At 71.8% G+C, this 55,584-nt stretch carries 54 protein-coding genes, 1 tRNA gene and 1 pseudogene (1 of these 56 only partly in view); 33 read left to right on the top strand and 23 right to left on the bottom strand.

Going from position 1 to position 55,584, the window contains the following annotated elements:
• Window positions 1-63: 63 nt before the first annotated feature.
• From BN3794_RS00975 to BN3794_RS00965, 3 genes are all read right to left on the bottom strand, one after another.
• A complete protein-coding gene (locus BN3794_RS00975) occupies window positions 64-642 on the bottom strand; it encodes an OmpO family porin (RefSeq protein WP_066091975.1) in 579 nt (192 codons plus the stop codon).
• Window positions 643-1,126: 484 nt separating this feature from the next.
• On the bottom strand, window positions 1,127-1,606 hold the full coding sequence (locus BN3794_RS00970; protein WP_066091973.1) for a tRNA (cytidine(34)-2'-O)-methyltransferase: 480 nt from the start codon (window positions 1,604-1,606) through the stop codon (window positions 1,127-1,129).
• A gap of 37 nt (window positions 1,607-1,643) precedes the next feature.
• Window positions 1,644-2,072, bottom strand: coding sequence for a hypothetical protein (locus tag BN3794_RS00965; protein WP_066091970.1), 429 nt, complete (start codon window positions 2,070-2,072; stop codon window positions 1,644-1,646).
• Between the two features lie 663 nt (window positions 2,073-2,735).
• On the opposite strand from BN3794_RS00965, the gene BN3794_RS00960 reads away from it, so the two are divergent.
• Complete coding sequence (locus tag BN3794_RS00960; RefSeq protein WP_066091967.1) at window positions 2,736-3,182, top strand: universal stress protein; 447 nt, start codon at window positions 2,736-2,738, stop codon at window positions 3,180-3,182.
• Between the two features lie 134 nt (window positions 3,183-3,316).
• On the opposite strand, the gene BN3794_RS00955 is transcribed toward BN3794_RS00960, so the two are convergent.
• A complete protein-coding gene (locus BN3794_RS00955) occupies window positions 3,317-3,601 on the bottom strand; it encodes a DUF2782 domain-containing protein (RefSeq protein WP_066091964.1) in 285 nt (94 codons plus the stop codon).
• A gap of 81 nt (window positions 3,602-3,682) precedes the next feature.
• Here BN3794_RS00955 and polA point away from each other — a divergent pair, with 81 nt between their 5' ends.
• The 6 genes from polA to BN3794_RS00925 all read left to right on the top strand — a co-directional run bounded on the left by polA (window position 3,683) and on the right by BN3794_RS00925 (window position 11,128).
• Complete coding sequence (polA, locus tag BN3794_RS00950) at window positions 3,683-6,478, top strand: DNA polymerase I (RefSeq protein WP_066091961.1); 2,796 nt, start codon at window positions 3,683-3,685, stop codon at window positions 6,476-6,478.
• A gap of 348 nt (window positions 6,479-6,826) precedes the next feature.
• Window positions 6,827-7,846 carry a tRNA dihydrouridine(20/20a) synthase DusA gene (gene dusA, locus BN3794_RS00945; protein ID WP_078059498.1) on the top strand — a complete coding sequence of 340 codons (1,020 nt, stop codon included), beginning with the start codon at window positions 6,827-6,829 and terminating at the stop codon, window positions 7,844-7,846.
• Between the two features lie 331 nt (window positions 7,847-8,177).
• Window positions 8,178-8,432, top strand: a complete 255-nt coding sequence (locus BN3794_RS00940; RefSeq protein WP_147675604.1) for a hypothetical protein — start codon at window positions 8,178-8,180, stop codon at window positions 8,430-8,432.
• A gap of 71 nt (window positions 8,433-8,503) precedes the next feature.
• Window positions 8,504-9,187, top strand: coding sequence for a response regulator transcription factor (locus tag BN3794_RS00935; protein ID WP_066091955.1), 684 nt, complete (start codon window positions 8,504-8,506; stop codon window positions 9,185-9,187).
• A gap of 31 nt (window positions 9,188-9,218) precedes the next feature.
• The gene (locus BN3794_RS00930; RefSeq protein WP_147675603.1) at window positions 9,219-10,643 is read left to right on the top strand and encodes an ATP-binding protein; all 1,425 of its coding nucleotides are present in this window, start codon (window positions 9,219-9,221) and stop codon (window positions 10,641-10,643) included.
• A 95-nt stretch (window positions 10,644-10,738) separates the two neighbouring features.
• Window positions 10,739-11,128, top strand: coding sequence for a hypothetical protein (locus BN3794_RS00925; protein WP_066091949.1), 390 nt, complete (start codon window positions 10,739-10,741; stop codon window positions 11,126-11,128).
• Window positions 11,129-11,134: 6 nt separating this feature from the next.
• Here the strand turns inward: BN3794_RS00925 and BN3794_RS00920 are convergent, their stop codons facing one another.
• Both BN3794_RS00920 and BN3794_RS00915 read right to left on the bottom strand, forming a co-directional pair.
• Window positions 11,135-11,890: a M90 family metallopeptidase gene (locus BN3794_RS00920; RefSeq protein ID WP_236493108.1), complete on the bottom strand. Its 756-nt coding sequence runs from the start codon at window positions 11,888-11,890 to the stop codon at window positions 11,135-11,137.
• A gap of 7 nt (window positions 11,891-11,897) precedes the next feature.
• Window positions 11,898-12,179: a hypothetical protein gene (locus tag BN3794_RS00915; protein ID WP_066091947.1), complete on the bottom strand. Its 282-nt coding sequence runs from the start codon at window positions 12,177-12,179 to the stop codon at window positions 11,898-11,900.
• 78 nt (window positions 12,180-12,257) lie between these two features.
• Here BN3794_RS00915 and birA point away from each other — a divergent pair, with 78 nt between their 5' ends.
• From birA to BN3794_RS00880, 7 genes are all read left to right on the top strand, one after another.
• Window positions 12,258-13,256 carry a bifunctional biotin--[acetyl-CoA-carboxylase] ligase/biotin operon repressor BirA gene (gene birA, locus BN3794_RS00910; protein WP_078059497.1) on the top strand — a complete coding sequence of 333 codons (999 nt, stop codon included), beginning with the start codon at window positions 12,258-12,260 and terminating at the stop codon, window positions 13,254-13,256.
• Window positions 13,253-13,981 carry a type III pantothenate kinase gene (locus BN3794_RS00905; RefSeq protein ID WP_066091941.1) on the top strand — a complete coding sequence of 243 codons (729 nt, stop codon included), beginning with the start codon at window positions 13,253-13,255 and terminating at the stop codon, window positions 13,979-13,981. Before birA ends, BN3794_RS00905 begins: the two co-directional genes overlap by 4 nt.
• Window positions 13,982-13,990: 9 nt before the next feature.
• Window positions 13,991-14,749 carry an SPOR domain-containing protein gene (locus tag BN3794_RS00900; protein ID WP_066091939.1) on the top strand — a complete coding sequence of 253 codons (759 nt, stop codon included), beginning with the start codon at window positions 13,991-13,993 and terminating at the stop codon, window positions 14,747-14,749.
• A 33-nt stretch (window positions 14,750-14,782) separates the two neighbouring features.
• A tRNA-Thr gene (locus BN3794_RS00895) sits at window positions 14,783-14,858 on the top strand.
• 699 nt (window positions 14,859-15,557) lie between these two features.
• On the top strand, window positions 15,558-15,770 hold the full coding sequence (locus tag BN3794_RS16165; RefSeq protein WP_066092138.1) for a hypothetical protein: 213 nt from the start codon (window positions 15,558-15,560) through the stop codon (window positions 15,768-15,770).
• Window positions 15,771-15,894: 124 nt separating this feature from the next.
• A complete protein-coding gene (rocF, locus tag BN3794_RS00885) occupies window positions 15,895-16,830 on the top strand; it encodes an arginase (RefSeq protein WP_066091937.1) in 936 nt (311 codons plus the stop codon).
• A 181-nt stretch (window positions 16,831-17,011) separates the two neighbouring features.
• Complete coding sequence (locus BN3794_RS00880; RefSeq protein WP_066091930.1) at window positions 17,012-17,152, top strand: entericidin A/B family lipoprotein; 141 nt, start codon at window positions 17,012-17,014, stop codon at window positions 17,150-17,152.
• Between the two features lie 232 nt (window positions 17,153-17,384).
• Here the strand turns inward: BN3794_RS00880 and BN3794_RS16160 are convergent.
• Window positions 17,385-17,519, bottom strand: a pseudogene (locus BN3794_RS16160) (transporter); the annotation flags it as partial.
• A 135-nt stretch (window positions 17,520-17,654) separates the two neighbouring features.
• Between BN3794_RS16160 and BN3794_RS00875 the strand changes: the two are divergent.
• The 6 genes from BN3794_RS00875 (at window position 17,655) to rarD (ending at window position 23,944) form a co-directional block, all read left to right on the top strand.
• Window positions 17,655-17,870 carry a CsbD family protein gene (locus BN3794_RS00875; protein WP_066091926.1) on the top strand — a complete coding sequence of 72 codons (216 nt, stop codon included), beginning with the start codon at window positions 17,655-17,657 and terminating at the stop codon, window positions 17,868-17,870.
• Between the two features lie 96 nt (window positions 17,871-17,966).
• Window positions 17,967-19,256 (top strand): tryptophan--tRNA ligase, encoded by a 1,290-nt coding sequence (locus BN3794_RS00870; RefSeq protein WP_066091924.1) that lies wholly within the window; start codon window positions 17,967-17,969, stop codon window positions 19,254-19,256.
• 88 nt (window positions 19,257-19,344) lie between these two features.
• Window positions 19,345-20,277 (top strand): MBL fold metallo-hydrolase, encoded by a 933-nt coding sequence (locus BN3794_RS00865; RefSeq protein ID WP_066091921.1) that lies wholly within the window; start codon window positions 19,345-19,347, stop codon window positions 20,275-20,277.
• Between the two features lie 88 nt (window positions 20,278-20,365).
• Window positions 20,366-22,015, top strand: a complete 1,650-nt coding sequence (locus tag BN3794_RS00860; protein ID WP_066092135.1) for a M28 family metallopeptidase — start codon at window positions 20,366-20,368, stop codon at window positions 22,013-22,015.
• A 130-nt stretch (window positions 22,016-22,145) separates the two neighbouring features.
• Window positions 22,146-23,045, top strand: coding sequence for a drug/metabolite exporter YedA (gene yedA / locus BN3794_RS00855; protein ID WP_066091918.1), 900 nt, complete (start codon window positions 22,146-22,148; stop codon window positions 23,043-23,045).
• Entirely contained in the window at window positions 23,042-23,944 is a 903-nt protein-coding gene (rarD, locus tag BN3794_RS00850; RefSeq protein WP_066091914.1) for an EamA family transporter RarD, read from the top strand. Before yedA ends, rarD begins: the two co-directional genes overlap by 4 nt.
• A gap of 10 nt (window positions 23,945-23,954) precedes the next feature.
• Here the strand turns inward: rarD and BN3794_RS00845 are convergent, their stop codons facing one another.
• Window positions 23,955-25,355, bottom strand: a complete 1,401-nt coding sequence (locus BN3794_RS00845; RefSeq protein WP_066091911.1) for an aminotransferase-like domain-containing protein — start codon at window positions 25,353-25,355, stop codon at window positions 23,955-23,957.
• A gap of 240 nt (window positions 25,356-25,595) precedes the next feature.
• Between BN3794_RS00845 and BN3794_RS00840 the strand changes: the two genes are divergently transcribed.
• From BN3794_RS00840 to BN3794_RS00815, 6 genes are all read left to right on the top strand, one after another.
• Window positions 25,596-26,879, top strand: a complete 1,284-nt coding sequence (locus tag BN3794_RS00840; RefSeq protein WP_066091905.1) for a hydroxymethylglutaryl-CoA reductase, degradative — start codon at window positions 25,596-25,598, stop codon at window positions 26,877-26,879.
• Window positions 26,879-27,823 (top strand): hydroxymethylglutaryl-CoA lyase, encoded by a 945-nt coding sequence (locus tag BN3794_RS00835; RefSeq protein WP_066091903.1) that lies wholly within the window; start codon window positions 26,879-26,881, stop codon window positions 27,821-27,823. Before BN3794_RS00840 ends, BN3794_RS00835 begins: the two co-directional genes overlap by 1 nt.
• Before the next feature lie 33 nt (window positions 27,824-27,856).
• Window positions 27,857-28,348 carry a hypothetical protein gene (locus BN3794_RS00830; protein ID WP_066091900.1) on the top strand — a complete coding sequence of 164 codons (492 nt, stop codon included), beginning with the start codon at window positions 27,857-27,859 and terminating at the stop codon, window positions 28,346-28,348.
• The gene (locus tag BN3794_RS00825) at window positions 28,345-29,730 is read left to right on the top strand and encodes a tripartite tricarboxylate transporter permease (protein ID WP_066091895.1); all 1,386 of its coding nucleotides are present in this window, start codon (window positions 28,345-28,347) and stop codon (window positions 29,728-29,730) included. Before BN3794_RS00830 ends, BN3794_RS00825 begins: the two co-directional genes overlap by 4 nt.
• Window positions 29,731-29,837: 107 nt before the next feature.
• Complete coding sequence (locus BN3794_RS00820) at window positions 29,838-30,854, top strand: SMP-30/gluconolactonase/LRE family protein (RefSeq protein ID WP_078059496.1); 1,017 nt, start codon at window positions 29,838-29,840, stop codon at window positions 30,852-30,854.
• A 38-nt stretch (window positions 30,855-30,892) separates the two neighbouring features.
• Window positions 30,893-31,807, top strand: coding sequence for a transporter (locus tag BN3794_RS00815; protein ID WP_078059495.1), 915 nt, complete (start codon window positions 30,893-30,895; stop codon window positions 31,805-31,807).
• A gap of 53 nt (window positions 31,808-31,860) precedes the next feature.
• Here BN3794_RS00815 and BN3794_RS00810 read toward each other — a convergent pair whose 3' ends face one another.
• The 5 genes from BN3794_RS00810 to BN3794_RS00790 form a co-directional block, all read right to left on the bottom strand.
• A complete protein-coding gene (locus BN3794_RS00810; protein ID WP_066091890.1) occupies window positions 31,861-33,171 on the bottom strand; it encodes an ABC transporter permease in 1,311 nt (436 codons plus the stop codon).
• A gap of 72 nt (window positions 33,172-33,243) precedes the next feature.
• Complete coding sequence (locus tag BN3794_RS00805) at window positions 33,244-34,401, bottom strand: ABC transporter permease (RefSeq protein WP_066091887.1); 1,158 nt, start codon at window positions 34,399-34,401, stop codon at window positions 33,244-33,246.
• A 15-nt stretch (window positions 34,402-34,416) separates the two neighbouring features.
• Window positions 34,417-35,106 (bottom strand): ABC transporter ATP-binding protein, encoded by a 690-nt coding sequence (locus tag BN3794_RS00800; protein WP_066091884.1) that lies wholly within the window; start codon window positions 35,104-35,106, stop codon window positions 34,417-34,419.
• A 141-nt stretch (window positions 35,107-35,247) separates the two neighbouring features.
• Window positions 35,248-35,664 (bottom strand): hypothetical protein, encoded by a 417-nt coding sequence (locus BN3794_RS00795; protein ID WP_066091881.1) that lies wholly within the window; start codon window positions 35,662-35,664, stop codon window positions 35,248-35,250.
• Window positions 35,661-36,902, bottom strand: coding sequence for an efflux RND transporter periplasmic adaptor subunit (locus BN3794_RS00790; RefSeq protein ID WP_066091879.1), 1,242 nt, complete (start codon window positions 36,900-36,902; stop codon window positions 35,661-35,663). The genes BN3794_RS00795 and BN3794_RS00790 overlap by 4 nt, the downstream gene beginning before the upstream one ends.
• 232 nt (window positions 36,903-37,134) lie before the next feature.
• On the opposite strand from BN3794_RS00790, the gene BN3794_RS00785 reads away from it, so the two are divergent.
• The 4 genes from BN3794_RS00785 to BN3794_RS00770 all read left to right on the top strand — a co-directional run bounded on the left by BN3794_RS00785 (window position 37,135) and on the right by BN3794_RS00770 (window position 41,458).
• Window positions 37,135-38,058: an ABC transporter ATP-binding protein gene (locus tag BN3794_RS00785; protein ID WP_066091876.1), complete on the top strand. Its 924-nt coding sequence runs from the start codon at window positions 37,135-37,137 to the stop codon at window positions 38,056-38,058.
• Window positions 38,055-38,825: an ABC transporter permease gene (locus BN3794_RS00780; protein WP_066091873.1), complete on the top strand. Its 771-nt coding sequence runs from the start codon at window positions 38,055-38,057 to the stop codon at window positions 38,823-38,825. The genes BN3794_RS00785 and BN3794_RS00780 overlap by 4 nt, the downstream gene beginning before the upstream one ends.
• 25 nt (window positions 38,826-38,850) lie before the next feature.
• Window positions 38,851-40,023, top strand: coding sequence for a sensor histidine kinase (locus BN3794_RS00775; protein WP_066091870.1), 1,173 nt, complete (start codon window positions 38,851-38,853; stop codon window positions 40,021-40,023).
• 829 nt (window positions 40,024-40,852) lie between these two features.
• The gene (locus BN3794_RS00770; protein ID WP_066091867.1) at window positions 40,853-41,458 is read left to right on the top strand and encodes a response regulator transcription factor; all 606 of its coding nucleotides are present in this window, start codon (window positions 40,853-40,855) and stop codon (window positions 41,456-41,458) included.
• A 10-nt stretch (window positions 41,459-41,468) separates the two neighbouring features.
• On the opposite strand, the gene BN3794_RS00765 is transcribed toward BN3794_RS00770, so the two are convergent.
• The 9 genes from BN3794_RS00765 to BN3794_RS00725 form a co-directional block, all read right to left on the bottom strand.
• Entirely contained in the window at window positions 41,469-42,617 is a 1,149-nt protein-coding gene (locus BN3794_RS00765; RefSeq protein WP_066092131.1) for an alpha-hydroxy acid oxidase, read from the bottom strand.
• Between the two features lie 757 nt (window positions 42,618-43,374).
• Window positions 43,375-43,932: an RBBP9/YdeN family alpha/beta hydrolase gene (locus tag BN3794_RS00760; RefSeq protein ID WP_066091864.1), complete on the bottom strand. Its 558-nt coding sequence runs from the start codon at window positions 43,930-43,932 to the stop codon at window positions 43,375-43,377.
• Entirely contained in the window at window positions 43,929-45,308 is a 1,380-nt protein-coding gene (locus BN3794_RS00755) for a leucyl aminopeptidase family protein (RefSeq protein ID WP_066091861.1), read from the bottom strand. The genes BN3794_RS00760 and BN3794_RS00755 overlap by 4 nt, the downstream gene beginning before the upstream one ends.
• Before the next feature lie 45 nt (window positions 45,309-45,353).
• Entirely contained in the window at window positions 45,354-46,076 is a 723-nt protein-coding gene (locus tag BN3794_RS00750) for an HAD family hydrolase (RefSeq protein WP_187128023.1), read from the bottom strand.
• A gap of 33 nt (window positions 46,077-46,109) precedes the next feature.
• A complete protein-coding gene (locus BN3794_RS00745) occupies window positions 46,110-47,240 on the bottom strand; it encodes an AI-2E family transporter (protein WP_425476680.1) in 1,131 nt (376 codons plus the stop codon).
• A gap of 52 nt (window positions 47,241-47,292) precedes the next feature.
• Complete coding sequence (locus BN3794_RS00740) at window positions 47,293-47,715, bottom strand: hypothetical protein (protein WP_078059494.1); 423 nt, start codon at window positions 47,713-47,715, stop codon at window positions 47,293-47,295.
• Window positions 47,712-48,218 (bottom strand): hypothetical protein, encoded by a 507-nt coding sequence (locus BN3794_RS00735; protein ID WP_066091849.1) that lies wholly within the window; start codon window positions 48,216-48,218, stop codon window positions 47,712-47,714. Before BN3794_RS00735 ends, BN3794_RS00740 begins: the two co-directional genes overlap by 4 nt.
• A gap of 6 nt (window positions 48,219-48,224) precedes the next feature.
• Window positions 48,225-48,587: a hypothetical protein gene (locus tag BN3794_RS00730; RefSeq protein WP_066091846.1), complete on the bottom strand. Its 363-nt coding sequence runs from the start codon at window positions 48,585-48,587 to the stop codon at window positions 48,225-48,227.
• 82 nt (window positions 48,588-48,669) lie between these two features.
• Entirely contained in the window at window positions 48,670-50,100 is a 1,431-nt protein-coding gene (locus BN3794_RS00725) for a Do family serine endopeptidase (RefSeq protein ID WP_066091843.1), read from the bottom strand.
• A gap of 245 nt (window positions 50,101-50,345) precedes the next feature.
• Between BN3794_RS00725 and BN3794_RS00720 the strand changes: the two genes are divergently transcribed.
• Window positions 50,346-51,194 (top strand): hypothetical protein, encoded by an 849-nt coding sequence (locus BN3794_RS00720; RefSeq protein WP_066091840.1) that lies wholly within the window; start codon window positions 50,346-50,348, stop codon window positions 51,192-51,194.
• A 169-nt stretch (window positions 51,195-51,363) separates the two neighbouring features.
• Window positions 51,364-53,760 carry a DUF3772 domain-containing protein gene (locus BN3794_RS00715; RefSeq protein ID WP_066091837.1) on the top strand — a complete coding sequence of 799 codons (2,397 nt, stop codon included), beginning with the start codon at window positions 51,364-51,366 and terminating at the stop codon, window positions 53,758-53,760.
• Window positions 53,761-54,339: 579 nt separating this feature from the next.
• On the opposite strand, the gene BN3794_RS00710 is transcribed toward BN3794_RS00715, so the two are convergent.
• A complete protein-coding gene (locus BN3794_RS00710; protein WP_066091835.1) occupies window positions 54,340-54,741 on the bottom strand; it encodes a winged helix-turn-helix transcriptional regulator in 402 nt (133 codons plus the stop codon).
• A gap of 104 nt (window positions 54,742-54,845) precedes the next feature.
• Between BN3794_RS00710 and BN3794_RS00705 the strand changes: the two genes are divergently transcribed.
• Window positions 54,846-55,584 carry the 5' portion of an SDR family oxidoreductase gene (locus BN3794_RS00705; RefSeq protein ID WP_066091832.1) on the top strand. The gene runs 110 nt beyond the window's last position, so 739 of the gene's 849 nt are visible here — the first part of the coding sequence; it begins with the start codon at window positions 54,846-54,848; the stop codon falls past the right edge of the window.

Genomic DNA, 55,584 nt, shown 5'->3' with positions numbered 1-55,584 from the left:
CAGATGGCCGGGCTTTCGCGTCGCCGGCGGGAGAGAACGCCGGCGAATCCTTGCGGATGCGGTTTACCAGCTGAAGCGCGGGCCGACGAACCACTCCTTGTCGCCACCGCGGACCATCTTCATCTCGCCGCTCAGGCCCCAGTTCTGGTTGAGCTTGGCCTGCGCGCCGATGCGGCCGTACCACTCGCCGTCCGGGTTGATGCCGTGCTTCTTGGTGTAGTCCTCGTAGCCGGCCAGGGCATAGACCTCGAAGTGGTCGCCGAAGGCGTTGCGGATGCCCGCCTCGCCGCTGTAGCCGTTGAAGTCCAGGTTGCCCTTGGACGGGTCGAAACGCTGGTAGGCCACGCGGGCGATGAAATCGGTGCTGTTGGCGATGGCCTGGTTGTAGCCCACGCCCGCACGCCACTGGTTGACGTGGAAGTCGCTGGTGCCGTCCGGCTTCTGGCGGTTGAAGTCGCCGAAGACATGGAAGTTCGGCGCCACCGCGTAGGAGCCCTTCAGCGCCCAGCCGTCGGCGTCGCCGCCATCGGCCTCGGTCTTGATGTAGCCGGCCTCCGCGTAGTTGTAGGACAGCCCGTCCGCGGCCGAGGCGGCGAAGGGCAGGGCGGCCATCAGGCCGAGGGCAAGCAGGGAAGTCTTCATGACAGCATTACCTTGTGGATGTTTCGTCCGGGACGCGGGGTGCGTCCGCGGTTGTGAAGTATCCGTTAGGCGCCTCAATTTCCCCTGAATACAGAACTGACCGGTATATGAATTAGGGGATGGGTTCAGGTGGCACGTCCGGGTCCGTTCATGTCCCGGGCATGGGACGGGTGGACAACCGGTTGACCGTGCAGGTCACGGGCCGGTTTCGCCGTGATGCCCTTCGGCCAAGGGCGAAGGGCCGGCGGTGCATGCGTCCGGAAGCGTGTCTGACCGGCCGCCGGCCGCCGGCCGCAGCCGGCCCTGCCGCCTGGGCACGCCATGGCTCCAGTGGCGGCACGCGAATAGGGACAGGGACGCACCTCGCGTGGCGGCGGCGCACGGTAAGGAGTGCAAAGCCGCGCGTGCTGGATGCACGAGGAGGAACAAGACAAACGCGACCGCACGGCGAGGACCCCGAGCGATCCACATGCTTCCGTCGGCGCTACTGCCCGCCCTGGAAACCGAGCTGGCGCCAGGCCTCGTAGATCACCACGGCCACGCTGTTGGACAGGTTGAGGCTGCGGTTGTCCGGGCGCATCGGCAGGCGCAGGCGCTGGCCGGCCGGCACGGTTTCCAGCACGTCCTCCGGCAGGCCGCGCGTCTCCGGGCCGAACAGGAAGGCGTCGCCATCGGCGAAAGCGGGGCTGTCGTAGCGCAGGGAGCCGCGCGTGCTCAGGGCGAACAGGCGCCGCGGCGCGATCCGCGCCAGTGCCGTCGCCAGGTCGGGATGGACCTGCACCTGTGCGTATTCGTGGTAGTCCAGCCCGGCGCGGCGGAGCTGGCGGTCGTCCATGTCGAAACCGAGCGGCTCGATCAGGTGCAGCCGTGCGCCCGTGTTGGCGCACAGCCGGATCACGTTGCCGGTGTTGGGCGGGATTTCCGGCTGGAACAGCAGGACATCGAGACGGGGGGAGGGAGCCATGGCCCGATTTTACGCTGCCCCACCGGTCGGGCCGGCCTCAACGGACTTCGGCCAGTTCGACCAGGGCCGAGGAGAGGGCTTTCAGGTCCACCGCCGGACGCAGCGCGGGCAACGTCTCGCGCACCGCCGTCGCCAGCACGCCGGCGGTTTCGGCCAGCACCGTGCGGCCGCTGTCGCGCACCGACTCGCGCTCGGCCACCTGTTCTTCCGACGGGCGCACCTGGACTGTGGCCAGGGTGACGATGCGCGGCTCGCTGGCCGGTGCACGTTCGGCTTGCTGTTCGGCCGAGGGACGGACTTCCACCGTGGCCAGGGTCGGGATCGGGCTGGCCAGCTCGTACGCGCGCTGGGCGATTTGTTCGGTCGAGGGGCGGACCTGGACCGTGTCCAGGGTGGGGATGGATTGCGCCTGGGCCACGCCCGCGGCGGCCAGGGCGATGGCGGCGATCAGCGGCTTGATGTTCATGGCAGGTCCTTTGGTGCCATTGGCAAGTGGTGTGGTAGTAAACTAAAACACCAAATCATCTAGGTCAATCGAAATCTGTGCTTCGCCGATTTCATTCATGGATCAGTCAGGATCAAATCGGCTTCGATGTCTGGCACAGTGGATTAAGCACATAGCGTGCCAACTATATCCAATTGAAATAAAAGGATATTTTGATGAGTCGGGCTGTCCGGCCGGCTGTCCGCGCGGTGGCGGACGGACACTTGGAGGAGGCGGACGGCCTGCCGGCTGCCCGAAGCTGCCACCGAACATTGCCCCGCCGTGTGTCTGGCCCGCGCCGTTGCACCGAGGTGCCGCAAAGCCGCTCGCTGCCGTACGGTCCGCAGCCTTCGGCGAGCGATCGGCAGCCGCGCTGCGATCACGGGCATTCGCTGGGACGGGTGGCATGTCCGATGGCGGCTGCGGGCCATGCCGAACACGGGTCGCGGTCGACGATCGGGTGCAGGACGGTTCGGCGCGGCATCGCCGATGGCCGGGCCAGGAGGCAGGCGGCATGCTCTCGACATGCCCGTGTCTGTGCCGCGGGTTAGGATGCCGCGGCTTGATCCCGATCAATGCCGGCAGGCCCGGGCGATGGTGTCATGCCGTCAACGGCCGTTGCCGGTCCCTTGCGAGGAACACTCCATGTACAAGCGCATCCTGATTGCGGTAGACGGTTCCGAACTGGCCAACAAGGGCCTGCAGCAGGGCCTGGCCCTGGCCAAGGCCCTCGGCTCCAAGGTCGACATCCTGACGGTGTCCGAGCCGTGGGCCATGGGCATGTACGACGCGATGGGCTGGAGCGTGGGCTACCAGGCCACGCCCGAATACAAGAAGGAACGCGAGGAGGCCGCCCAGGCCGTGCTCAAGCCGGCGCTGGACCAGGCCAAGGCGGCCGGCGTGGAGGCCGACACCGTGCATGTGCTGGACCGCTACGCGGCCGACGGCATCATCGAGACGGTCACCGAGCGCGGCAACGACCTGATCGTGATGGCGTCGCACGGGCGCCGCGGCATGAGCCGCGTGCTGCTGGGCAGCCAGACGTCCGAGGTGCTGACCCGCAGCACCGTGCCGGTGCTGGTGATCCGCTGAGCGTGTGTGGGGCTCCGGCCGGGGGGCCGGGGTGAAGAAGGGAAGAGGGCCGCATGCGTGCGGCCCTCTTCTTTTCCGGTCTCTTCGGTTCCTCCCCGCCCACGCCCGGCAGCCGGGCGCGGGTGGCCGGGGACTCACCAGCTGTAGAGCTTCCAGTACACCGGCGAGACGCCGTCGCGGTTGCTGTCCATGTGGCCGTCGCCGTTGCGGTCATAGATGTAGTACGGCGCACCGCGCGACGGCGTGACCTTGACCATGCGCAGCTGGCCGCCCACGCGGTATTCCTGCACCACATCGCCGTTGTCCATGGTCTTGGTGGCCACGTCCGCGCCGGACACGTCCACCGGCGGTGCGCCTGCGTCGCCGACGCTGGCGCACCCGGCCAGCAACAGCAACGGAGCCAGGATCAGGGCTTTCATCGGGCGTTCCCTCGGTTTCGGATGAGTCCGGATTATGCGCGGTCGGGCTCGTCTCCGGGAGGCCACGGGTAGAATCCGTGCATGAACCGACTAGTGCTCATCGACGGGTCCAGCTACCTGTACCGCGCCTTCCATGCCCTGCCGCCGCTGAGCAACGCGGCGGGCGAGCCCACCGGCGCGCTGTTCGGCGTGGTCAACATGCTGCGCACGACGCTGAAGGAGCGGCCGGAGCAGGTGGCGTTCGTGCTCGATGCGCCCGGCCGCACCTTCCGCGACGACCTGTACCCGGCCTACAAGGCCAACCGGCCGCCGATGCCCGAGGAGCTGCGCGCCCAGGTCGAGCCGATGTGCGCCATCGTCCAGGCGCTGGGCATGCCGCTGCTGCGCGTGCCCGGCGTGGAGGCCGACGACGTGATCGGCACCCTGGCCCTGGCCGGCGTCGCCGCGGGCATGGAGGTGACCATTTCCACCAGCGACAAGGACTTCGCCCAGCTGGTGCGCCCCGGCGTGCGCCTGGTCAACACCATGAGCGGCAGCCATACCGATTCGGACGAGGCGGTGATGGCCAAGTTCGGCGTGCGCGCCGACCAGATCGTGGACTACCTGGCGCTGATGGGCGATGCCGTGGACAACGTGCCCGGCGTGGACAAGTGCGGCCCCAAGACCGCCGCCAAGTGGCTGGCCGAATACGGCTCGCTGGACGCAGTGATCGCCAACGCCGAGTCGATCAAGGGCAAGATCGGCGAGAACCTGCGTGCGGCGCTGCCGCGCCTGCCGCTCAACCGCGAGCTGGTGACCATCCGTACCGATGTGGTGCTGGAACAGGGGCCGCAGGCGCTGACCCTGCGCGAGCGCGACGTGGCGACGTTGCGTGGCCTGTACGAGCGCTATGGCTTCGTGCAGGCGCTCAAGGAGCTGGAGGGCAGCGCGGCCGCGGCACCGGTGGCGCCGGGCCTTGCCAGCGAGATCCCGCCCAGCCTGCGCGGCACCGCGGCCGGCTATGCCAAGGCAGGGGAACCCGCGCCGTTGCCGGTCGATGCGGCGCTGGCCGCCCCCGGCCACTACGAGACCATCCTCGCTCCCGGGCAGCTGCAGGCCTGGGTGCAGCGACTGCGCCAGGCCGGCGCCTTCGCCTTCGATACCGAGACCGACTCGCTCGATGCGATGCGCGCGCACCTGGTCGGCCTGAGCTTCGCGGTCGAACCCGGGGAGGCCGCCTACCTGCCGCTGGCCCACGACTATCCCGGCGCCCCGGCGCAGCTGGACATGGCCCAGGTGCTGGCCGCGCTGCGTCCGCTGCTGGAGGACCCGGACCTGGCCAAGGTCGGCCAGCACGGCAAGTACGACCTGCATGTGCTGCGCCGCCACGGCATCGGGGTGCGCGGCTACCGCGACGACACGATGCTGGAGAGCTTCGTGCTCAATTCCACCGCTACCCGCCACGACATGGATTCGCTGGCGCGGCGCTACCTGGGCTACGAGACCGTCAAGTACGAGGATGTGGCCGGCAAGGGCGCCAAGGCGATCCCGTTCGCGCACGTGGCGATCGACGACGCCACCGGCTACGCCGCCGAGGATGCGGACGTCACCTTGCGCCTGCACCGGGTGCTGTCGGAGAAGCTGGCCGCCGAGCCGGCACTGGCCCGGGTCTACCGCGAGATCGAGATGCCGCTGGTGCCGGTGCTCGAGCGCATCGAGGCCAACGGCGTGCACATCGACACCGACGAGCTGCGCCGGCAGAGCGCGGACTTGTCGCGGCGCATGCTCGCCGCCCAGCAGCGCGCCACCGAACTGGCCGGGCGCAGCTTCAACCTGGATTCGCCCAAGCAGCTGCAGGCGGTGCTGTTCGACGAACTCAAGCTGCCGGCGCTGCTGAAGACGCCCAAGGGGCAGCCTTCCACCAACGAGGAGGCGCTGGAGGCGATCGCCGACCAGCACGAGCTGCCGCGCACGATCCTGGAATACCGCGGCCTGGCCAAGCTGCGCGGCACCTACACCGACAAGCTGCCGGAGATGGTCAATCCGGACACCGGCCGGCTGCACACCAGCTACCACCAGTCTGGCGCGGCGACCGGGCGGCTGTCCTCTTCCGATCCCAACCTGCAGAACATCCCGGTGCGTACCGACGATGGCCGCCGCATCCGCCGCGCCTTCGTCGCCCCGCCCGGGCGCGTGCTGCTGGCCTGCGACTACTCGCAGATCGAGCTGCGGATCATGGCCCACCTGTCCGAGGACGCCGGCCTGCTGCGCGCCTTCGCCGCCGGCGCCGACATCCACCGCGCCACCGCCGCCGAGGTGTTCGGCAAGCCGCTGGACGAGGTCACCGCCAACGAACGCCGTGCCGCCAAGGCGATCAACTTCGGCCTGATGTACGGCATGAGCGCGTTCGGCCTGGCACGCAACCTGGGCATCGGCCGGGCCGAGGCCCAGGACTACGTGGCGCTGTACTTCAGCCGCTATCCGGCCGTGCACGCGTTCATGGAACGCATGCGCGCGCAGGCGCGCGAGCAGGGCTACGTGGAAACGCTGTTCGGCCGCCGCCTGTACCTCAACGACATCAACGCCCGTAGCCAGGGCCTGCGCGCCGGCGCCGAACGCGCGGCGATCAACGCGCCGATGCAGGGCACCGCCGCGGACATCATCAAGCGCGCGATGGTCTCGGTGGACGCCTGGCTGGGCGGGCAGCGCAAGGCCTCCGGCGAAAGCCCGGCATTGATGATCCTGCAGGTGCACGACGAACTGGTGTTCGAGGCCGACGCCGGCTTCGTCGATACCCTGCGGACCGAGGTGGTGCGGCGCATGGCGGCCGCGGCGGAACTGAAGGTGCCGCTGGTGGTGGACACCGGCGTGGGCGCCAACTGGGACGAGGCGCATTGAGACCCGTTGTCCCTGAATGGGCGCGTGGGTGAATTCCCACTTAATACAACAACTTATTAACGTAAATCTTCACGAACCAGCAAGGGTGACGGTGTTGATATAGCCCTCGACAGGTGCAACGCCTGTCTCCGGATCTCTCTCATCCCCTGGAGAAGATCTGACCCGGGCGGTGGCTCCTCCCCAAGCTGCCGTCCCCTAGCCCCGCCGGCCTCCCCCTTGGTCTGCGGGGCTTTTTTGTGGCCTGGCCGGAACTACACACCGCGGCTTCGGCCGGCGGCCCGGTCCCGGCCCCCTTTGCGCGCCGGCCTTTCCCCCGCCATGCCCCCATCGGGCCCGCTTGCAGCCGCCATGCTCTCCCACTTCCCGCCCTCGTCGCCCTCCGCCTCCGACCGCCGCTACGCGGCCTCGCTGCGCCTGTCGGTCGCGCCCATGATGGACTGGACCGACCGCCACTGCCGGGTCTTCCATCGCGCGCTGGCGCCGTCGGCGCGGCTGTATACCGAGATGGTGCACGCCAACGCGGTGATCCATGGCGATCGCGAGCGCCTGCTGGGGTTCGCTCCGGTCGAGCATCCGCTCGCCCTGCAGCTCGGCGGCAGCGAGCCGGCGGTGCTGGCGCAGGCGGCGCGCATCGCCCAGGAGTGGGGCTACGACGAGGTCAACCTCAACTGCGGCTGTCCGTCCGACCGGGTGCAGGCCGGACGCTTCGGCGCCTGCCTGATGCGCGAGCCGGGGCTGGTGGCCGACTGCGTGGCGGCGATGCGCGCGGTGGTATCGATCCCGGTCACGGTGAAATGCCGGCTGGGCGTGGACGATGACGACAGCTACGTGCGCTTTGCCGGCTTCGTGGACGGCGTGGTCGAGGCGGGCAGCGCGATGGTCGTGGTGCATGCGCGCAACGCGTGGCTGAAGGGGCTCTCGCCGAAGGAGAACCGCGAAGTCCCGCCGCTGCGGTACGACTGGGCCTACCGCCTGAAGCGGGAGCGTCCGGCGCTGCCGGTGGTGCTCAACGGCGGCATCGCCACGGCCGATGCGGCGCTGGAGCACCTGGGCCAGGTCGACGGGGTGATGCTGGGCCGGGCCGCCTACCACGATCCCTACCTGCTGCACCGCCTGGACTGCGCCCTCGGCGGCACGGCGCCGCGGCCGCGGGAGGACCTGTTGCGCGGCTTGCGCCCGTGGGTGGAGGGCTGCCTGGCCCAGGGCGTGGCGCTCAAGCACATCACCCGCCACGTCCTGGGGCTGTTCCACGGCCAGCCGGGCGGGCGCGCGTTCCGGCAGGTCCTGAGCGAGGCCGCCCATGCCCCCGGCGCGGACTGGCGGGTGGTCGAGCGGGCGCTGGCCGCCACCGAGAGGCGGGCGGCCTGAGCAGCGACCGTCGGAGACGGGCCACGCATGCGGGAGTGGGCCCCTGAGTGGTCGGTGGCTTCGTTCAAGTCCATGAACGGAGCGAATCGGATTCAGAAAAGTTCAGACCGGATTCACCCCCAAAAATCAAGAATTTGCCCTCGATTCCGGTGGCACGGACCTGGTCGTTGATCCGCGTCGTCTTCACGAGTTTTGAACGATTCGGAATGCTCCGTTAGGATTCGATGCCGTGACCCGTTCGCCTGCCCTGTCCGTCTTCCCCCTCCTTCTCGGGCTGGCCGCACTGGCGGCGCCTGCCGCGTTCGCGCAGGACGCGCCCGGCCAGCCGCGCATGGTGCGGGTGGCGCAGGGAGGGCCGCAGGAACGTTCGATGTCCGACACCATCCGCCGCGTGCAGCGCACCACCGGCGGGCAGATCCTGGGGGCCGAGCGCGTGCCCTTCGACGGGCGCGACATCAACCGGGTCAAGTACCTGGACGATCGCGGCCGGGTCCGCTACATGGACGATCCGGCGCCTGCCGCCAGCGCGCGCCCGCCGCGCCAGGATCCGCCGGCCCCGCAGCCACCACACGGCGATAACTCCTGAATCGGGCATAGTGGGGGCATGCCTCCGCGACCCTTCCCAGGCCGCCGGCCCAACACTGAAAGGGAGAATTCATGCGTATCCTTCTGGTCGAAGACGAAGCTCCGCTGCGCGAGACGCTGGCCGCGCGCCTGAAGCGCGAAGGCTTTGCGGTCGACGCCGCGCAGGATGGCGAGGAAGGCCTGTACATGGGCCGCGAGGTGCCCTTCGACGTGGGCATCATCGACCTGGGCCTGCCCAAGATGTCGGGCATGGAACTGATCAAGGCCCTGCGCGAGGAAGGCAAGAAGTTCCCGATCCTGATCCTGACCGCGCGTTCGAGCTGGCAGGACAAGGTCGAGGGCCTCAAGCAGGGGGCCGACGACTACCTGGTCAAGCCCTTCCACGTGGAGGAGCTGCTGGCGCGCGTCAACGCACTGGTGCGCCGCGCCGCCGGCTGGAGCAAGCCGACCCTGGAGTGCGGCCCGGTCGCGCTCGACCTGGCCGCGCAGACAGTCAGCGTCAACGGCCAGAACGTGGACCTGACCAGCTACGAGTACAAGGTGCTCGAGTACCTGATGATGCATGCCGGCGAACTGGTCTCCAAGGCCGACCTGACCGAGCACATCTACCAGCAGGACTTCGACCGCGACTCCAACGTGCTGGAGGTGTTCATCGGCCGCCTGCGCAAGAAGCTGGATCCGGACGGCGAGCTCAAGCCGATCGAGACCGTGCGCGGACGCGGCTACCGTTTCGCCATTCCGCGCACCGAGGGCTGACGGCAGGCACGGGCGCGTGGCATTCGGGCGCATCCGCACGTTCGGCCACTGGCGGCCACGCTCGCTCAAGGCACGACAGCTGCTGGCGGCCAGCCTCAGCCTGGTCGCGTTCCTGGCGCTGGCCGGCTACGCGCTCGATGCCGCCTTCGCCGACACCGCGCAGAACAACCTGCGCGAGCGCCTGAAGAACTACGCCACCGCCTACGCCGGCAACATCGAGTTCCTGCGCGACGGCTCGCTGTACATCCGCGAGCTGCCGCCGGACCCGCGCTTCGACGTGCCCGGCGGCGGCCTGTATGCCGAGGTGGTGCGCGCCGGCGACTACTGGCGCTCGATGTCGGCCGAGGGGCCGCTGCTGCCGCCCCCGGGGGCGCTGCTGGACGCGCGCCAGGAGGTGTTCCAGGGGCCGCTGCCGATGACCCAGATCGACGGTTCGCCCGGGCAGGTCTACCGCTACGGCATGGGCCTGGTCTGGGGCGGGGACAACAACGGCGAAGGCGAGTTTCCCTACACCATCTACGTGATGGAAGACGCGCGCGCGCTGGGCGCGCAGCTGCGCGTGTTCCGCAGCCGGGTGTGGTTCTACCTGGGCAGCGCCGGCGTGGTGCTGCTGCTGCTGCAGACCTTCATCCTGCAATGGAGCCTGCGCCCGCTGCAGCGGGTGATCAACGAGCTGACCAAGGTGCAGCGCGGCGAGGCCTCGCGCATGAGCGAGCGCCACCCGCGCGAGCTGGAACCGCTGACTGACAGCATCAACGCCTTCATCGAGAGCGAGCGCGAGAACCTGGAGCGCCAGCGCAACACCCTGGCCGACCTGGCGCACAGCCTGAAGACGCCGCTGGCGGTGCTGCGCACCCAGCTCGACAGCGGTGCCAGCGGCGAGGAACTGCGCCAGGACATGGACCTGCAGCTGCGGCGCATGAACGACCTGGTGTCCTACCAGCTGGCGCGCGCGGCCTCCAGCGGCCACAAGCTGTTCTCCGCGCCGGTGCCGATCGAATCCACCGCCGAGGAGATCGTGCGCGGACTGGAGAAGGTCTACGCCGCCAAGGGCGTGCTGTGCGAGTTCGAGCTCGACGAGGGCGCCAGCTTCCACGGCGAGCCCGGCGACCTGCAGGAACTGCTGGGCAACCTGCTGGAGAACGCCTTCAAGTGGGCCCACCACCGCGTGCTGCTGACCGCGCGGGTGCGCGTGTCCGGCGGGCGGCGCGATGGCCGCGAGGCCCGCACCGGCCTGACCCTGGTGGTCGAGGACGATGGCCCCGGCATCGCCGCGGAGGACGTGAGCCGCGTGCTGCAGCGGGGCGTGCGCGGCGACGAGCGGGTGCAGGGACACGGCATCGGCCTGTCCATCGTCCAGGACCTGGTCAAGGGCTATCGCGGCCTGCTGCAGGTGACCCGCTCGGAAGAATTGGGCGGGGCCCGGTTCGAGGTCGTGCTGCCGCCCGGTCCCTAGCCGGGCCTGAACGGCACCGGCGGCGGCGGGCGCCGTTCAAATCCCTGCCATCGGCGGTGTGGATACTGGCGGCCAGGCGCCCAGGAACCGCGACCATGTCCGACCTTCCCGAACCGCAAGCCCGTCCCGACCGTCCGTGGCGGCGCCTGGGCGATGGCCTGTACCGGCTGTTCCTGTGCGCGCTGCTGGTGGGCATCACCGCGCTGGCCGGCGAGGCCGCGCAGTACCACTGGAACCTGGAGGACGTGCGCTGGTTGCGCGGGGTGACCGCGCACCTCGACGCGGACCAGGACGTGGTGGCCCAGGCGCGCCGCATCGCCGACCCGGCGTCGCAAGGGCCGCTGCCGCAGCCGCTCAGTCCCGAGGTGGACGGGCTGGCCACGCCGCTGCCGCTGGTCCCGGGGCGCGACAGCGACGAGGTGTTCGTACGCCAGCGCCCGGGCCTGGGGACCCCGCCGGGGCCGGTGCCCACCGGCCTGCGCTGAGCCGGTTCAACGCAATTGCGGCGCGGCGCCGTAGAAGCGTTGCAGGTGCGCGGCCACGTCCGGCATCTGTGCCTGCAGCAGGTGCGGCGCGGAGAAGTGGTATTCCGACGCCACCGCGAAGAACTCCTCCGGCGACTCGGCCGCATAGGTATCCATCGTGCCGCGGTAGCGATGCCGGTCCAGCGCCTGGTTCATCGCATCGAAGGCCTGCTGGAAATCGTGGGCCCACTGCCGTTGCCAGGCGTGCGGCAGCGGCGGGGTGCCGTCCAGCGCGCCGTCGAGCGCGTCGAGCTTGTGCGCCATCTCGTGCACCGCCACGCAGAACCCGGCATCGGGCTCGGCCAGGTCCGCTTCGACGTCGGCCCAGGACAGGATCAGCGGACCGGCATCCCAGGCCTCGCCGATCAGCTCGTCGTCCCATTCGTGCAGCACGCCGGCCGCGTCCATGTGGCTGCGGTGCACGCGGAACGCATCCGGATAGACGATCAGCTGCGACCAGCCGCGCAGGCCACCGGCACCGAACTCCAGCAGGGGCAGGCAGCACAGCGCCGCCAGCAGCACCCGGTCGCCGTCGGTCAGCTGCAGGCCGTCGACGGGCGAGATGGTCTTCTCGTGCAGAAAGCGTGCGGCCAGCGCGTGCAGGCGCGCCTGGCGCACCTCGTCCAGCCCTGCGATCCAGGCGCAGCGGTCGCGCTGGGCCTGCCACAGCGATGCGTCGATGGGCGCCGGCCGCAGCCAGCCGAACAGGGAAGCCAGGCCCAAACGGACCTCAGCGGAACATGCCGGGCAGGAAGCTGTGCCAGCGCGGCAGCCGGCTGCGCGGCAGCAACGACTCGCCGTCGCTGCCGCCGCCGGTGGTGACGCCCGGGGCGATGGCGCGCGGTGCGGTGCGGGACGCGCCCGGGATCGTGGCCGAGGCCGCGTCCGGGTCGTGCGCGGTGTCGGCGCCGTAGGTGCAGCCGTGGCTCAGCGCAGGCACGTCCGATGCCCGCGCACCGAAGACCGGCAGCAGCAGGAAGAGCAGGCGGCAAACATGACGGTGCATGGGCAAGGCTCCCACGACAGGATCCGGTCGATTCTAGCCCCATTTCCCCGGGCGTGTTGGGCGTGCGCGGGGCGCTCCGCCATAATGGCGCGTTCGTTTTCCCCCGGAACCGCCTTGGACGATCGAGAGCTGCTGCTCCAGCTGGAAGCCGGCTGCCATTCCGGCGACGCGCTGGCGCGCGCGTTCGGCGTGACGCGTGCGGCGGTATGGAAGCGCATCCGCGGGCTGCGCGCGGCCGGCGTGGAGATCGGCGGCAAGGCGGGCGAGGGCTATGCGCTGGCCGCGCCGCTGGACCTGCTCGACGCCCCGGCCATCGAGCAGGCGCTGGCGCCCGCCGCGGCCGCCGCGCTGGCCGGGCTGGAGGTGGTCTGGATGATCGATTCGACCAACAGTGCGCTGCTGCAGCGCCCGGTACCGGCGCGCGGCGCCCGCGTGCTGATGGCCGAGGGCCAGCGCGGCGGGCGTGGCCGCCGCGGCCGCGGCTGGGCCTCGCCGCTGGCCGCGCATCTGTACCTGTCGGTGTCGCGCGGGTTCGGCGGCGGCCTGGCCGGCCTGGCCGGGCTCAGCCTGGCCGCCGGCGTGGCCGTGGCCGAGGCGCTGCGTGCGCACGGCGCGGCCGGGGTCGGGCTGAAATGGCCCAACGACCTGGTCGTGGACGGGCGCAAGCTCGGCGGCCTGCTGGTCGAGGGCGGCGGCGAGTTCGCCGGCACCGCGCGCGCGGTGGTCGGGCTGGGCCTCAACGTGCGCATGCCGGCCGGCGTCGCCGCGACCATCGACCAGCCGTGGGCACAGCTGTCCGCGCTCGTGCCGGCGCCGGTGCGGCGCAACGCGGCGGCGGCGGCGGTGCTCTCGCGGCTGCTGCCGGCGCTGGAACAGTTCGATGCCGAGGGCCTGGCCCCGTTCCTGCCGCGCTATGCGGCGCTGGATGCCCTGGCCGGCCGCGCGGTGCGCGTGCTCGACGGCAGCCAGGTCCGCGAAGGGGTGGCCGAGGGCCTGGCCGACGACGGCGGCCTGCGCCTGCGCGCGCGCGACGGTAGCGTGCAGGTGTTCCATGCCGGCGAAGTCAGCGTGAGGGCGGCATGAGCCAGTGGTTGTTCGACCTGGGCAATTCCCGGTTCAAGTACGCGCCGCTGCAGGACGGCCGCGCCGGCGCCGCGCAGGTGTGGGCGCACGGGGCCGAGGCGATGGACGTGCAGGCCCTGCCTCGCGGGGATACCGCCTGGGTGGCCAGCGTGGCGGCACCGGCGCTCACCGCGAACGTGCTGCAGGCCCTGGAACAGCGCTTTGCCCGGGTGCGTATCGTCCGCACCGCGCCGGCCTGCGCCGGCGTGCGCATCGCCTATGCGCAGCCGGCGCGCTTCGGCGTGGACCGCTTTCTGGCGCTGCTGGCGGCACGCCGGGAGGACGGCGACGCGCTGGTGGTCGGGGTCGGCACCGCCCTCACCCTGGACCTGCTCGACGCCGGCGGCACGCACCTGGGCGGGCGCATCGCCGCCTCGCCCACCACCATGCGCGAGGCCCTGCACCAGCGGGCGGTGCAGCTGCCGGCCAGCGGCGGCGACTATGTGGAGTTCGCCACCGACACCGACGATGCCCTGGCCTCCGGCTGCCTGGGCGCGGCCGCCGCCCTGGTCGAACGCAGCCAGCGGCTGGGAGCCGAGCGCCTGGGCCGGGAGCCGCGGGTGCTGCTGCACGGCGGCGGCGCGCCGGAACTGGGGACCGTCCTGCCGCAGGCGCGGCTATGGCCGTCGATGGTGCTCGACGGCCTTGCGATCTGGGCCACGCACGACGACGGGGCCAGCCCCTAGAATCGCCGCATGCCGATGCGTGCCCTGATCGTCCTGCTCGTCGTCCTCAACCTGGGCGTGGCCCTGTGGTGGGTCACCCGCTCCGATGCCGTGCCTGTGCCGGTACCGCCCCCTTCGCCGGGCGTGCCGACCCTGCAACTGGTGGCCATGCCGGCGGCGCCCGCGGCCACCGTGCCGCCATCCGCCGCGGCACCGGCCAGCCCGGCGGCTGCCCCTGCCGATGCACCGAAGCCGGCTGCCAGCGTAGTCGCCGCCCCGGCACGGCCGCCGGTCGAATCCCTGCCCGTCGCGGCGCCTCCGCCACCGCCGCCGGCCGTGGCCGCAAGGCCGGTCTGCGCCAGCCTGGGGCCGTTCCCCGAGCGGGCGGCGGCCGAGGCCGCCGTCGCCCGGCTGGAGGGGCGGCTGGCCCAGAGCCGGATGCGCGAGCAGGCGGACGAGCCGAAGGGGTTCCGGGTCCTGCTGCCGGTGGACGGCGACCGCGATGCGGCCAAGGCCGTGGCCGCGCGCATCGTCGCCGCCGGGTTCAGCGACTACTACGTCCTCGCCCAGGATGGGCGCAGCACGATCGCGCTGGGGCAGTTCAGCAGCCGCGAGCGTGCCGAACAGCACCGGCAGCGCCTGGTGGCCGCGGGCTTTCCGGCCAGGATCGAGCCCTCGGCACCGGCTGCCAGCCAGTGGTGGGTGGATGCCCGCCTGGGTGAGGGACAGACGCGCGCGGCCCTGCGCGGCGTAGCCGCGCGTTCGCTGGACTGCGCGGGGCTGCGCTAGAATCCGACGTCTCCCGCACGTGCGCCGCCCCGTGCCGCTTTAGCTCAGTTGGTAGAGCAGCTGCCTTGTAAACAGCAGGTCGTCCGTTCGATTCGGACAAGCGGCACCATTCCTCGATTCATTGGCGTGTCTTCATCGCCGCTGCTCGTCACGGCCATCGTGGAAGGTTAGCGTGCGCCATGGTGGGCATCGTCGCTGGTGCAGCACCGCGGATACCGACGGGGCGGGTATCGCAAGGCGGAAGGCCTGGGCTGGGACGATCCGCCTGGCAAGTCGCCCGGACGGCAGGTGGGTGGCATCGAGAAGCGAGGAAACACGCAATGATCATCGCTGCGGGCATCGTGGTTCTGTTCTTGGCAATGGTTGTCTTCGGTCTTTCCTTCCTGGCCGCGATCGTGCGGTCGTTGGGTTCCAGGAAGTGAGCAGCGCCTGATCGGACAAGGAAGGCATTCCACCTGTCCCGTGCCACGTGGCATGCAGCGGGATCACGCTTTGGAATCGCGCTGCCGCCTTGCTCCTTATTCCTCGGCAGACGCTCGTGGCGGAAGAACCGCTTCACAGGATGCGGAGGCGCGACATGGGGTGGTCCGGCCGGCCCGGTCCATCACCCGCGGCTTGCTCTCTTCATTTTTCCGTCTTTTGCCAGCAAGGGTGGCCCCTGTCATCCACGAATATTTTTTTGAAACAACGGCTTGCCTGCTGAGACCAGGTGCGCCTGCGCTTTTCGGAAGCTTGGCCGCGGTAACGAAATTGCAATGTCCCCTCGGGTATGTTGCTGCGACAGGGGATCAGCGCAGGAGGAGTCGTCATGCGACACGACGTGCATTGCCTGTCTGACGCCAGCTTGAGCGAGCTGCGCGAGAGCCACCGCCGCTACGGCAGCGGGCCGGAGTTCTGGAGCGTGTACCAGCGCATCCTGGAGGATGTCGCCGGGCGCAGCCACGATCCCTGCGCCGCGGCCAATTCGCTCGCCAGGGCCGCCGAATCGATGGGTGCGGTCAGCCGCGCGCAACTGGTCTGACCCCGCCTCCACCCGGTGACGGCGCACCTGCCATCGATGGCGGGACGGGTGGGTTTTTGCACTGCCGCGGGCCTGCGGCGGCGCGCTCGCCTAGCATGGCGGCCCCGCAAGAGAGGAGAGTACGGTGGCCCATCGCCCCGCAGGAAAGGTATCCCTGATCGGCGTGCCGACGGATGTCGGCGCCGGCCATCGTGGCGCACGGATGGGGCCTGAGGCCCTGCGCCTGGCAGGACTGGCCGAGGCGCTGGTCGCGCACGGGGTGGACGTGCGCGACCTGGGCAACCTGGAGGGACCGCGCAATCCCTGGCAAGCGCCAGTGGCGGGCTATCGCCACCTCGACGAGGTGGTGGCCTGGAACCGGGCGCTGATGGAAGCGAGCCTGGCCGAGCTGCGCCAGGGCCGCATGCCGGTGATGCTCGGCGGCGACCACTGCCTGGCGATCGGGTCGGTGACCGCGGTGGCACGCCACTGCCGCGAGGTGGGGCGGCCGCTGCGGGTGCTGTGGCTGGATGCGCACTCGGACTTCAACACCAGCGCGGTCACGCCCTCGGGCAACGTGCATGGCATGCCGGTGGCCTGCCTGTGCGGACTGGGGCCGCATGCGCTCACCGCACTGGGCGGCCAGGCGCCGGCGATCACGCCGGCGCAAGTGCGGCAGATCGGCATCCGCTCGGTCGATCCGGAGGAGAAGCGCCTGATCCACCAGCATCGCGTGGACGTGTACGACATGCGCTACATCGACGAATTCGGCATCCGCCACGCGCTTGCGCAGGCCCTGGACGGGCTGGAGCCGGACGCGCACCTGCACGTGAGCTTCGATGTCGATTTCCTGGATCCGGCGATCGCGCCGGGCGTGGGGACGACCGTCCCCGGGGGCGTCACCTACCGCGAGGCGCAGCTGGTGATGGAGATGATCGCCGACACCGGGCGCATGGCATCGCTGGACATCGTCGAGCTCAATCCGGTGCTGGACGTGCGCAATGCCACCGCCGAGCTGGCCGTGGACCTGGTGGAGAGCCTGTTCGGCAAGTCGACGCTGATGCGCGGGCGCGAAAGCTGAACGAGGCGGGGTCCCGTTCACGCCGGTTGCACGCCGCGCCCGTCAGATTGGCCCTAAGCCTGCAACGACATACGCAACCGAATGTCGGCGGAGGCGGGCGATACCAGGACATGCCACCGCATGTCGGGAAGAAAGGGGCGGTATCCACCGCTGTGCATTACCAAACACCGAGGAGAAGACGATGAAGAAGATCGTGGCCCTGATGCTGCTGGCACTGTTCTCGGCGGGCGTGCTGTCCGCGTGCAACACCGTGGCCGGTGCGGGCAAGGACGTGCAGAAGGCGGGCGAGAAGATCGAAGGCACCGCCGACCAGCACAAGTAAGTCCAGCTGAAGTCGACGAGCAAGCGGGCGGGCCGGCCATGGCCCGCCCGTTTTTTTTGGGGAAGCACTTCGTGGTCGGCGCGGCCGGCATCCCCTGGGACTCGACCCGCATCCGTCGTCGCCGGCGTGGACCTCGTCACCGCGGGCAGGCGGCGGCACGCTTCGTGCCGGCCCGAAGTGGACCGGGCCGGACGAACCAGGCGGGCGAGGCGCGCCTGCACGCAGCCCGGGGCTACAGCGGGAAGATCGCCTTGACCGTGAACACCGCGCCCTGCGGCCGATTGCGCACGTCGAATTCCGGCGCGTACTTGGCCGTCACCAGCCAGCCCTTGCCGCTGTCGTACTTCACGTCCGGGCCGATGGACGGTTGCCTGGCCGGCTTGTTCGCTGCCCTGCGCCGCGGATGTTATCCGGGCTGCACACCGGCTTGACCCGCAGCGAATGGCGGCCATGGGAGGGTGGCCATGCCGGCATCGTCGCCGGCGCATCGAAGGAGAGGCCCATGAATACCGACATCATCGCCGGCAAGTGGACCCAGCTCAAAGGCACGCTCAAGGCCCGGTGGGGCCAACTGACCGACGACGATTTCAAGGTGCTGCAGGGCGATGCGCAGTACCTGTCCGGCAAACTGCAGGAGCGCTACGGCTGGGACCGCGACCAGGCCGACAAGGCGGTGAGCGAGTTCGAGCACGAGCTGCGCAAGCAGGACAAGCACTGAGGCCGGGCCGGGCGTGCCGCCGTCATGGCGGGCGCCCGGGCGGGGTGGCGGGGCGGGTAAACTGGCGCGACCGATTCCGCTTCGCGCTTCCCCGCAATGACCACCCGCGTCCTCACCGGCATCACCCCCTCCGGCACCCCGCACCTGGGCAACTACGTCGGCGCCGTGCGCCCGGCCATCCAGGCCAGCCACGCCGCGGGCACCGAGAGCTTCTACTTCCTGGCCGACCTGCACAGCCTGATCAAGGCGCAGGACCCGGACCGGACCCAGCGCTCCACCCTGGAGATCGCCGCGACCTGGCTGGCCGCCGGGCTGGACCCGGGCAAGGTGTGGTTCTACCGCCAGAGCGACGTGCCCGAGACCACCGAGCTGACCTGGCTGCTGACCTGCGTGGCCGGCAAGGGCATCCTCAACCGCGCCCATGCCTACAAGGCGGCGGTGGACAAGAACCGCGCCGAGGGCGAGGACGACGATGCCGGCATCACCGCCGGGCTGTTCATGTACCCGGTGCTGATGGCCGCCGACATCCTGATCTTCAATGCCGACAAGGTGCCGGTGGGGCGCGACCAGATCCAGCACATCGAGATGGCGCGCGATTTCGCCCAGCGTTTCAACCACGTCTACGGCCAGGAGTTCTTCGTGCTGCCCGAGGCGCTGGTGGACGAGCACGTGGCCACGCTGCCCGGCCTGGACGGGCGCAAGATGAGCAAGAGCTACGGCAACACGATCCCGCTGTTCGCCCCGCGCGAGGAGCTGAAGAAGCTGATCTTCTCCATCGTCACCGACTCGCGCGCGCCGGGCGAGGCCAAGGACACCGCGGGCTCGGCGCTGTTCCAGCTCTACCAGGCTTTCGCCAGCGAACAGGAAACCGCGCGCTTCGCCCAGGCCTTCGCCGACGGCATCGGCTGGGGCGAGGCCAAGCAGCAGCTGTTCGAGCGCATCGACGCGGAGATCGCGCCGATGCGCGCGCGCTACCTCGATCTGATCGCCCGGCCCGGGGACATCGAGGACATCCTGCGCGACGGCGGCCGCCGCCTGCGCGAGAAGTACGCCATCCCGCTGCTGGCGCGGCTGCGCGACGCGGTCGGGCTGCGCAACCTGGCCACGGTGCCGGTGGCGGCGCCGAGGAAGAAGGCCGGCAAGGCCGCGCTGCCGGCGTTCAAGCAGTACCGCGAGGCCGATGGCCGCTTCTACTTCAAGCTGGCCGACGCCGAGGGCACGGTGCTGGCGCAGAGTCCCGGGTTCGCCTCGCCGCGCGAGGCCGGCCAGCGCATCGCCGCGCTGCGCCAGGCCGGCGACGATACCGCCGCGCTCCAGGACCTGGAGCTGCTGGCACCGCAGGCCGAGGTGCTCGACGCGCTGCGTCAGCTGGACCAGGTCGACTGAGGCCCGCGCCGGCGGATGCGACCAAAGCCGGATCCTGCCGGCGCACGGTCCTGCCTAGAATCGGGGGCTTCCGACATGGAGGATCCCGATGGCCGTCGAGCATGGCATCCATACCATCGATACCGGCTTCCAGCGGCCGCGCTTCGATGCGGCCTACCTGGTCGTCGAGCACGGGCGCGGGGCCTTCATCGACAGCGGCACCGGGCGCTCGCTGCCGGCCATGCTCGCCGCGCTGGATACGGCCGGCCTGCGGCCCGAGGCGGTGGACTGGCTGATCCTCACCCACGTGCACCTGGACCATGCCGGCGGCGCCGGCGCGCTGATGCAGGCGCTGCCGCACGCGCGCCTGGTCGTGCACCCGCGCGGGGCGCGCCACATGATCGACCCGGCGGTCCTGGTCGCCGGGGCCACCGCGGTCTATGGCGAGGAAGCCATGGCCCGCGACTACGGCGAAGTCGTGCCGGTGCCGGCCGAGCGCGTGGTGGCGGCCGGCGACGGCCACGTGGTGGACCTGGCCGGCCGCGCGCTGGAATGCATCGACACGCCCGGCCATGCCAGGCACCACCTGTGCGTGTGGGACGCGCGCAGCCACAGCTGGTTCTCCGGCGACACCTTCGGCATCTCCTACCGCGAGCTGGACAGCGCCGGCGGGCCGTTCGTGTTCCCCACCTCCTCGCCGGTGCAGTTCGAGCCGGAGGCGATGCACGCCTCGATCGAGCGATTGATGGCCCGCGCGCCGCAGGCCATGTATCTGACCCACTACGGCCGGGTGCAGGAGCTGGCGCGCCTGGCCGCCGACCTGCACGAGCAGATCGACGCGATGACCGCGCTGGCGCGCGAGTGCGACGAGCGCGCGGACCGCCACGACTGCCTGCTGGAACTGCTCACCGACCTGTACGTGGAGCGCGCCCGCGCCCATGGCTGCGCCCTGGACGAGGCCGCCATCGAGCAGGTGCTGCACGGGGACATCGAGCTCAACGCGCAGGGCCTGGCCTGCTGGCTCGATCGTGACCGGCGCTGAGCGGCGCCGCCGCCGGACCGTCGCGGGCGCGGGTGCCCGCGGCATAGAATGGCGCCCCTTTGCCTGCCTGACCGCCGCGATGAACCCGATGCGCATGTTGTTGCTGTCCGCCTGCCTGTTCGCCGGCGGCAGCGCGCAGGCGGCCAACGATGCGGCCCTGGCGATCGATCCGCAGACGCTGTCCGAGCACGTGCGCATCCTCGCTTCCGACGATTTCCAGGGGCGCGCACCGGCCACCCCGGGCGAGGACCGCACGGTCGCCTACCTGGTCGAGCAGTTCGCCCGTGCCGGCGTGCAGCCCGGCGGCGAGGACGGCGGCTGGACCCAGTCGGTGCCGCTGGTGCGCGCCGAGGTGGACGGGCCGGTGCGCGCGCACCTGCGCATCGCCGGCCGCGACCAGGCACTGGCCAACGGCGAGGACGTGGTGCTGCAGAGCCTGCGCCCGGTCGCGCGGGTGCACCTGGAAGACGCGCCGCTGGTGTTCGTGGGCTACGGCATCCACGCGCCCGAGCGCCACTGGGACGACTACAAGGACGTGGACCTGCGCGGCAAGGTCGCCGTGGTGCTGATCAACGATGCCGATTTCGAGGCCGCCCAGGCCGGGGCGTTCGACGGCAAGGCGGTGACCTACTACGGCCGCTGGACCTACAAGTACGAGGAAGCCGCGCGGCGCGGCGCGGCCGGCGTGCTGATCGTGCACGAGACCGCGCCGGCGGCATACGGCTGGAACACGGTGCGCAGCTCGGGGCTGTCGCCGGTGTTCGACATCGAGCGGCCGCAGGCCGAGGCGCTGGCCGCGCATGTGCCGGTGCGCGGCTGGATGCAGCGCGCCCTGGCGGTGTCGCTGTTCCAGCGCGCCGGGCTGGACTTCGAGGCGGCCAAGCGCGCCGCGCAGCGGCCGGACTTCCGCCCGCTGGCGCTGGGCGATGCCACCTTGTCGGTGGACTTCGGGCTACGCCGCCAGCGGGTGGTGACCCGCAACGTGGTGGCGCGGCTGGAAGGCGCCAGCCGCCCGCAGGAGACGGTGATCGTGTCCGCCCACTGGGACGCCTTCGGCATCGGCGAACCCGGCGCCGACGGCGACCGCATCCGCCACGGCGCGGTGGACAACGCCACCGGCGTGGCCAGCGTGCTGGAGCTGGCGCGGGTGTTCGCCGCCGGCCCGCGCCCGGCGCGCACGCTGTACTTCATCGCCTTCACCGCCGAGGAGAAGGGCCTGCTCGGCGCCAGCTACTACGCCGCCCACCCGCTGGCGCCGCTGGACCGGACCGTGGCCGTGCTCAACATGGAGATGTTCAGCCCGGACGGGCCGACCCGCGACATCGCCTCCTGGGGCCTGGGCCACGTCAGCCTGGAGGGCGACCTGGCCCGGGTGGCGGCGGCGGCCGGGCGCAGTTACACGCCCGACCCGCACCTGGAATCGGGCTTCTTCTACCGCGCCGACCACTTCGCCTTCGCCCGCTTCGGCGTGCCGGCGATCACCATCGGCCCCGGCCTGGACCGGCTCGAGGGCGGCGTGGAGGCCGGCAGCGCGCTGCGCGAGCGCTACTTCGCCGACTGCTACCACCAGCCCTGCGACCGCTGGACGCCGCAGTGGGACGCGCGCGGCCACGCCGCCGACACCGAACTGGTGCATGCGCTGGCGCGCGAACTGGCCGAGGGCCGGCAATGGCCGCAATGGCAGGAAGGCTCGGAGTTCCGCGCCGCGCGCGAGGCCAGCGAGGGCGCGCGCCGCTGAAGCCGTGTCGGCCGCCGACCCGATCCGCCGGAGGGCCCGCTGCCGGCAGCGGGCGCGCGGCACCGGCGACGCCGCCTGCCGTGCCAGGCGAACGCCGCTAGAATCGCCTGCCTTACGCACGGATGCAGGCATGTCCTCCACCGAACGCTCCCCGGCCGTCCCCGGCACCTTGCAGGTGGCCATCGCCCTGGCCCTGGTCTACGTGGTGTGGGGCTCGACCTACCTGGCCATCCGCCTGGCGCTGCAGGGCGGATGGCCGCCGCTGCTGATGGCCGGCATCCGCTTCCTGCTGGCCGGCGCGCTGATGTACGCGTTCCTGCGCCTGCGCGGCATGGCCGCGCCGACGCGGCGGCAGTGGGGCTACAGCGCGGTGATGGGGGTGATGCTGCTGGGGCTGGGCAACGGCCTGGTGTGCATCGCCGAGCAGACGGTGCCTTCGGGGCTGGCGGCGGTGGCGATCGCCTCGGTACCGTTGTGGATCGGCCTGTTCTCGGCATTGCGCGGCGAACGGCCGACGCGGATCGAGGGCGCCGGGCTGGTGCTCGGCTTCGCCGGCGTGGTCTGGCTCAATGCCGGCAGCGCGGCGCTGACCGCCAGCGTATCCGCCATGGTCGCGCTGATCGTGGGCGCGGTGGCCTGGAGCTGGGGCTCGGTATGGAGCCGCGGCAAGGCGCTGGCGCCGCCGTTCATGAACGCGGCGATGCAGATGCTGTGCGGCGGCACGGCGCTGCTGGCCGCGGCCTGGCTGCGCGGCGAACGCCTGGCCGCCTGGCCCGCCGCGTCCGGCCTGGCCGCGCTGGCCTACCTGGTGGTGTTCGGCTCGATCGTGGCCTTCAGCGCCTACGTGTGGCTGCTGCCGCGGGTGCGGCCGGCGCTGGCCGGCAGCTATGCCTACGTCAACCCGGTGATCGCCGTGGGACTGGGCGTGGCCCTGGCCGGCGAACGCGTGGACGCGCGCGAACTGGGCGCGATGGCGGTGATCCTGGCGGGAGTGGTGGCGATCAACCTCGCGCGGCTGGCACGCCGGTGAGCGGCGGCGGACTGGACCGGGCCGGGGTGGCGATCACCGCCGGCACCTTCGTCATCTGGGGCCTGGTGCCGCTGTACTGGCACCTGCTGGCGGACGTGCCGGCGCTGCAGATCATGGCCCACCGCGTGGTCTGGAGCACGGTGCTGGTGGTCGGCTGGCTGCTGCTGGCGCGGCGCCTGGACTGGTGGCGGGCGCTGGCCGCACGGCCCCGCGCGCTGCCGGTGCTGGCCGTGACCAGCCTGCTGATCGCCTTCAACTGGGGCCTGTACATCTGGGCGGTCAATGCCGGCCACGTGATCGAGACCAGCCTGGGCTACTTCATCAATCCCCTGGTCAACGTGGTGCTGGGCGTGGCCGTGCTCGGCGAGCGCCTGCGCCCGCTGCAGTGGCTGGCGGTGGCCTGCGCCACCCTGGGCGTGGTCTGGCTGGCGTGGAGTGCGGGCGGGATGCCGTGGATCGCCCTGGGCCTGGCCGCCTCGTTCGGCCTGTACGGCCTGCTGCGCAAGCTGATCGACGTGGACGCGGTGGCCGGCCTGGGCGCGGAGAGCGTGTACCTGTTCCTGCCGGCGCTGGGCTACCTGCTGTGGTGCGGGCACAGCCATGGCGGCGGCTTCCTGCAGGGCTGGAGCACGGCCACCGACCTGCTGCTGGTGCTCGGCGGTGTGGTCACCGCGGTGCCGCTGGTCGGCTTCGCCTGGGGCGTGCGGCGCATCCCGCTCTCGCTGGTCGGCCTGTTCCAGTACATCGCGCCGAGCCTGCAGCTGGTGCTGGGCCTGCTGTTCTTCCGCGAGCCCTTCGATGGCGGCCGCGCGCTGGGTTTCGCCACGATCTGGGCCGGCCTGCTGCTGTTCGCCGGCGAGGGCCTGTGGCGTGCCCGGGCCAGCCGCGCCATGGGCTGAGGCCGGCGGATCAGTCGCGCCCCAGCGCCGCGCGCATGCTTTCCAGGAAGACCGGGTCCTGCAGGTAGGCGACATTGAGCCGGGTCCAGGGCGAGACGATGTGCGAGGCGGTGTGGAACACGGCTCCGGGCGCCAGGACCACGCCGCGCGGCAGCAACCGTTCGGTGAGCTGGCGGGTGTCGTCTATGTCCGGGAAGCGCGCCCACAGGTACAGGCTGTGGCCGGGGTTGCCGTAGACCTGTGCGCCCAGTGAATGCAGGGTCTGCCGGCCGGCCTCGGTGGCGACGCGCAGCTTCTCCTGCAGGCGGGTGGTGTGCAGGAGGAAGTTGCCCTCCTGCAACACCACTTCCATGATCCGCTCGCCGTATTCGCTGCCGGCGATGTGCAGGAGCATCTTCAGGTCGGCCAGCTCCTCGATGCGTGTCTTGTCGCCGGCGATGAACCCGACCCGCAGTGCCGCCGACACCGATTTGGAGAAACTGCCCACGTAGAGCGTGTTGCGCAGCTGGTCCAGCGCCGACAGGCGCAGCGTGGCGGCCGGTTTGAAGTCGGCCAGGGCATCGTTCTCCACGACCAGCGTGCCGTGGGCCTCGGCCAGCTGCAGGATGCGGTGTGCGCGGAACGGGGAGATGTCGGTTCCGGTCGGGTTGTGCCCCGCCGACTGCAGGAAGAACAGCTGCGGCCGTTCCCGTGCCAGGGCCTGTTGCAGCGCTTCCAGGTCTGGTCCGTCCTCGGTGCGGGGGATCGGCACCAGACGCGCGCCCTGCAGGCGCAGTTTGCCGAACAGCGGGTAGTAGCCGGGTTCCTCGACCAGGACGGGATCGCCCGGGGCGACGTAGCGGCGAATGATCAGGTCGAGCGCGTGGTTGGCGCCCAGGGTGGTGACGATCTGGCGCGGTACGGTCTCGATGCCGTAGCCGGCCAGGCGACGAATCAGCAACTGGCGCAACGCCGGATAGCCGTAGCGGTTGCCGTAGCGGAACAGCCCGCCGATGCCGTTGCGCACGATCTGGCGCTGGAACTTGTCCAGGCGCATGTCCATCAACCAGTCCACCGGCGGGAAGCCTTCCCCCAGGTGCGAGCTCCCCGGCTTGCGCACCGCCTGCTGGCGCATCAACCAGATGGTGTCGATGGCGCGGCCGTAGCCGACCTGTTCCTCGTCGTCCTCGCGCTTGCGCGGCGCCTGGCGGTGGGCCCCGCACACGAAGAACCCGCGCCCGTGGTGCGATTCGGCCAGGCCGCGTTCCACCAGCAGGTCGTAGGCGGCGATGACCGTGTTCTTGGCGCAGTCCTGGGCGCGGGCGTACTGGCGCAGCGAAGGCAGGCGGCTGCCCGGCCCCAGGGTGCCGGCCAGGATCTGCTGGCCCAGGTCGGCGGCGATGCGCTCGGCTTGCGTGGTGGTGTGCTTCATCACGGTCGGTAGTCCGGGGGTGTGTACCAACTGTACCCATGGAACGGGAACACACAACCGGCATGAATGCACGAGATGCTGCGCTGCAGTAGGCATTTCGTGCCCGGAATCATCCCTTCGTCTAAGCCAACTGTTCCCATCAACTGTACCTTTATGCCGCCCTGCGGATGCCACTAGATTCGCTGCCGGCGGTGCCTGTCCGCGCAGGCGTCCGCCGTTCCCCCGTCTTGGAGATGCTGCATGTCGATCGATTCGCGGCTTCCGCAGTTCCGGAAGCTCACCCCGTCGCAACGCCTGGACCATCTGGGCACCCTGCTCGGCCTGGGCCCGGACGAGCTTGCGCTGCTGGCGCATCCGGGGGCACTGCCGCCGGAGGTGGCCGACGGCATGATCGAGAACGTGGTCGGCAAGTTCGAGCTGCCGTTCGCGGTGGCGGCCAACTTCCAGGTCAACGGCCGCGACGTGCTGGTGCCGATGGTGGTCGAGGAGCCTTCGATCGTCGCCGCGGCCAGCTACATGGCCAAGCTGGCGCGCCCGGCCGGCGGCTTCCTGACGTCGAGCACCGGCCCGTTGATGCGGGCCCAGATCCAGGTCACCGACCTGCCCGATCCGCACAACGCCCGCCAGTCCGTGCTGCGCGAGCGCGCCGCGCTGATCGAGGCGGCCAATGCCCGCGACAAGACCCTGATCGCGCTGGGCGGCGGTTGCCGCGACATCGAGGTACACGTGTTCGAGTCCAGCCCGCGAGGCGCGATGATCGTCGTGCACCTGGTGGTGGACGTGCGCGACGCGATGGGTGCCAACACCGTCAACACGATGGCCGAAACGGTGGCACCGCTGGTCGAGCGGATCACCGGCGGCACCGTGCGCGCGCGCATCCTGTCCAACCTGGCCGACCTGCGCCTGGCCCGTGCGCAGATGGTGCTGGCGCCGGAGACGCTGGCCTTCGGCGGGTATGCCGGCGAGGAGGTGATCGAGCGCATCCTCGACCTATACAACTTCGCTGTCGTCGATCCCTATCGGGCCGCCACCCACAACAAGGGCATCATGAACGGCATCGACCCGGTGATCGTCGCCACCGGCAACGACTGGCGTGCGATCGAGGCCGGCGCCCACGTCTGGGCCGGCCGCCACGGTCACTACGGTTCGTTGAGCACCTGGGAGAAGGACCATCGTGGCCGGCTGGTCGGCACGATCGAGATGCCGCTGGCCGTGGGCCTGGTCGGTGGCGCCACCAAGACCCATCCGCTGGCGCGCCTGGCGCTGCGGATCCTGGGGGTGGAGACGGCGCAGGAGCTGGCCGAGATCGCCGTGGCGGTGGGCCTGGCGCAGAACCTGGGTGCGATCCGTGCGTTGGCGACCGAAGGCATCCAGCGCGGCCACATGGCCCTGCATGCACGCAACGTGGCGCTGATGGCCGGGGCCGGCGGCGAGGAAGTGGATGCGGTGGTCGCGCGCATGGTGGCCGAGCACGACGTACGCGCCGACCGTGCCGCCGAGCTGCTGGCGGAGCTGCGCGGGTGATGGCCGCCGCGGCCGCCGATGCCGTGCGCATCGTCGAGGTCGGTGCGCGCGACGGGCTGCAGAACCAGCCGCAGGTATTGGAGGTCGCGCATCGCGTGGCGCTGGTGCGCGCGCTTGAACGGGCGGGATTGCGCGAGATCGAGGTGGGCGCCTTCGTCTCGCCGCGCTGGGTGCCGCAGATGGCGGATACCGAAGCCGTATTCGCCGGCCTCGGCGCCCCGGCGCCGGGCATCGTGCATGCGGCGCTGGTGCCCAACCTGAGGGGCCTGGACGCGGCGATCGCGGCCGGCTGCCGCGACATCACCGTGCTCACCGCAGCCTCCGAATCGTTCTGTCGCGCCAACCTGAACTGTGGAGTGGAGGAAAGCCTGCAGCGCGTGGCGGACATCGCCGCGCGCGCGTTGCCGGTGGGCCTGCGCGTGCGCGCGGCGGTCTCCACGGTGGTGGATTGTCCGTTCGAAGGCGCGGTCGCACCGCCGCGCGTGGCGGCGGTGGTGGCACGGCTGCACGATATCGGCTGTCACCAGGTAAGCCTGGGCGATACCACCGGTGCCGGCACGCCCGGTTCGGTCGGCCGGATGCTGCAGGCTTGCCTCGCCCACGTGCCGCCGACCCTGCTGGCCGGCCATTTCCACGACACCTTCGGGATGGGCGTGGCCAACGTGGTCGAGGCGCTGGGCCACGGCCTGCGCAGCTTCGACAGTTCCGTGTCCGGCCTGGGCGGCTGTCCCTATTCGCCGGGTGCCACGGGCAATGTCGCCACCGAGGACCTGGTCTACCTGTTCGAAGGACTGGGCCTTGCGTGCGGCGTCGATATGGCGCGCTTGCTGGATGCCGGCGATGCGGTCGACGGCTGGCTGGGCCGGGCCGGCGAATCACGTACCGGGCGGGCATTGCGGGCCCGCCGCCGCCGAGCGTCCGGGGCGGACCGCACGCCGGGCTGAGGTCGCTGCACCTGTATCGGAGTGGAGGGCTCCATGACAACCGAGAAAGACGAGGTCCGTGCCGAAGAGGTGCGACGCGAGAATGCGGCCGGCGGCCGCCAGGCATTGGCCGAGGTATGGGGCGACACGGTGGACCTGCGCCACCTTGCCGGCGCCCTGCTCATCGGCGTCGGTGCCAGCCTGGGGGCCTACGCCGGGGCGCTGCACGCGCTGCACGCACTGCACGCGCTGGGCGGGCCCGGCGGTGGCGACCAGGTCGCCGGCACCTGGGCAATGCTCGCCGGCCTGGTCGGTTGCGTGCTGGCGGGCGTGGTCTGTGCGTGGCTGTTCCCGCCCAAGCGGATCGTGTCCGCCACGGGCGTGGACAGCGAGGCGCGTGCCGAGGCGATTGCCGAACTGTGCGCCGAACCGCGCGGACTGGGCACGCTCGACCAATTGCCGGCGGTGGTGGTCCAGGAACTGGAGCAGCTCGGCCTGCGCGAGGCGTTCGAACGGGCCCAGCCGGGCGCGGAGGGCGGGCGATGAGCGATCCAATGCTGCATGTGCTGCTGGTCGCGTTGGCCCTGGCGCTCGCCGGCGCGGTGTCCTTCACCCTGGTCGGCCTGGTCTCCGGCACCGACGAGACCACCACGATCGCCCCGCTGACGCTGATGGTGGTGCTGCTCGGCGCGCCACCGGAGGGAGTGCTGGCCTTCTTCATGGCCGCGGCGGTGGCCAAGCACATCACCCATGCCGTGCCGACCGCGCTGCTGGGCATCCCGGGCGACACCATGGCCACGGCGCTGATGCGCGAGGCCAACCTGCTGCGCAGGCTCGGCGTGCCGCACGTGGCCTTGCGCAAGATGATCTCCGGCTCGGTGATCGCCGCGCTGGTCGCGGTGCCGTTGGCGGTGGCGTTCGCGCTGGTACTGAGCCCGTTCGGCGAGGCGATCAAGCACGCTGCACCGTGGGTGTTCGCACTGGCGGCGGTGACCATCGCCTATTTCTCCGTGGGTCGCTGGGCGTCCGTGGCGGCGCTGGTCCCGTTCGTCACCCTGATTGCCGGCCTGCAGGCGATGACCGCCGCGCACGGCGTCAAGCTGAGCATCAGCTACTTCCTCGGCATCGCGGTCGGGCCGCTGGTGGCCGACCTGGTGCGCCTGCTGTCCCCGTCCGAGCGCGCGGCGATGCGTCGCGATGGTCCGCGGCGCGTGGCCCTGGCCCCGGACATCAAGGACTGGTCTGGCTACTTTCCCAATCCGCTGAAGGTGCTCGATGCACGCCAGAGCGCTTACACCGTGGCCGCCGCGACCATCTCCAGTGCGACCTTCGTGTTCAGCCCCGTGGCGATGACCGTGGTGCTCGGCGAGATCGTCGGCATGCGCATCCGCCACGCCTACCATCGCCTGACCTCGATGATCACGGTACGCAACGGCGTCACCGAGGCCACCTACATCGCCGAGACGCTGATCCCGCTCGTCGCCTTCGGCCTGCCGCTCAGTCCGGTGGCGGTCGGTCCTGCCGCGCCGCTGTTCAACGCGCCCCCGCGGTTCACCATCGACGCGAGCAGCGGCGCGATCCACAACCTGCATACCCTGCTCGGCCCGTGGCAGTTCCTAGGTTACGGCCTGGCCGCGGTGGTGATCGCGATCCTGGTGGCCTATCCGTTCGCGATGAACTTCGCCCACCGCGCCGCATCGTTCGTGACGCGGCGGGTAGGCCAGGAAGCCATCATCGCCGTATTCGCCGGCCTGGTCGTGACCATCAGCCTGTGGGAGGGCGGAGCGGTCGGCCTGCTGGTGACACTCACCGTCGGGTTGGTCGGCGGCCTGCTCAATCGTGCCATCGGCTTCGGCATCGGTGCGCAGTTCATGGGGTTCTACACCGCGGTGCTGACCGTGCCGGCCTTGCTGGCAGCCTGGCGGTAAGCCGTCCCGGCCGGGCACGCGGCCGGTGCATTCCAGGGCCGTTTCCGGCCCGTCGCAGAGGAGGGAAGGCAATGCAAGCGAGACAAGCGATGAGAAGAACCGGCGTGATGCGCAAAGGCGGCAGGCTCGCCATGGCGCTGATGCTGGTGCTGCCGGCAGCCACGGCATGGGCGGGCGATGCACTGACGTACGACAATTACTCTCGCAGCCAGCAGCCGATACCGTTGGCCGAGCAGGGCCTGCAGACGGTGGTGGCCGAGCCCTGGTACAAGGTGTCCGACCAGCGCCTGCAGCTGGAGGGTCCGGCGTTCGACCGCGCAGGCAATCTGTGGATGGTGGACGTGTTCAACGGGCGCGTGCTCAAGCTCACGCCGGAGCACGCGCTTTCGACCGTGTTCGAGAAGAAGGGACTCAATCCTGCCGGACTGGCGATCCACCGGGACGGCCGCATCTTCGTGGCCGGTCTCGGCGACTTCGTCGACAAGGGCGAGATCATCGCGTTCGACCCGGATGGCCGCAACGAGCAGGTCATCGTCCCGGCCTCGCGCGGGATGTTGCCGGACGATCTCGAGTTCGACGCGCAAGGAGGCTTCTATTTCACCGATTTCCGCGGCACGTCCACGCAGCCGACCGGAGGCGTGTACTACGTCGCGCCGGACCTGAAGACGATCACGCCGGTACTGCCGAACATGGCGGTGGCCAACGGCATCACCCTGAGCCCGGACGGCAAGACCCTGTGGACCACCGAGTTCTCGCTGAACCGCCTCCACAAGGTTGCACTCTCCGCCCCGGCCAAGATCGCCCCGTTCGGTACTTCGGTGCCCTATCACTTCGTCGGCGGCACTCCCGATTCGGCGCGCACCGATGCCGACGGGAATGTCTACGTCGCCCTGTACACCCAAGGACGCGTGCTGGTGTTCAACCGCAACGGCCAGCCGATCGGCCAGATCCTGCTGCCGCTGCGTGACCAGGGCCACAACCTGCTGTCCACCAGCATGACGTTCCGTCCCGGCACCAACGACCTGTACATCGTGACCAACGACGGCGAGGGCGGAAGCGAGGGTTCGCAGATCTTCCATGCCAAGGGCTTCGCCAAGGGCAAGCTCGAGTTCACCTTCCGCTGATCCCAACCATCCATGCATCGCCCGGGAGGGGACCCTGCATGAATCGCAATCCATCGAGAAGGCGCGGCCTGGGCCGCATGTCCACGCTGGCCGGTCTGCTGGCACTGGGCCTGGCCGCGCGGCCGGCACTGGCCATCGACACCCAGCCGTTCGACTACGGCACGCTGGCGCCCGGCACCAATGTGTTCATCGGCTACTACCTGGACGACGACTACGACCGCTACGTGGATGCCCGCGGCGACGAAACACGTGCCGGCACCGCGCTGCATACCTCGCTGGGCGTGCTTCGCTTCGCCCACTGGACTCGCTTGGCCGGCATGACCACGGTGGTGAACGTGCTCCTGCCGTTCGGCGAGTACACCCGAGGTTCGCTGCAGGGTGCCCCGCTCGGCGGCACGCATGACATGCAGCTGGGCAACCTACGCTTCAACACGACGGTGTTCCTCGTGGACGACGCCACCGCCAACCGGCATCTCGGTCTGGGCGTCTACGTGGACGCGCCGACGGGCAGTTACCGCCGCGACCGCGACCTCAACCTGGGCGACGACCGCTGGAGCGGTACGCTGCAATTCGGGTACCTGCAGGGCATCGGCGCCCACCTCAACGTGGAGCTGGTCGCCGATGCCACCTGGCATCAGGACAACGGCAACGCCACGCGCGATGGCCGGACCCTGTCGCAGGACCCCAGCTACAGCGCGCAAGGCTGGGTGACCTATGCCTGGAAGCCTGGCCAGTTCCTCAGCGTGGGCTACTCGGCCGCATTCGGCGGCAAGTCCTACCTGGACGACGTGGCCACCGGCAACCGCACCGACAGCCGGACCTGGCGCGTGGCCGGCGGCGTGCCGCTGGGTGGCACCACGTTCCTTGCGGCCGAGCTGGACTACCCGACGCGGGTGCGCGGCGGGTTCCAGCGCGACCTGGGCGTGCTGCTGCGGCTGGTCAAGGTGCTTTGAGTCGTCGGGGGCCGGCCTGTCCGGCCCCCGATACGACGGGACCGCCCGCTGGCTCACACCTCGCGCAACGCCGTGGTGATCGGCAGGCGCGCCGCGCGCAATGCCGGGAACAGGCCGCCGACAAGGCCGATCCCCAGCGCCCATTTCAGCCCGCTCCACAGCAGCGCCGGCGAGACGCGGAACTGGAACACCACCTGGCTGAAGTTGCTGCCGATGGTGGACACGCTGTAGTTGTTGAACACCGCCCAGGCGAGCAGGCCGCCGAGCAGGCCGCCGAGCAGGGCCAGCAGCATCGTCTCCAGCATCACCGCGGCCACCACCGGCAGGCCGCGGAAGCCGATCGCGCGCAGCGTGGCGATCTCCCGCGCGCGCGCGGCGACCGAGGCGTACATGGTGTTGAGCGCGCCGAACACCGCGCCCACCGCCATGATCGTGCCGATCACCGTGCCGAGGATGGCGATCAGCGTGCTCATCCCGCCGCCCTGCTTGGCGTAGTAGGCGCGGGTGGTCTCCACGTCCAGCTTCAGGCGCGGGTCGGCGGCCATCGCCGCCTTGAAGCGCTCGAACCCGGCCTTGCCCTCGGTGCGCACGATGATCGACTGGTAGGCGCCGCGGTCGTAGGTGGAGGCCAGGGTCTGCGCGTCGGTCCACAGCTCCGAGTCGTGCGCATCGCCCGAGGCGAAGGCACCGACCACGGTCCACTGCTGGTTGCCCAGGGTCAGGCTGCGGCCCACGTCGAGCCCGCCGAACTGGCCGCGCGCGCCCTGGCCGACCACGATCTCGCGCAGGCCGGGCTTGAACGCGCGGCCCTCGACGATGCGCAGCGTGTCGTGCACCGCCCAGGCCTCGTCGCCCACGCCGCGGAACTGCACGTTGGTGTCGGTGCCGTCGGCCTTCGACGGCAGGTTGACCACCTGCGACAGCTCGGCCGATACCTGCGGCCGGCCCTTCGCGTCGCGGGCGATGCCGGGCAGGCTGGCGACCAGCGGCACCTGGTCGCGCAGGATCACCGAGTTGGTCTCGGCCTGCGAGCCGCCGCGCAGCACGATTGCGGTGGTGTCGTCGCCGGTGCTGGCGAGCGTCGCCTTGAAGCCTTCGCCCATCGCCAGCATCGCCACCAGCACGCCGACCACGCCGGCGATGCCGACCACGATCACCGAGGCCGCGCCCCAGCGCTGCGGCAGGCTGGCGATACCGATGCGCGTGGCCTCCAGCGCCAGCCGCCCGCTGCGGGTGGCGACCAGCCACGCCGCCACCGCCAGCACCAGGGCCACCACGCCGATCCACGGCAGCGCGATCCACGCGCCCAGCCCGGCGGCGAGCAGCACGACGACCAGCAGGTTCCACAGCCATTGCGTGTTCATGGGGCGGCCTCTCCAGGGTTCATGTCGCGGGCACCGGCACCGGCGCGGGAACGCCGTTCCCGGCGCGCACGGTCAGCGCCCGGCCAGCGCATCGACGATCTTCAGCCGCTGCGCGCGCAGCGCCGGCAGCACGCCCACCACCAGCCCGATCAGCATGATCAGGCCGATGCCGATCAGCCAGGTCTGCAGCGGCACGTGCGCCGGCAGCATGCCCATCGACCTGCTGGCCACCGCCGGCAGCAGCAGCGCCGCCAGGCCCATGCCGGCCGCGCCGCCGACGCCGACCAGCAGCACCGCTTCGGCCAGCACCAGCCACAGCACCGTGCCGTCGCCGAAGCCCAGGGTCTTGAGCGTGGCCAGCTCGGGGATGCGCTCGCGCACCGCCTGGGCCATGGTGTTGCCGGTGAGCAGCAGCAGGGTGAAGAACACCGCGCCCATGATCGAGGTGACGATCAGGCCGATGTCGGCGAACTGCTTGGCGAAGGCCTGCTGGAACGCCGACTCGGTCTGGCTCTTGGTCTCGTGGTCGGAGTTGGCCGACAGCGCGTCGATCGCCTGGGCCACGCGCGAGGCGTGCGCCGGGTCGTCCAGGGTCGCGGTGAACCAGCTGACCTTGCTCTTGATGTAGTCGTTGGACTCGTCGAAGTAGGTCCAGTTCATCATCAGCTGGCGCTCCTCGTTGCCGGCGGTGGCGCGATCCTTGGCGCGGAAGATGCCGACCAGCTGCAGCGGCCAGTCGTTGCTGCCGCTGCGCGGGAAGATGGTGGCCTGCAGCGGGATGGTGTCGCCGATCTTCCAGCCGAATTCCCTGGCCAGGGTCTCGCCGACCACCGCGCCGGTGCGGGTGGCCTTGAACGCCTCCAGCTGGTCGGCCGGCAGCTGGTAGTCGCGGTACACGTCGAAGAAGTTCGGCGCCACCGAGAAGTTGGGGAAGAAGTTCTTCGGGTCCCGGTAGATGCCGCCGAACCACATCGCGTAGGTGACGTCGCGCACGCCGGGCACGGTGGCGATGCGATCGCGCAGGTTGACCGGCAGGGTCTGGGTGATCGACAGGCGCGAGGCGACGATGAGCCGGTTGGCGCCGTCCACGCTGCCGCCGGAATTGAAGGCCACCCGCACCGCATCGAGCATGCCGAACAGCATGAAGGCGGTGACCACCGACAGCAGCGTCAGCAAGGTGCGCGTGCGGCTGCGGAACAGTTGCGCCCAGATCAGCGGGAAATACTTCATGGCCGCATCCTCCGCTCAGTGCGCGGCCGGCGCATCGGCCAGCTCGCCCTTGTCCAGGTGCACGGTGTGGCTGGCGTACTCGGCCGCCTTGGGATCGTGGGTGACCATCACTATCGTCTTGCCGTGCTCGCGGTTGAGCAGCTGCAGCAGGCCCAGCACCTCCTCGGCCGAGTGCCGGTCCAGGTCGCCGGTGGGCTCGTCGCAGATCAGGAAGGTGGGATCGGAGACGATCGCGCGGGCGATCGCCACGCGCTGCTGCTGGCCGCCGGACAGTTCGCTGGGGCGGTGGTCGGCGCGTTCGGCCAGGCCCACCAGGGTCAGCGCGATCCTGGCGCGGCGCTTGCGCTCGGCGGCAGGCAGGTCGGTGAGCAGCAGCGGCAGCTCCACGTTCTTCTGCGCGGTGAGCATCGGCATCAGGTTGTAGAACTGGAACACGAAGCCGACATGGCGGCTGCGCCACTGCGCCAGCTGGCCGGCGCCCATGCGGTCGATGCGCTCGCCCTCGATCTCGATCTCGCCGGAGGTCGGCGTGTCCAGCCCGCCGATCAGGTTGAGCAGGGTGGTCTTGCCCGAGCCGGACGGGCCCATCAGCGCGACGAAGTCGCCGGCCTCGATGTCCAGGTCGATGCCGTGCAGCACCTGCACCGTCTCCGGGCCACGCTGGTAGGTCTTGACGATGTCGCGCAGGCTGACGAGTACGGTCATGTTCGGTGTCCTCGGGAAAGCAGGGATGGCGGCGCGTGGCGATCCGCTCGCGCCGGCGGGCCGGTGCGGGGTGCCGGATGCGGGGGGATCCGGCGGTACGGCGGTGCAGCGATGCGACGGCGTTGCGTGAGGCGGATTACGTCAGGGACCTTCGGTCGGCGGCAGCAGGCGCGAATCCTCCAGCGCCGCCACGCGGTGGCCGGTGCCGGCCATGCAGGCCGGGTCGGACGCAAAGGCGAGGAAGGCCTGCGCATCGCGTTGGCGCACCCGCATCGCCGCATCCCGGCGCTCGCTTTCCGGCCCGATCGGGAAGGTCCGTGCGGGGCCGATGAACAGCACTTCGCCGCCCGGTTTTTCGAGGAACGGCGCGGTATGCGCCACGCAGCGGCGGCAGGCCTCCCCGCCGCTGATCGGCGCGGGCGGGCCCAGCTGCGGATGCGCGGCATCATCGGCCACCGCGCGGAAGCGCGGCAGGTTGAGCATCACCACGGGCCCGGCGGACGGCGCGCAGGAGAATGCGCGGCCGGCTTCCTGCGTCACCCCGAGGTGCGCGGTCATGGCGCGGCCCCGGTGCCGGCCTCGGCCACGGCATCGCCGTCCTTCAGCGTGGCCGGCGGATCGAGCACCACGCTCTCGCCCGCGGCCAGGCCGGACAGCACCTGCCGGTCCTTGCCCATGTCGATGCCGGTCACGACGGCGTGCAGCTTCGCCCTGTCGTCGTCGCCGACGGTGAAGGCCACGGTCCTGCCGTCGCGCTGCGCCAGCGCCGCGGCCGGCACGCGCACGCCCTGCGGCGTGTCGTCCTTCGCCGCGCGCGGCGTTTCCAGGAAGCTCACCCGTACGCCCATGTCCGGCACGATGCGCGGGTCCTTGGCCTTGAGCGCCACGCGCACCTTGACCGTGGCCTTGCCGCGGTCGGCGGCCGGGATGATGGCGATCACCTCGGCCGGGATGCGCCAGTCCGGGTAGGCGTTGAGCACCACCTCGGCGGGCATGTGCGGCTGCACGCGGCCGATGTAGGCCTCGCCCACGTCGACCTCCACCTCCAGCGACTCCATGTCGACGATGGTGCCGATGCCGGTGCGGGTGAAGCCGCCGGTGGCCAGCGGCGAGACGATCTCGCCCGGCTGCGCCGCCTTGGCGGTGACCACGCCGGCGAACGGCGCACGCACGATGGTGTTGTCCACGCCGTTGTCGGCGATGGACAGGTTGCGCTCGGCCACGGTGACGCCACGTTGCGCGGCCTGCAGCTGCGCGCGCAGCGCATCGCGGTTGGCCACGGCCTGGTCGAACTGCGAGCGCGAGACCAGCTGCCGGCCGACCAGCGCCTGCAGGCGCGTCGCCTCGGCCTCGGCCTGGGTGAGCTGGGCCCGCATGTTGGCCACCTGGGTGCGCGCCGATTCCACCTGTGCCGAGGACAGTGCGCGCTGGGCGTCGGCATCGACCGGATCGAGGATGCCCATGATCTGGCCTTCCTCCACGCGCATGCCTTCCTCGATGCGGATCTCGCGCACCTTGCCGGTGATCTTGGCCGAGACCGTGGCGGTGCGGCGGGCGACGACATAGCCGCTGGCATCGAGCACCGAAGCGCTCTCGCCGCCGCTGCCGATCGCCACCACCGGCGCGGTATGCACTTCCAGCGGGCGGTGCCGCAGCGCCAGCCAGGTCGCCGCCGCGGCGAGCACCACGATGGCCGCCGCGCCGAGCACCCACCAGCGCCGCCGGCGCGGCGGGGCCGGGGGCGGTGCCTTGCGGTCGATGCGCAGTTCCTTGAGCAGTTCGGCGGAGGCGTTCATCGGGGTCCCGTGGGCGGATGGCCGGGCCAGTGTGGCCGGTGCCGGCGGCGGCGTCCAAGCTGCCGGAAGTCACTTTCCGGCGGCGGCCGGCCGGAGCGGGCGGCGGAAGCAGTCTGCGTGGCTGCGGCCGGTGCCACCAGTGACAGCTGTCACCTCATGTCCCTGATGGCCGCCACTGCCGCGTCGCCGGCGCCTGCGCGAGCCTGTGCGCACCCCGTCCAGGAGTCCGGCCATGCGCGTCATCCCCGCTTCCCCCCGCGACGATGCGGCGCCACGGGCGCTGCTGCAGGACGTGCACAAGCGCCACGGCGCGGTCACCGCCCTGGACGGCGTGGACCTCGCGCTGCCGGCCGGCCAGGTGCTGGCCCTGCTCGGCCCCAACGGCGCCGGCAAGAGCACCGCGGTCGCGCTGCTGCTGGGCCTGCAGGCGCCGGACGCGGGCCAGGTGCGCCTGCTCGGGCTGCCGCCGTCGGCCATCGCCGCACGGCGCCAGGCCGGGGTGATGCTGCAGTCGGCGGCGTTGCCGGAGACGCTGACGGTCGGCGAACTGCTGGCGCAGGCGCGCGGCTACTACCCCGCACCGCGCAGCCTGGCCGATTGCGTGGCGATGGCCGGGCTGGATGGCCTGCTGCCGCGCCGCTACGGCCGTCTCTCCGGCGGCCAGCAGCGGCGCGTGCAGTTCGCCCTGGCGGTGTGCGGGCGGCCGCGCGTGCTGTTCCTCGACGAGCCCACCACCGGCCTGGACATCGAGGCGCGCCAGGCCCTGTGGCAGGCGATCGCCGCGCTGGCCACGGAAGGCTGCGCGGTGCTGCTGACCACCCACTACCTGGAGGAGGCCGAGGCGCTGGCCGATGCCGTGGTGGTGCTGCAGGCCGGGCGCATCGTCGCCCGCGGCAGCGTCGCGCAGATCCGCGCGCGGGTGCTGCAGCGGCGGATCGTGGCGCATACCGCCATCGCCGCCGCGGAGATCGCGCGCTGGCCCGGCGTGGTGGCGGCCAGCACGCGCGAGGGCGTGACCACGGTGCAGGCCGAACCGGCCGAACCGGTGGTCGCGCGCCTGCTGCGCGAGGATCCGCGGCTGACCGGGCTGGAAGTCCAGCGCGCCGGCCTGGCCGATGCCTTCCTCGCCATCACCCGCCCGCAGGAGGCCGCATGAACGCCATCGCCTCGCACGTCCCGCCGCGCGCACCGTCCACGCCGCGCCTGCTGCTGGCCGAGGCGCGCTACGAATTCCTGCGCGTGCTGCGCACCCCGGCCTTCGCCATCCCGGCGCTGAGCTTCCCGCTGCTGTTCTACCTGCTGTTCGGCGTGCTGCTCAACCGCGGCAACCCGCAGGCCGCGCGCTACCTGCTGGCCACCTACGGCGTGTTCGGGACGATGGCGCCGGCGCTGTTCGCCTTCGGGGTCGGCTTCGCGGTCGATCGCGAGCGCGGCCTGCTCGCGCTCAAGCGCGCCCAGCCGGTCCCGGGCGTGGTTCTGCTGGGCGCGCGCCTGCTGATGGCGATGCTGTTCGCGCTGGAGGTGGCATTGCTGTTGCTGGCGGCCGGGGCGCTGCTGGGCGGGGTGGTGCTGCATGCGGGGCAGTACGCATGGCTGCTGGCGATCGACGTGGCCGGGGCGCTGCCGTTCTGCGCGCTGGGCCTGTTCATCGGCGGCCGGGTGGGCGGCGCGGCCGCGCCCGGCGTGGTCAACCTGGTGTACCTGCCGATGGCGCTGCTGTCCGGGCTGTGGCTGCCGCTGTCGATGCTGCCGCCGCTGTTCTCCACCCTCGCGCCGGCCTGGCCGTCGTGGCACCTGGCGCAACTGGCGTTGCAGGTGATGGGCCTGGCCTCCGCCGGCGGCGCGGCGATGCACCTGGGCGTGCTGGTGCTGTGGACGGCGGTATTCTTCGCCCTGGCGCTGCGGCGCCTGCGGCGGGCATGAGTGCGCCGGTGCACGAGGAGATGCGATGAACCTGCCGCTGCCCGCGTGGCTGCACCCGGCGCCCGATTCGGAAGTGGCGCTGCGATTGCGCTGCGGCAAGTCGCCCTGGGGCCTGTCGGTGCACCTGCTGTGGTCGGTATGGGTGTTCGTGGTGCCCCTGTTCGACACGGCAGGCTACACCTGGCGCTGGCTGAGCCTGACCCTGGCGTCCTATCCGGTGTTCCTGGCGCTGTATGCGATGAGCGCGCTGGCCCCGCAGCGGCGCGTAGTCGCGTATGCGCTGGGAATGATCGTGCTGAGCATGGTCCTGCTGCCGGTCTATCCCTCGGGGCTGACCTACTTCGTCTTCGGTTGCCTGTGCCTGCCCACCCCGGGTCGCGGCGGCTACCCGGGCTACATGGCCGTATTGGTCGTGCTCAACGCCGTGTACCTGTCGTTCGCCTATGCGCTGGGTTACACGGTCTCGGCGTTGCTGTGGTTGCCGGTCACCACCCTGGCGCTGGGCACGGTGCTGTACGTGGGCGAGCGCGAACGGCATCACGATGCGACCCTGCGCCTGTCGCACGAGGAGGTGCGGCGGCTGGCCGCGACCGCCGAGCGCGAGCGCATCGGCCGCGACCTGCACGACCTGCTCGGCCACACCCTGTCGCTGGTGGCGCTCAAGTCCGACCTGGCCGTGCGCCTGGCGCCGCCCGGCGCGGCGGCCGCGCGCGCGGAGATGGAGCAGGTCGGCGAGGTGGCGCGGCAGGCGCTGGCGCAGGTGCGGCGCGCGGTCAGCGGCATCCGCGCCGCCGAACTGGCTGCCGAGCTGGCCTCGGCCCGGCTGCTGCTGGAATCGGACGGCGTGGCGCTGGAGTACCGGGTGGCCGACGTACCCTTGCCCGGCGCGGCCGAGACCGCCTTCGCGCTGGTGGTGCGCGAGGCCGCCACCAACATCCAGCGCCACGCGCGTGCCCGCCGCGCGCGGATGGACGTTTCCGCAGCGGACGGCTGGCTGGTCCTGCGCGTCGACGACGACGGGCGCGGCGGCGATTGCGTGCCGGGCAACGGACTGGCGGGCATGCGCGAGCGCCTGCAGGCGCTCGGCGGCGACCTGCAGGTGGATTCGGTGCGCGGCCGCGGCACGGTGCTGCGCGCGCGCGTGCCGCTGGCGGCCGAACCGGTACCGGCACGCGCGCCATCCACGCCGGTGGAATGAGCGGACCTGGCCGTCATGTTCAGCGGCGCCGGCTGCCGCCGCGGGAAGAGGAGGCCCGGGCGGACGGCGCGGTCTCTGCCCGTTTGCGGGCGCAGCCGGTGTCGAAGGCTGTGCCCGGTGCGTAACGCGGCGGGGGGCGAACCGGGACCGGTGATCTCCACGCCGGTGGAACGAGCCGTCTGGACCGGGCATGCTCGGTGCCGGTGGACACCGCGCCTGCGGATGAGGATGCCCGGACGAACGGCCCGTCTCTGCCCGTTTGCGGGCGCAGCCGGTGTCGAAAGTTGTGCCCGGCGCGTAACGCGAGAGGTGAACCGGGACCGGTGATCTCCGTGCCGGTGGAACGAGCCATCTCGGCCGGCATGCTCGGGGTGCCGGTGGGCACCAAACCTGCGATTGAGGATGCCGGCGAATGGCCCATCTCTGCCCGTTTGCGGGCGCGACCCGTGTAGAAGGCTCTGCTCGGTGCGTAACGCGGGGGGGCGAACCGGTATCGACGCCCACCATGCCGGTGGAATGCGATGTCCCGGCTCGCCTGCTCCGTGGCGCCCGCGGTCGCCGCACCTGCAGGACGAATGTCACACAGGCGTACCCGCCCTCCTACGACTGTTTTCGGGTGCAGCCGGCGTTGCGGAAGAGATGCACTGGCGTGCCGGTTGCCGCGCTTGCGCCGGGAAGGCGGCTTCCCAGCCGGTACCGCGCCGCCTTAGCCCGGCGGCAGGCAACATCGGCGCTGGCGCGAGGGCCCGGTGCCGAGCCGCCGGCACCGGCACTGCCGGCGGCGTGGCGGCGGCCGCTAGAATCAGGCTCCGCCCCTACAGGACAGGCGATGATCCGGGTACTGCTGGCCGAGGACCAGGCGATGGTGCGCGGCGCGCTGGCCGCGTTGCTGGCGCTGGAAGGCGACATCGAGGTGCTCGGCGCCGCCGCCGACGGCGAGCAGGCCTGGCGCGAACTGCAGCGCCTGGAGCCGGACGTGCTGGTCACCGACATCGAGATGCCCGGCCTGTCCGGGCTGGAGCTGGCCCAGCGCGTGCAGCGCCACCAGCTGCAGACCCGGGTGGTGATCGTCACCACCTTCGCCCGCAGCGGCTTCCTGCGCCGCGCGCTGGATGCCGGCGTGGCCGGCTACCTGCTCAAGGACGCACCGCCACAGACCCTGGCCGAGGCGCTGCGCACCGTGGTGCAGCGCGGCGGCCGCGCCATCGCCCCGGAGCTGGCGCTGGAGGCCTGGTCCGAGCCCGACCCGCTCAACGAGCGCGAGCGCCAGGTGCTGCGCCTGGCCGGCGAAGGCCTGGGCGCGGCCGACATCGCCGCGCGCCTGAACCTCTCGCACGGCACCGTGCGCAACTACCTGTCCGAGGCCATCGGCAAGCTCGGCGTCGGCAACCGCATCGAGGCCTACCGACTGGCGCGGCAGAAGGGCTGGCTGTAGCGCCGCAGGCTCAGAACGGCAGCGGGTCCCACAGCACGTCGCGGCCGACCTCGGCGATGTCGCGCTTGCCGCACAGCGCCATGCTCACGTCCAGCTCCTTGCGCAGGATCTCCAGCGCCAAGGTCACGCCGTCGCGGCCGAGCGCGCCCAGCCCGTACAGGAACGGCCGGCCGATGTAGACGCCGCGCGCGCCCAGCGCCACCGCGCGCAGGATGTCCTGGCCGTGGCGCACGCCGCCGTCCAGGTGCACCTCGATGCGATCGCCGACGGCCTCGACGATGCGCGGCAGCGCGCTGATCGAGGAGGGCGCGCCGTCGAGCTGGCGCCCGCCGTGGTTGGACACGATCAATGCGTCGGCGCCGGTGGCGGCGGCCTGGCGTGCGTCGTCCGGGTCGAGCACGCCCTTGAGGATCAGCTTGCCGCCCCAGCGCTGGCGGATCCATTCCACGTCGTCCCACGACAGCCGCGGGTCGAACTGCTCGGCGGTCCACGCGCCCAGCGAGGACAGGTCGCTCACGCCCTTGGCATGGCCGACCACGTTGCCGAAGCGGTGGCGGCGGGTGCCGAGCATGCCCAGGCACCAGCGCGGCCGCTGCGCCATCTGCCACAGGTGCTTCGGGGTCAGCCGCGGCGGCGCGGACAGCGCGTTGCGCAGGTCCTTGTGGCGCTGGCCGAGGATCTGCAGGTCCAGCGTGAGCACCAGCGCGGCGCAGCCGGCGGCCCTGGCGCGATCGATCAGGTCGCCGACGAAGCCGCGGTCGCGCATCACGTACAGCTGGAACCAGAACGGCTTGCGCGTGGCCGCGGCCACGTCCTCGATCGAGCAGATGCTCATCGTCGACAGGGTGAACGGCACGCCGGCCGCCTCGGCCGCCTGCGCGGCGAGGATCTCGCCGTCGGCGTGCTGCATGCCGCACAGCCCGGTCGGCGCCAGCGCCAGCGGCATCGCCACCGGCTGGCCGGCCATGGTGGTGGCCAGCGAGCGCCCGCTCATGTCCACCATCACCTTCTGGCGCAGCTTGATGCGGGCGAAATCGGCCTCGTTGGCGCGGTAGGTGCTCTCGGTCCAGGCGCCGCTGTCGGCGTAGTCGAAGAACAGCCTGGGCACGCGGCGGCGCGCCAGCGCCTTCAGGTCGGCGATCTCCAGGATCGGTTTCATGGACGGCATCGGTCGGTTGCGGGAAAGACCCACCATTGTCCCTCCGATCGCCGGGGCGGGTCATGCCCGCGGCGCGGGGGGGTCGTTCGGGCGCGCCGCGCGGCGACTGGCCGGATACGCCGGCGCGGTGATGCGCTTGCACCCTGCCGCTGCCCCGCGCTGGCGCCTCCCTCTACCGGAAGCCGATACGGGCCGACGCGCCATCGGCATGTCGCTGCTGCCATGGCCGAGCGACCGCGTATCCAGGCTTGCGGCAGGAAGGCGGCGTGTGGGAAGACAGTGCCGAGGCCGAAGCATGGGGATCGCCCTGCGTGCGCGACGGCGCCGTCCCGTTGCGGACGCGGTCGCGGTGCTTCCGTCCGGGGCTGGGGACGAAGGCACGAGGCAGGGCCGAAGGATCGCCATCGTGCGCGGTGGCGCAGTCGTCACTGCCGCCGCGATGCGCCTGTCCGGGCGTGCTGGAGGAAGGCGGCGTGCAGTAGGACGGTGCCGAGGCCGAAGCATGGGGATCGCCCGGCGTGCGCGATGGCACCGTCCCGTTGCGGATGCGGTCGCGGTGCTTCCTTCCGGGGCTGGGGACGAATGCACGAGGCAGGGCCCAAGGATCGCCATCGTGCACGATGGCGCGGTCGTCACCGCCGCCGCGACGCGCCTGTCCGGGCGTGTGGAGTGCGCACGGGAGCGGAGCGCAGGGATCGCGGCGCGCTCGACCATAGCCTCCGGCGCGTGCCGGGGGTATCGCGGAGGCGTCCGCGCCTCAGCCCAGCAGTGCCTGCAGCCGGGCCAGGCCTTCCGGCCAGTCGCCATGGCCGGCGGTTGCGTTGATGTGGCCGGCCTTGCCGATGTCCCACAACGGCGCGCCCCAGTCGGCGGCCAGCGCCTGCGCGCGGGCGAAGCTGCAGAACGGGTCGTCGCGGCTGGCCACCAGCGTGGCCGCGAACGGCAGCGGCGCCTGCGGGGCGGGGGCGAAGTCGGCCAGTTCGGCCGGCAGGTCGTCGCGCCCGATGTCCGGGCTGGCGACGAGGAAGGCATGGCGCACGCGCGTGGCGGCGGCCGGGGCGCCGGCCGCCCAGTGCGCGACGGTGATGCAGCCCAGGCTGTGGGCCAGCAGCACCAGGTCGCCGGGCGTGGCCGCGGCGACGGCATCGAGCGTGGCCACCCAGTCGGCGCGGCGCGGATGGAACCAGTCGGCCTGTTCGACGCGCCGCCATGCCGGGTGCAGTGCCTGCCAGCGCGATTGCCAGTGCCCGGGGCCGGAATCCTGCCAGCCCGGCAGCACCAGCACCGTCGGCGCAGCGCGGGTTCCCGCGCTCATCGGGCGTAGCGCGCCTTGAGCATCGCCCAGGCCGAGCGCAGGCCCAGCGCCTCGCCGCCGGCCGGGCGTCCCGGCCGGTCGCTGTCGTTCCAGGCGTACACGTCCAGGTGCGCCCACGCGGTGCCGGCCGGGACGAACTTCTCCAGGTACAGCGCGGCGGTGACCGCGCCGGCCATGCGCGAGCCGGCGTTGGCGAGGTCGGCCACGTTGCTCTTGAGATAGCGCAGGTAGGGACGCCACAGCGGCATGCGCCAGACCGGATCGCGGGTGGCGAGGCCGGCCGCCAGCCAGCCCTCGGCCAGGGTGTCGTCGTTGGCGAATAGCGCCGGCAGGTCCGGGCCCAGGGCGATGCGCGCCGCGCCGGTGAGGGTGGCGAAATCGACGATCGCCTCCGGCTGCTGCTCGCCGGCGTAGGCCAGCGCGTCGCACAGGATCAGCCGGCCCTCGGCATCGGTGTTGTCGATCTCCACGCTGAGGCCGGCGCGGGTGGTGACCACCTCGCCCGGGCGCAGCGCGTCCGGGCCGACCGCGTTCTCCACCGCCGGCACCACCACGGTCAGCCGCACCGGCAGCGCGCGCGCCATCACCAGCCCGGCCAGGGCCAGCGCATGGGCGGCCCCGCCCATGTCCTTCTTCATGTTGCGCATGCCCTCGGCGCCCTTCAGGTCCAGGCCGCCGGTGTCGAAGCACACGCCCTTGCCGACCAGAGCCAGGTGCGGCTGGCCGGGCCGGCCCCAGCGCAGCACGATCACCCGCGGCGCGCGGTGCGAGGCGCGGCCGACCGCGTGCACGGTGGGGAAGCCGCGCTCCAGCAGCGCATCGCCGGCGGTGACCTCGATGTCGGCGCCGTGGGCGGCGGCCAGGTCGCGGGCGATGGCTTCCAGCTGGTCCGGGCCCATGTCCTCGGTGGGCGTGTTGACCCAGTCGCGCACGCGCAGGCTGGCGGCGATGACGTCGGCGACTTCGGCCGACGGCGCCACCGCCAGTTGCGCCGGTGCGCGCGCGGCGGCGCGGTAGCGGGTGAAGCGGTAGCTGCCCAGGCCCCAGCCCAGGGTCAGCGCTTCCAGCTCGGCATCGTCCAGGCGCCCGCCCAGGCTCCAGGTCGTGCCGGCCGGCAGCGCGAACGGCGCGTGTGCATAGGCGTGGGCGTCGAGCCGGTCGCCCACGCCGAGCACCGCCCCGGCCAGGGCGCCGTCCGCCCCCGGCAGCAGCACGCAGCTGCCCGCGGCGGCGGTGAACCCCTGCGCGGCGAGCCAGTGCGCGGTCGGCGGCGGCTGGGTGGCGAGCCAGGCGGCCAGGCCGGGGGCATCGAGCACGTACAGCGGCAGGGCGGCGGCAGTGGCCGGAACGAAGGCGGGCAGCGGGGTGGCGGTCATGGACAGGTCCTGGGGAAGGCCGGCCGGCGGGCGGGCGGCGCCGGCTCAGGCGCCGGCGGCATGGGGAAGGGGCGAGCCGGCCTGGGCATCGAGCCAGTCGGCCAGCCCGGCGAGGGTGGCGAAGTGCAGGTCCGGCGCCGTCGTGGCGGGCCAGGCCGCGGCCTCGCGGTTGATCCAGCAGCCGCGCAGGCCGGCGCGCATAGCCCCGAGCACGTCCATCTCGGCGTGGTCGCCCACGTGCAGCACCTGCGCGTGGGGCACCTGCAGGCGCGCGCAGGCGGCGTGGAAGATGCTGGCCTGCGGCTTGGCCGCGCCGTGCTCGCGCGCACCGAGCTGGAAAGCGAACAGGTGGCCGATGCCGATGCGTGCCAGGTCGGCGTTGCCGTTGCTGACCGCCGCCACCGGCACGCGCGCGGCGATGCGCCGCAGCGCCGCCAGGGCATCGGGATAGAACGCCACCCGGTTGCGCTCGGCGTAGAACACCTCGTAGGCCGGCACCGCCAGCGCCGGGTCGTCGCCGCTGGCGGCCAGCGCGTGCTCCAGGGTCAGGCGCCGGATCGCGCCCAGGTCGTGCACGTGCTCGGGGTGGTCCTGGAACATGCGCACGCGCAGCGCCTGCATCGCCGCGATCGGGAAGCGCGCGGCGGTGGCCGGCGCATGGACCTGCAGCCAGTCGTGCAGGGTGCGGTCGATGCGCTCGCCGATCGGCGCGAACGGCCAAAGCGTGTCGTCGAGGTCCAGGGTGATGGCGCGGACGGGGAAGTTCACGGCGGCCATTCTAGGCCAGGCACAGGCGCCGTCTCATTCCAGCAGGCGCGCCCAGCGCTGCAGGCCGTCCAGCCGCGCCAGCACGATCTTCACGCAGACCAGCATCGGCACCGCCAGCAGCAGGCCGATCATGCCCCACAGCCAGCCGAACAGCATCAGCCCCAGGATCAGCATCAGCGGCGACAGCGCCATGCGCCGGCCGAGCACGATGGGGGTGACGATCTGCCCTTCCAGCGTGTGCAGCCCCAGGTAGACCAGCGCCGGCAGCAGTGCGGCGGCCGGGTCGCGGAACTCGACGAAGCCCATCACCAGCATCATCAGCACGCCGATCAGCGGGCCGACGTAGGGCGCGAAGTTGAGCAGCGTGGCCACCGTGCCCCACAGCGCCGCCTCGCGCACGGAGATGCCCATCAGGTACAGCGCGCCGGCCAGCACCGTGCCGAGCAGCAGGTTGATGATGCTGATGGTGAACACGTAGCGCGAGACCTCGCGCTCGATCGAACGCATGATGCCGACGGTGAAGCGCTGCTGCTGGCGCGTGGGCATCAGCATGATGACGTGGCGCTGCAGGTTCTCGCCGTAGACCATGAAGAAGAAGGTCAGCAGCACCACCGCCAGCACCGAGGCGGCCAGCTTGGGGGTGCGCACCAGCGCGCGGTAGGGATCGTCGAGCTGGGTGCGCACGATCCGGACCTGGCGGTTGGTCTCGCCGGAGGCGGCGCGGGCGAAGTTCTCCGCCGCCTGGTTGGCCTGCTGCACCGGCCGGGTCAGGTCGCGTACCTGGCTGGCGATGCGGCGCAGCTGCTGCGGCGCCTGGGTGGCCCACTGGGTGGCCGGCTCGGCCAGCTGCACCGCCAGCGCGCCGGTGCCGGCGATGCCGAGCACGATCACCAGCAGCGCGCCGAGGAAGCGCGGCACGTGCAGGCGCTTGAGCCCGCGCAGGATCGGGTTGCCGACCAGGGCGAAGAACGCGGCCAGCAGGATCGGCAGGATCAGCGCCTGCGCCGCCCACAGCGTGTAGCCCACCGCCAGCGCGGCCAGCACCACCAGCGACAGCGGCGCGCGCGGGCGCGGCAGCGGCGGGGCCGGCAGCGGCCGGGGAGAAGGGGAATCGAGATCCGCGCGGGGATCCATGGCGGTGCACGCTTCGGTAGGGAGCGCGATTATCCGCTGCCGGAGGTCGGCGGCGCGCATGCACGCGCCGGCCATTGCGGCTTCAGTCGCGTTCGGACAGCTCGGTGGCCGCTTCGGCCGGCCGTGGCGCGGCGCCGGGGTCGCGCCCGGCGCTGGCCGGGGGGCCGGCAGGTGCGGGCGTGGGTGCGGGCGTGTCGGGAGCGTCGGCGTCGGTCTCGGCGTCCTGCGCCTGGAACAGGCCGACTAGGCCCGAGACCGCGCCGATCATGTCCAGCAGCTTGGGTGCGCCGCCGAGCCGGCCGGCCAGGCCGCCGATCGCGGCCACCGGCTCGGCGCGCCCGGCGAAGAAGCCCAGGCCGACGCCGGCGACGACGATGCGCCAGGGCGTCCAGGCCCGGCGCCAAGTGGTGGCCAGCGCCGACCACTGCTCGCCGGCCTGGCGTTCGCGGCCCTCCAGCAATCGCTCGGCACGCAGCACGCGCTCCCTCATGCGGGCAAAGCTCATCTCGCCTCCTCCCCGTCGGTGCGGCCGGTGGCGGCCGCGGCCGGGTCTTCCTCGTCCGCGTCTTCCTCGCCATCGCCGATGCCCAGGCGGGCCAGCTGGCGGCGCGTGGCGTCGAGCCGGCTCATGTCGAAATAGCGCAGCGCCTGCCAGGCGCCGAGCCCGGTCACCGCCAGGCTGATCGCGGCGGTGAAGCTGATCGAGGCCAGCCACGACCAGCCCAGCGCCTGCAGCAGGGCGATGCAGGCGCCCATCACCAGCAGCCACGCCGAGGCACCGAAGGCCACCGCCACGGTCAGCCACACCAGCGCCCGCACCAGCGCGGCGCGGGCCAGGGCGAGATCGGCCACGACCAGGTGGCGCAGCGCACGCAGGGCATCGAGGGTGGCCTCGATGCCGGCCTTGCCGGCGCGGCCGACCTCGCGCAGCGACGCGTCCAGCGACGGTGCCGGCGCGTCGTCGCCGGGCGGCCCGGCCTCCGGCGAGCGGGGATCGGGGGCGTCCACCCGCGCTTACTTGTCGCTGCCGCGGGTCAGCTTGGCGATCAGCCAGCCGGTGGCGAAGGCCACGCCGAAGGCGGCCAGCGGGCGCTCGCGGATCAGGTCGGTGGCGCTGTCGAGCAGGTCCTTGCCCTTATCGACCAGGGCGTCCATCTGCTCCTTGGCCACCGCACCGCCGGCCTCGGCGGCCGACAGGCCGGCCAGCGCGCTGTCGGACAGCTCGGCCTTGACGTTGGCCCGGCCCAGCTTGAGCTCGTCGCCCGCGGCGCCGGCCGCGTCCTTGATCGCCTCGCCGGCGGCCTTGCCGGCGGACTTGAGGTGGCTGCCGGCCTCGCTGAGGTTTTCCTTCAGGTTTTCGGTATTGGTCGGGCTCATCGCGGATCTCCTGTCGCATGGATGGGGCGGACCGTGTCCGCAGGTGTCGCACACCAATAGCATCGCGCCGGTGTAGGACGCGTCAGCGCATCATCAGGTTGCCCTGGCTGCCGTTGCGGAACACGCGCAGCACCAGTTGCTCCGGCTTGCGCGCCTGGAAGTTGGCGCGGAAGCTGGCCAGGTCGGCGAAATCGCCGGCGGTGGCGGCCATCACCACGTCGCCGCTGCGCAGGCCGCTGGCCTCGGCGCGGCTGCCGCGCTTGACCTGGCTGACCAGCACGCCGGTCAGCCCGGCCTGGCGCTGCTGCTCGGGCACGTCGGCGAAGCTGGCCCCGGCCAGGCGCGGGTCCAGCGCATCGCCGGCCACCGTGCGCGCCTGCGCCTTGAGCGTGGCCTTGAGCTGCAGGGCCTTGCCGTCGCGGCGCACGTCCAGGGTCACGGTGCTGCCCACCGGCTGCAGGCCCTCCCAGTTGTGCAGCGCCTCGGCGCTGTCCACGCGCTGTCCATTGGCCGAGACGATCACGTCGCCGGCCTGCACGCCGGCGGCGGCCGCGCCCGAGCCGGGCAGCACGCGCGTGACCAGCGCGCCGCGCACGTTGTCCAGGCCCAGGCCCTGGACCATCTGCGCCGACAGGTTCTGGGTCTCCATGCCCAGGGTGCCGCGCACCACCTCGCCGGTGGCGATCAGCTGGTCGACCACGTTGCGCGCCAGGTCGGAGGGGATCGCCAGGCCCAGGCCGATGTTGCCGGCCATGCTGCCCTGCGGGTTGAAGCTGGCGGTGTTGATGCCGACCAGCTGGCCCTGCAGGTCCACCAGCGCGCCGCCGGAATTGCCGGGGTTGATCGAGGCGTCGGTCTGGATGAAGTTTTGGTAGCCCAGCCCGCGGATGCCGCTGCGGCCCACCGCCGAGACGATCCCCGAGGTGACGGTCTGGGTGAAGCCGAACGGGTTGCCGATGGCGACCACGAAATCGCCCACCCGCAGCTTGCCGCTGTCGCCGAGCTGGATGGCGGTGAGGTTCTCGGCGGGAATGCGGATCAGGGCGATGTCGGTGTCCGCGTCCGAGCCCAGGAATTCGGCCTTGAAGGTGCGCCCGTCGGCCAGGGTCACCTGCACGTCGTCGGCGTTCTCGATGACGTGGTGGTTGGTCAGCACCAGGCCCTGCCTGGCGTCGATGATCACGCCCGAGCCGAGCGACTCGTTGATGCGCTCCTGCGGGATGTCCGGGAACAGGCGGCGGAAGAACGGATCGTCGAAGAAGGGGTTGCGCACCTTCACCACCTGCTTGGTGTTGATGCTGACCACCGCCGGCATGACCTTGGCCAGCATCGGCGCCAGCGAGGGCAGCGGCGCGCCGGCCGCCGCGGCCGGCAGCGCGGCGGTCGCGGTCAGCGGTTGCAGCGCCTGGGCGGCCTCGGCGCGGTTGTCCAGGTGGGCGTTGACGGCGGTGGCGGCGAAACCGCCGAAGGCGGCGGCCAGCGACAGGGTGAGCAGGGTAGGCAGGGGGCGCATGTCAGGACGATCCGAACAGCTTGCAGGTGGAAGGGAGGGCCAAAGATGGGCGCGGCGCGCCCGTCTATCAACCTGAACGAGAGTGAGGCCGCCGCATTTAACCGCCAGTGAAAGCCCGGCCGGGCCACGGCGGTTCCACGCCCGCCGCAGCGGCGCCGCACCGATGCGGCGGGCCTGTTCCACGGACCGGCGCGTGCGTATAGCATCGCGCTCGCAGTACCACCCACGCCCCCAAGGAGGGCTCCATGAGCAACGGCAATGGTGTGACGGCGAGCCTGTCCGAGGCCGCCGGTGAAGTGAAGGATTCGGCGGTCCAGGTCGGCGACACGGTGGCCGGCACCGTGGCCGGGGCGATCACCGCGGTCAAGGACCTGGCCGAGCAGGCCGGGGAGCGGGCCAAGGACACGGCGGTGCAGGCGGGCCAGGCGGTGCGCCAGGCGCGCAAGCAGGTGGCCAAGCAGACCCGTGCGGTGGTGAAGAAGACCGGCAAGGCGGTGAAGAAGACCGTGGCCGGCGCCCGCGCCAGGCTGGAGGCGGCCAAGGCCGACGCCCGCGCCGAGGCGGTCGCGCTGAAGAAGAAGACCGCGTCCACCCGCGCCAAGGTGGCGGCCGAGACCAGCGCGGCCTCGCGCAAGGCCAAGGTCGAGGCCGGCAAGCTCAGGAAGACGGTCACCGGCAAGGCCGCCGCGGCCGGGAAGACGATCAAGGCCGACGCCGCCAAGGCCGGCAAGGCCGTGGCCAGGAAGGCCACCGCGCTGAAGAAGGTCGTGGGCAAGGACGTGGCCCGGGCCGGGAAGACCGTGGCCGCCGCCAAGAAGACCGTCGCCAGGAAGGCGAGCGCCGCCGGCAAGGCGGTCGGCAAGGACGTGGCCAAGGTGAAGAAGGATGTCGCCGGCAAGGCTGCCGCGGTCCGCAAGACCGTGCGCAAGGAAACCGCCCAGACGAAGAAGACCGTGGCCGCGGCCAGGAAGACGCTCAAGCGCGATACCGCCACGGCGAAGAAGGCGGTGGCGAAGAAGACCGCCGCGGTCCGCAAGACCGTGGCCAAGGACGTGGCCCAGGCGAAGAAGCGCGTGGCCCGTACCCGCGGGTAAGCGACCGGGCGACTGCCGCGACGCCCCGTCCGCCCGCCGGACGGGGCGTCGTCGCATCCGCGGCCCGTTCACGGCGCTGTTTTAAGATCGCAGCCCGTCCCCGTTCGTCGTCGTCGCCGTGCCTTTTCCTTCCTCGCGTGTCTCCCGCTGGCGCCGGATCGCCTGCGCATTGCTGCTGGCGCTCGTCCTGCCGCTCGGCCCGGGCCTGGCGCAGGATGCCGCCGGCGACGACAGCGGTGCCGGCCTGGACCGCATCGAGCAGGCCCTGGCCACGGTGCAGAAGCAGCTGGACGACACCGAGGACCAGGACGCCCTGCGCGGCCTGGGCGATACCGTGGCCGGCGCCCAGCGCGATGCCGAGGCGCTCGAGCGCACGCTGACCCCGCGCCGCGACCAGCTCGACGCACGCCTGGCCCAGCTCGGCCAGGCCGACGGCGACGGCGCCGAGAACGGCGACATCGCCCAGCGTCGCGCCGCCCTGGAGGCCGAGCGCGGCAGCGTGGACGCGGCGATCAAGCGCGCCGGCCTGCTGCGGGTGGAGGCGCAGCAGCTCAACGCCACCATCGAGCGCGAGTTCGGCCAGCGCCTCGGCGCGCGGCTGTCGCAGCGCGCCGCCTCGCCGCTGGCGATATCGACCTGGCGCGCCATCGCCCGCCAGGTGCCGGAGGACTGGCAGCGCCTGCGGAGCCTGGCCGCCGGCATCGGCGAGCGCGTGCGTGCCGGCGTCGCCGGCAACGGCTGGATCGTGCCGGCGCTGGAGCTGCTGATCGCGCTGGCGCTGCTGTGGCCGCTCAACCGGATGCTGCGCTGGCTCGGCTGGCGCCATGCGGCGCGCCTGCAGGGGCCGGGCACGCGCCTGCGCCGTTCCGGGTTGGCGGTGTGGCAGCTGCTGGTGCGCACGCTGATGCCGGGTCTGGCCGCGATGCTGGCGGTGCAGGCGCTGCGCGGGGTGGACGGCCTGCCGGCGCGGCTGGACTGGGCCGGCGGCGCGATCGTCCTGGTGAGCATGCTCTCGGCGTTCATCGGCGCGGTCAGCGCCAGCCTGCTCATGCCCGGCCATCCGTCGTGGCGGCTGCTGGCCCTGGACGACGGCACCGCCGTGCGCCTGCGCCGCTACGCGCGCGCCACCGCCTGGCTGAGCTGGATCAGCGGCATGGTGCTGGTGGTCAACCGCGCCGCGCGCACCAGCACCGCGACCACGCTGCTGGTCGACGGCGTGCTCGCCCTGGCCTTCGCCGTGCTGGTGCTGGCGATGGTGGCCAGCCTGCTGCGCCTGCACCGCGCCCTGGCGCGCGCCGCCGGCGCGGACACCGACGAGGACGACGCGCCCGTGCCCCAGCGCAGCAGCGTGGTGATGCTGGTGGCGGTGCTGGCCGGGCTGGTGGTGGCGCTGGCGCTGCTGGCGGTGCTGGCCGGCTACGTCAACTTCGCCCTGTTCGCGACCCGGCAGGTGATCTGGGCGGCAGTGGTGGTCGGGGCGATGGCGGTGCTGATGATGTTCGCCGACGACCTGGCGCGCTGGCTGCTGGCGCCGGACAACCGCTTCGGCCGCATCGCCAACGCCGCCCTGGGCCTGCGCGCCAGCCACATGGAGCAGGCCGGCGTGCTGTTGTCGGCGCTGCTGCGCCTGGTCCTGCTGATGACCGGGCTGACCGTGCTGCTGCAGCCGTTCGGCTCCAACGTGCCGGCGCTGTTCGGCTGGCTGGACATCGCCAGCGGCGGGCTGACGGTGGGCAAGCTGCAATTGATGCCCGGCGACCTGCTGCGCGGGGTGGCGGTGCTGCTGGTGGGATTGGGCATCGTGCAGGTGGTGCAGCGCTGGCTGGTGGGGACCTACCTGCCGCGCACCGAGCTGGACGCGGCGTCCAAGGCGTCCATCGCCACGGTGGCGCGCTACCTGGGCATCGGCCTGGTGGCGCTGTGGACGCTGACCGCGCTCGGCCTGGGCCTGGAGAAGCTGGCGCTGATGGTCAGCGCGCTGTCGGTGGGCATCGGCTTCGGCCTGCAGGCGATCACCCAGAACTTCGTCTCCGGCCTGATCCTGATGGCCGAGCGGCCGGTGAAGATCGGCGACTGGGTGCGCATCGGCGACCAGGAGGGCGACATCCGCCGCATCAGCGTGCGCTCCACCGAGATCCAGGTCGGCGACCGCTCCACCCTGATCGTGCCCAATTCCGAGCTGATCACCAAGACCGTGCGCAACATGACCCTGGACAGTCCGATCGGGCGGGTGCAGCTGCAGTTCTCGGTGCCGCTCGGCACCGACGTGGCGCGGGTGCGCGCACTGCTGCTGGGGCTGTACGCCGAGCATCCCGGGGTGCTGGCCGAGCCGGCCGCGACGGTCTACATCGACAGCATCGCCGGCGGCCAGGTGGCGATCAATTCCTTCGCCTACGTGGCCAGCCCGCGCAGCGCGTACGCGGTGCGCAGCGACCTGTACTTCGCGCTGCTGGCGGCGCTGGCCGAGGCCGGCATCGCCCTGGCCGCGCCGCAGGACGTGCGCCTGGTCGGCGCGGCGCCGCCCCCGCGCGCCGAGGACGACGCCGCGGCGCCGGATCCGGCGTAGCCCAGGCAATCCCAGCGATGCTTCGGCAGTCGGCGCGGCGCCGCCCCCACGCGCCGAGGACGACGCTGCGGCGCCGGATCCGGCGTAGCGCAGGCGATCCCGGCGATGCTTCGGCAGTCGGCGCGGCACCGCTCCCGCGCGCCGAGGACGATGCCGCGGCGCCGGATCCGGCGTAGCGCAGGCAATCCCGGCGATGCTTCGGCGAGGGTGCGTGCGCACGCCGCGGCCGACGCGGTGCCGATGCAGTCGGCCATCCCATAGCGCTGCGATGGCATCGCACGTTGCGCTGTCTGTTGGCCCTGGGGACCTGGGGACCTGGGACCTGATCCGGCACGCGTCGGACGGCGCGCCTGCAGCACGCCAGGGCCGGGCGTCCCCCGTTCGCCGGCGATGGATGACGGATGCCATCGGCGCGCCAGGCCCGTCGACCGCGATGACGGCGACCCATGCCGGCCAACGGACCATGCGCCGCCTCATTGCGCGGAGCCACGCCGTAGCGGGCCGGACCGGCGGCCCGCAGCGATGCGCCACTTCGCCCATCGGCGGGTCCACCGGCGATGCCGGACGGCGCGGCACCCTTCAGCCGCGGCCGGCCTGTTCGCGGGCGATGTCGGGGTAGCGGACCTCGATCCAGTCGGCCAGCACCTGCACCTTGGCCGCGGCCTCGCGGCCGCGCCGGGTCAGGGTGTATTCCACCCGCGGCGGTACTTCCGGCCACGCGCGGCGTTCGACGATGCCGTCGCCCTCGAGCCATTGCAGGGTCTGCGCCAGCATGCGCTCGCTGATGCCGCCGATCTGGCGGCGCAACTCGCTGAAGCGGCGCGTGCCGGGGCGCAGCGCGATCAGCACCAGCACGCCCCAGCGGCTGGTCAGGTGCTTGAGCACCTCGCGCGAGGGGCAGTCGGCGGCCATCAGCTCGCCGCGCTGCAGGCGTTCGCCGAGGGTGGGGGCCTGGCGGTCGATGGCCGGACGCGGGGTCATGCTTACATTCCTGTGCGTACTTACGAAAGGTAAGCAAGGAGGATACGCTCGGTATCCACGGACCGGAACCGTCCGCCAATCCAACGCATTGCAAGGAGATTCCCATGACCATCGCCGTCACCGGCGCCACCGGCCACCTCGGCCGCCTCGTCGTCGCCGGACTGAAGGAACGCCTGCCCGGCGACGGGCTGCTGGCCCTGGCGCGCGACCCGCGCAAGGCCGCCGACCTAGGCGTGCCGGTCCGCCAGGCCGACTACGCCCGCCCGGAGACGCTCGCCCCGGCGCTGCAGGGCGTGGACAGCCTGTTGCTGATCTCGTCCAACCAGATCGGCGAACGCACCGCCCAGCACCGCAACGTGATCGAGGCCGCGCGCGCGGCCGGCGTGCGCCACATCGCCTACACCAGCCTGCTGCGCGCGGACACCTCGCCGTTGAGCCTGGCCGGGGAACACCGCCAGACCGAGGCGCTGCTGGCCGCGTCCGGCCTGTCGGTGACGGTGCTGCGCAACGGCTGGTACACCGAGAACTACACCGCCGGCCTGGGCGCCGCCGTGGCCCGCGGCGAGCTGATCGGCAGCGCCGGGCAGGGCCGCATCGCCTCGGCCGCGCGCGCGGACTATGCCGCCGCCGCGGTGGCGGTGCTGGTCGATCCGGCGCGGCAGGGGCAGCGCTACGAGCTGGCCGGCGACAGCGCCTGGACGCTGGCCGAACTGGCCGCCGAGGCCTCGCGCCAGAGCGGCAAGCCCGTCGCCTACCGCGACCTGCCCGAGGCCGGCTACGCCGCCGCGCTGGTGCAGGCCGGCCTGCCGGCGCCGCTGGCCGCCGCGATCGCCTCCTGGGACG

The organism is Xanthomonas massiliensis (assembly GCF_900018785.1).
GTDB classification, from domain to species: domain Bacteria; phylum Pseudomonadota; class Gammaproteobacteria; order Xanthomonadales; family Xanthomonadaceae; genus Xanthomonas_B; species Xanthomonas_B massiliensis.
The sequence above is the reverse complement of the archived record's forward strand: the minus strand, read 5'-3'. Positions and strand labels throughout refer to the sequence as shown.

Coding starts and splice junctions, on each gene's coding strand:
- BN3794_RS00975 (WP_066091975.1), bottom strand. CDS start 642: ATGAAGACTTCCCTGCTTGCCCTCGGCCTGATGGCCGCCCTGCCCTTC.
- BN3794_RS00970 (WP_066091973.1), bottom strand. CDS start 1,606: ATGGCTCCCTCCCCCCGTCTCGATGTCCTGCTGTTCCAGCCGGAAATC.
- BN3794_RS00965 (WP_066091970.1), bottom strand. CDS start 2,072: ATGAACATCAAGCCGCTGATCGCCGCCATCGCCCTGGCCGCCGCGGGC.
- BN3794_RS00960 (WP_066091967.1), top strand. CDS start 2,736: ATGTACAAGCGCATCCTGATTGCGGTAGACGGTTCCGAACTGGCCAAC.
- BN3794_RS00955 (WP_066091964.1), bottom strand. CDS start 3,601: ATGAAAGCCCTGATCCTGGCTCCGTTGCTGTTGCTGGCCGGGTGCGCC.
- polA (WP_066091961.1), top strand. CDS start 3,683: ATGAACCGACTAGTGCTCATCGACGGGTCCAGCTACCTGTACCGCGCC.
- dusA (WP_078059498.1), top strand. CDS start 6,827: ATGCTCTCCCACTTCCCGCCCTCGTCGCCCTCCGCCTCCGACCGCCGC.
- BN3794_RS00940 (WP_147675604.1), top strand. CDS start 8,178: ATGGTGCGGGTGGCGCAGGGAGGGCCGCAGGAACGTTCGATGTCCGAC.
- BN3794_RS00935 (WP_066091955.1), top strand. CDS start 8,504: ATGCGTATCCTTCTGGTCGAAGACGAAGCTCCGCTGCGCGAGACGCTG.
- BN3794_RS00925 (WP_066091949.1), top strand. CDS start 10,739: ATGTCCGACCTTCCCGAACCGCAAGCCCGTCCCGACCGTCCGTGGCGG.
- birA (WP_078059497.1), top strand. CDS start 12,258: ATGGCGCGTTCGTTTTCCCCCGGAACCGCCTTGGACGATCGAGAGCTG.
- BN3794_RS00905 (WP_066091941.1), top strand. CDS start 13,253: ATGAGCCAGTGGTTGTTCGACCTGGGCAATTCCCGGTTCAAGTACGCG.
- BN3794_RS00900 (WP_066091939.1), top strand. CDS start 13,991: ATGCCGATGCGTGCCCTGATCGTCCTGCTCGTCGTCCTCAACCTGGGC.
- BN3794_RS16165 (WP_066092138.1), top strand. CDS start 15,558: ATGCGACACGACGTGCATTGCCTGTCTGACGCCAGCTTGAGCGAGCTG.
- BN3794_RS00880 (WP_066091930.1), top strand. CDS start 17,012: ATGAAGAAGATCGTGGCCCTGATGCTGCTGGCACTGTTCTCGGCGGGC.
- BN3794_RS00875 (WP_066091926.1), top strand. CDS start 17,655: ATGAATACCGACATCATCGCCGGCAAGTGGACCCAGCTCAAAGGCACG.
- BN3794_RS00870 (WP_066091924.1), top strand. CDS start 17,967: ATGACCACCCGCGTCCTCACCGGCATCACCCCCTCCGGCACCCCGCAC.
- BN3794_RS00865 (WP_066091921.1), top strand. CDS start 19,345: ATGGCCGTCGAGCATGGCATCCATACCATCGATACCGGCTTCCAGCGG.
- BN3794_RS00860 (WP_066092135.1), top strand. CDS start 20,366: ATGCGCATGTTGTTGCTGTCCGCCTGCCTGTTCGCCGGCGGCAGCGCG.
- yedA (WP_066091918.1), top strand. CDS start 22,146: ATGTCCTCCACCGAACGCTCCCCGGCCGTCCCCGGCACCTTGCAGGTG.
- BN3794_RS00845 (WP_066091911.1), bottom strand. CDS start 25,355: ATGAAGCACACCACCACGCAAGCCGAGCGCATCGCCGCCGACCTGGGC.
- BN3794_RS00840 (WP_066091905.1), top strand. CDS start 25,596: ATGTCGATCGATTCGCGGCTTCCGCAGTTCCGGAAGCTCACCCCGTCG.
- BN3794_RS00835 (WP_066091903.1), top strand. CDS start 26,879: ATGGCCGCCGCGGCCGCCGATGCCGTGCGCATCGTCGAGGTCGGTGCG.
- BN3794_RS00830 (WP_066091900.1), top strand. CDS start 27,857: ATGACAACCGAGAAAGACGAGGTCCGTGCCGAAGAGGTGCGACGCGAG.
- BN3794_RS00825 (WP_066091895.1), top strand. CDS start 28,345: ATGAGCGATCCAATGCTGCATGTGCTGCTGGTCGCGTTGGCCCTGGCG.
- BN3794_RS00820 (WP_078059496.1), top strand. CDS start 29,838: ATGCGCAAAGGCGGCAGGCTCGCCATGGCGCTGATGCTGGTGCTGCCG.
- BN3794_RS00815 (WP_078059495.1), top strand. CDS start 30,893: ATGAATCGCAATCCATCGAGAAGGCGCGGCCTGGGCCGCATGTCCACG.
- BN3794_RS00810 (WP_066091890.1), bottom strand. CDS start 33,171: ATGAACACGCAATGGCTGTGGAACCTGCTGGTCGTCGTGCTGCTCGCC.
- BN3794_RS00805 (WP_066091887.1), bottom strand. CDS start 34,401: ATGAAGTATTTCCCGCTGATCTGGGCGCAACTGTTCCGCAGCCGCACG.
- BN3794_RS00800 (WP_066091884.1), bottom strand. CDS start 35,106: ATGACCGTACTCGTCAGCCTGCGCGACATCGTCAAGACCTACCAGCGT.
- BN3794_RS00795 (WP_066091881.1), bottom strand. CDS start 35,664: ATGACCGCGCACCTCGGGGTGACGCAGGAAGCCGGCCGCGCATTCTCC.
- BN3794_RS00790 (WP_066091879.1), bottom strand. CDS start 36,902: ATGAACGCCTCCGCCGAACTGCTCAAGGAACTGCGCATCGACCGCAAG.
- BN3794_RS00785 (WP_066091876.1), top strand. CDS start 37,135: ATGCGCGTCATCCCCGCTTCCCCCCGCGACGATGCGGCGCCACGGGCG.
- BN3794_RS00780 (WP_066091873.1), top strand. CDS start 38,055: ATGAACGCCATCGCCTCGCACGTCCCGCCGCGCGCACCGTCCACGCCG.
- BN3794_RS00775 (WP_066091870.1), top strand. CDS start 38,851: ATGAACCTGCCGCTGCCCGCGTGGCTGCACCCGGCGCCCGATTCGGAA.
- BN3794_RS00770 (WP_066091867.1), top strand. CDS start 40,853: ATGATCCGGGTACTGCTGGCCGAGGACCAGGCGATGGTGCGCGGCGCG.
- BN3794_RS00765 (WP_066092131.1), bottom strand. CDS start 42,617: ATGAAACCGATCCTGGAGATCGCCGACCTGAAGGCGCTGGCGCGCCGC.
- BN3794_RS00760 (WP_066091864.1), bottom strand. CDS start 43,932: ATGAGCGCGGGAACCCGCGCTGCGCCGACGGTGCTGGTGCTGCCGGGC.
- BN3794_RS00755 (WP_066091861.1), bottom strand. CDS start 45,308: ATGACCGCCACCCCGCTGCCCGCCTTCGTTCCGGCCACTGCCGCCGCC.
- BN3794_RS00740 (WP_078059494.1), bottom strand. CDS start 47,715: ATGAGCTTTGCCCGCATGAGGGAGCGCGTGCTGCGTGCCGAGCGATTG.
- BN3794_RS00730 (WP_066091846.1), bottom strand. CDS start 48,587: ATGAGCCCGACCAATACCGAAAACCTGAAGGAAAACCTCAGCGAGGCC.
- BN3794_RS00725 (WP_066091843.1), bottom strand. CDS start 50,100: ATGCGCCCCCTGCCTACCCTGCTCACCCTGTCGCTGGCCGCCGCCTTC.
- BN3794_RS00720 (WP_066091840.1), top strand. CDS start 50,346: ATGAGCAACGGCAATGGTGTGACGGCGAGCCTGTCCGAGGCCGCCGGT.
- BN3794_RS00710 (WP_066091835.1), bottom strand. CDS start 54,741: ATGACCCCGCGTCCGGCCATCGACCGCCAGGCCCCCACCCTCGGCGAA.